Source organism: Streptomyces sp. NPDC031225 (genome assembly GCF_055570355.1).
On the sequence record NZ_JBVIHJ010000015.1, the window covers coordinates 1 to 57,671 of the forward strand.

Annotated in this window: 44 protein-coding genes and 1 pseudogene; 30 read left to right on the forward strand and 15 right to left on the reverse strand. The window is 70.2% G+C overall.

What is annotated here, in order from left to right; translation table 11 throughout:
- Positions 1-111 precede the first annotated feature (111 nt).
- Positions 112-960, reverse strand: a complete 849-nt coding sequence (locus ACZ48Z_RS24740) for a glutamate ABC transporter substrate-binding protein (protein WP_468738052.1) — start codon at positions 958-960, stop codon at positions 112-114.
- Positions 961-1,021: 61 nt separating this feature from the next.
- On the reverse strand, positions 1,022-1,798 hold the full coding sequence (locus tag ACZ48Z_RS24745; RefSeq protein WP_468738053.1) for an amino acid ABC transporter ATP-binding protein: 777 nt from the start codon (positions 1,796-1,798) through the stop codon (positions 1,022-1,024).
- 300 nt (positions 1,799-2,098) lie between these two features.
- Here ACZ48Z_RS24745 and ACZ48Z_RS24750 point away from each other — a divergent pair, with 300 nt between their 5' ends.
- Positions 2,099-2,785: a response regulator transcription factor gene (locus tag ACZ48Z_RS24750; protein WP_468738054.1), complete on the forward strand. Its 687-nt coding sequence runs from the start codon at positions 2,099-2,101 to the stop codon at positions 2,783-2,785.
- A gap of 156 nt (positions 2,786-2,941) precedes the next feature.
- Positions 2,942-4,324, forward strand: coding sequence for a sensor histidine kinase (locus ACZ48Z_RS24755; RefSeq protein ID WP_468738055.1), 1,383 nt, complete (start codon positions 2,942-2,944; stop codon positions 4,322-4,324).
- A 35-nt stretch (positions 4,325-4,359) separates the two neighbouring features.
- Here ACZ48Z_RS24755 and ACZ48Z_RS24760 read toward each other — a convergent pair whose 3' ends face one another.
- From ACZ48Z_RS24760 to ACZ48Z_RS24770, 3 genes are all read right to left on the reverse strand, one after another.
- On the reverse strand, positions 4,360-5,355 hold the full coding sequence (locus ACZ48Z_RS24760; protein WP_468738056.1) for a TAXI family TRAP transporter solute-binding subunit: 996 nt from the start codon (positions 5,353-5,355) through the stop codon (positions 4,360-4,362).
- A 721-nt stretch (positions 5,356-6,076) separates the two neighbouring features.
- A complete protein-coding gene (locus tag ACZ48Z_RS24765; protein WP_468738057.1) occupies positions 6,077-7,291 on the reverse strand; it encodes a cation:proton antiporter in 1,215 nt (404 codons plus the stop codon).
- 4 nt (positions 7,292-7,295) lie between these two features.
- On the reverse strand, positions 7,296-7,781 hold the full coding sequence (locus ACZ48Z_RS24770) for a cation:proton antiporter regulatory subunit (protein ID WP_468738058.1): 486 nt from the start codon (positions 7,779-7,781) through the stop codon (positions 7,296-7,298).
- A gap of 72 nt (positions 7,782-7,853) precedes the next feature.
- Between ACZ48Z_RS24770 and ACZ48Z_RS24775 the strand changes: the two genes are divergently transcribed.
- Positions 7,854-8,888 carry a HAMP domain-containing sensor histidine kinase gene (locus ACZ48Z_RS24775; RefSeq protein ID WP_468738059.1) on the forward strand — a complete coding sequence of 345 codons (1,035 nt, stop codon included), beginning with the start codon at positions 7,854-7,856 and terminating at the stop codon, positions 8,886-8,888.
- Complete coding sequence (locus ACZ48Z_RS24780) at positions 8,888-9,541, forward strand: response regulator (RefSeq protein WP_468738060.1); 654 nt, start codon at positions 8,888-8,890, stop codon at positions 9,539-9,541. The genes ACZ48Z_RS24775 and ACZ48Z_RS24780 overlap by 1 nt, the downstream gene beginning before the upstream one ends.
- Positions 9,542-9,685: 144 nt before the next feature.
- Here the strand turns inward: ACZ48Z_RS24780 and ACZ48Z_RS24785 are convergent, their stop codons facing one another.
- Positions 9,686-10,093: a hypothetical protein gene (locus ACZ48Z_RS24785; protein ID WP_468738061.1), complete on the reverse strand. Its 408-nt coding sequence runs from the start codon at positions 10,091-10,093 to the stop codon at positions 9,686-9,688.
- 98 nt (positions 10,094-10,191) lie between these two features.
- Positions 10,192-13,089, reverse strand: a complete 2,898-nt coding sequence (locus ACZ48Z_RS24790; protein WP_468738062.1) for a SpoIIE family protein phosphatase — start codon at positions 13,087-13,089, stop codon at positions 10,192-10,194.
- 169 nt (positions 13,090-13,258) lie between these two features.
- Between ACZ48Z_RS24790 and rutA the strand changes: the two genes are divergently transcribed.
- The gene (rutA, locus tag ACZ48Z_RS24795) at positions 13,259-14,332 is read left to right on the forward strand and encodes a pyrimidine utilization protein A (RefSeq protein WP_468738251.1); all 1,074 of its coding nucleotides are present in this window, start codon (positions 13,259-13,261) and stop codon (positions 14,330-14,332) included.
- Positions 14,333-14,387: 55 nt separating this feature from the next.
- Here rutA and argG read toward each other — a convergent pair whose 3' ends face one another.
- Positions 14,388-15,842, reverse strand: coding sequence for an argininosuccinate synthase (argG, locus tag ACZ48Z_RS24800; RefSeq protein WP_468738063.1), 1,455 nt, complete (start codon positions 15,840-15,842; stop codon positions 14,388-14,390).
- 248 nt (positions 15,843-16,090) lie between these two features.
- Here argG and miaB point away from each other — a divergent pair, with 248 nt between their 5' ends.
- Genes miaB through ACZ48Z_RS24815 form a run of 3 tightly spaced genes read left to right on the forward strand, consistent with a single transcriptional unit; the run spans position 16,091 to position 18,672 of the window.
- On the forward strand, positions 16,091-17,617 hold the full coding sequence (gene miaB / locus ACZ48Z_RS24805) for a tRNA (N6-isopentenyl adenosine(37)-C2)-methylthiotransferase MiaB (protein WP_468738064.1): 1,527 nt from the start codon (positions 16,091-16,093) through the stop codon (positions 17,615-17,617).
- 34 nt (positions 17,618-17,651) lie between these two features.
- Complete coding sequence (locus ACZ48Z_RS24810) at positions 17,652-17,948, forward strand: hypothetical protein (RefSeq protein WP_468738065.1); 297 nt, start codon at positions 17,652-17,654, stop codon at positions 17,946-17,948.
- Between the two features lie 10 nt (positions 17,949-17,958).
- Positions 17,959-18,672, forward strand: coding sequence for a class III extradiol dioxygenase subunit B-like domain-containing protein (locus ACZ48Z_RS24815; protein WP_468738066.1), 714 nt, complete (start codon positions 17,959-17,961; stop codon positions 18,670-18,672).
- A gap of 86 nt (positions 18,673-18,758) precedes the next feature.
- Here the strand turns inward: ACZ48Z_RS24815 and ACZ48Z_RS24820 are convergent, their stop codons facing one another.
- Together ACZ48Z_RS24820 and ACZ48Z_RS24825 are read right to left on the reverse strand one after the other, a co-directional pair.
- Complete coding sequence (locus ACZ48Z_RS24820; protein ID WP_468738067.1) at positions 18,759-19,028, reverse strand: antitoxin; 270 nt, start codon at positions 19,026-19,028, stop codon at positions 18,759-18,761.
- Between the two features lie 24 nt (positions 19,029-19,052).
- A complete protein-coding gene (locus ACZ48Z_RS24825) occupies positions 19,053-19,370 on the reverse strand; it encodes a hypothetical protein (RefSeq protein ID WP_468738068.1) in 318 nt (105 codons plus the stop codon).
- Between the two features lie 183 nt (positions 19,371-19,553).
- On the opposite strand from ACZ48Z_RS24825, the gene miaA reads away from it, so the two are divergent.
- The 6 genes from miaA to hflX all read left to right on the forward strand — a co-directional run bounded on the left by miaA (position 19,554) and on the right by hflX (position 28,083).
- The gene (miaA, locus tag ACZ48Z_RS24830; protein WP_468738069.1) at positions 19,554-20,492 is read left to right on the forward strand and encodes a tRNA (adenosine(37)-N6)-dimethylallyltransferase MiaA; all 939 of its coding nucleotides are present in this window, start codon (positions 19,554-19,556) and stop codon (positions 20,490-20,492) included.
- Positions 20,493-20,600: 108 nt separating this feature from the next.
- Complete coding sequence (locus ACZ48Z_RS24835; protein WP_468738252.1) at positions 20,601-21,104, forward strand: hypothetical protein; 504 nt, start codon at positions 20,601-20,603, stop codon at positions 21,102-21,104.
- Positions 21,105-21,183: 79 nt separating this feature from the next.
- Positions 21,184-22,053 (forward strand): diaminopimelate epimerase, encoded by an 870-nt coding sequence (gene dapF, locus ACZ48Z_RS24840; protein ID WP_468738070.1) that lies wholly within the window; start codon positions 21,184-21,186, stop codon positions 22,051-22,053.
- 285 nt (positions 22,054-22,338) lie between these two features.
- Positions 22,339-24,585 (forward strand): RelA/SpoT family protein, encoded by a 2,247-nt coding sequence (locus tag ACZ48Z_RS24845; RefSeq protein ID WP_468738071.1) that lies wholly within the window; start codon positions 22,339-22,341, stop codon positions 24,583-24,585.
- A gap of 308 nt (positions 24,586-24,893) precedes the next feature.
- On the forward strand, positions 24,894-26,444 hold the full coding sequence (locus tag ACZ48Z_RS24850; RefSeq protein ID WP_468738072.1) for a M1 family metallopeptidase: 1,551 nt from the start codon (positions 24,894-24,896) through the stop codon (positions 26,442-26,444).
- Positions 26,445-26,589: 145 nt separating this feature from the next.
- Positions 26,590-28,083: a GTPase HflX gene (gene hflX, locus ACZ48Z_RS24855; RefSeq protein WP_468738073.1), complete on the forward strand. Its 1,494-nt coding sequence runs from the start codon at positions 26,590-26,592 to the stop codon at positions 28,081-28,083.
- Positions 28,084-28,274: 191 nt separating this feature from the next.
- On the opposite strand, the gene ACZ48Z_RS24860 is transcribed toward hflX, so the two are convergent.
- Positions 28,275-29,510, reverse strand: a complete 1,236-nt coding sequence (locus ACZ48Z_RS24860; protein ID WP_468738074.1) for a trypsin-like serine peptidase — start codon at positions 29,508-29,510, stop codon at positions 28,275-28,277.
- Between the two features lie 425 nt (positions 29,511-29,935).
- Between ACZ48Z_RS24860 and ACZ48Z_RS24865 the strand changes: the two are divergent.
- The 4 genes and pseudogenes from ACZ48Z_RS24865 to ACZ48Z_RS24880 all read left to right on the forward strand — a co-directional run.
- Positions 29,936-30,145, forward strand: a pseudogene (locus ACZ48Z_RS24865) (aspartate aminotransferase family protein); the annotation flags it as partial.
- Positions 30,146-30,851: 706 nt separating this feature from the next.
- Positions 30,852-32,879, forward strand: a complete 2,028-nt coding sequence (locus tag ACZ48Z_RS24870; protein WP_468738075.1) for an IucA/IucC family protein — start codon at positions 30,852-30,854, stop codon at positions 32,877-32,879.
- Positions 32,880-32,917: 38 nt separating this feature from the next.
- Complete coding sequence (locus tag ACZ48Z_RS24875) at positions 32,918-33,793, forward strand: GNAT family N-acetyltransferase (RefSeq protein WP_468738076.1); 876 nt, start codon at positions 32,918-32,920, stop codon at positions 33,791-33,793.
- 311 nt (positions 33,794-34,104) lie between these two features.
- Positions 34,105-36,123: an ATP-dependent DNA helicase gene (locus ACZ48Z_RS24880; protein WP_468738077.1), complete on the forward strand. Its 2,019-nt coding sequence runs from the start codon at positions 34,105-34,107 to the stop codon at positions 36,121-36,123.
- A gap of 159 nt (positions 36,124-36,282) precedes the next feature.
- Here ACZ48Z_RS24880 and lexA read toward each other — a convergent pair whose 3' ends face one another.
- On the reverse strand, positions 36,283-37,062 hold the full coding sequence (gene lexA / locus ACZ48Z_RS24885; protein WP_389097642.1) for a transcriptional repressor LexA: 780 nt from the start codon (positions 37,060-37,062) through the stop codon (positions 36,283-36,285).
- Positions 37,063-37,623: 561 nt separating this feature from the next.
- On the opposite strand from lexA, the gene nrdR reads away from it, so the two are divergent.
- From nrdR to ACZ48Z_RS24900, 3 genes are all read left to right on the forward strand, one after another.
- On the forward strand, positions 37,624-38,202 hold the full coding sequence (nrdR, locus tag ACZ48Z_RS24890; RefSeq protein ID WP_468738078.1) for a transcriptional regulator NrdR: 579 nt from the start codon (positions 37,624-37,626) through the stop codon (positions 38,200-38,202).
- A gap of 163 nt (positions 38,203-38,365) precedes the next feature.
- Positions 38,366-41,269, forward strand: a complete 2,904-nt coding sequence (locus tag ACZ48Z_RS24895; protein ID WP_468738079.1) for a vitamin B12-dependent ribonucleotide reductase — start codon at positions 38,366-38,368, stop codon at positions 41,267-41,269.
- Between the two features lie 142 nt (positions 41,270-41,411).
- Positions 41,412-42,122 carry a DUF6215 domain-containing protein gene (locus ACZ48Z_RS24900; protein WP_468738080.1) on the forward strand — a complete coding sequence of 237 codons (711 nt, stop codon included), beginning with the start codon at positions 41,412-41,414 and terminating at the stop codon, positions 42,120-42,122.
- Positions 42,123-42,126: 4 nt separating this feature from the next.
- Here ACZ48Z_RS24900 and ACZ48Z_RS24905 read toward each other — a convergent pair whose 3' ends face one another.
- Positions 42,127-42,651 carry a TerD family protein gene (locus ACZ48Z_RS24905; RefSeq protein WP_468738081.1) on the reverse strand — a complete coding sequence of 175 codons (525 nt, stop codon included), beginning with the start codon at positions 42,649-42,651 and terminating at the stop codon, positions 42,127-42,129.
- Between the two features lie 147 nt (positions 42,652-42,798).
- On the opposite strand from ACZ48Z_RS24905, the gene ACZ48Z_RS24910 reads away from it, so the two are divergent.
- The 3 genes from ACZ48Z_RS24910 (at position 42,799) to ACZ48Z_RS24920 (ending at position 45,101) form a co-directional block, all read left to right on the forward strand.
- Positions 42,799-43,404: a YdbC family protein gene (locus tag ACZ48Z_RS24910; RefSeq protein WP_468738082.1), complete on the forward strand. Its 606-nt coding sequence runs from the start codon at positions 42,799-42,801 to the stop codon at positions 43,402-43,404.
- A 119-nt stretch (positions 43,405-43,523) separates the two neighbouring features.
- On the forward strand, positions 43,524-44,183 hold the full coding sequence (locus ACZ48Z_RS24915; protein ID WP_468738083.1) for a histidine phosphatase family protein: 660 nt from the start codon (positions 43,524-43,526) through the stop codon (positions 44,181-44,183).
- Positions 44,184-44,195: 12 nt separating this feature from the next.
- A complete protein-coding gene (locus tag ACZ48Z_RS24920; RefSeq protein ID WP_468738084.1) occupies positions 44,196-45,101 on the forward strand; it encodes an ADP-ribosylglycohydrolase family protein in 906 nt (301 codons plus the stop codon).
- 282 nt (positions 45,102-45,383) lie between these two features.
- Here the strand turns inward: ACZ48Z_RS24920 and ACZ48Z_RS24925 are convergent, their stop codons facing one another.
- Positions 45,384-46,931: an MFS transporter gene (locus tag ACZ48Z_RS24925; RefSeq protein WP_468738085.1), complete on the reverse strand. Its 1,548-nt coding sequence runs from the start codon at positions 46,929-46,931 to the stop codon at positions 45,384-45,386.
- Positions 46,932-47,118: 187 nt separating this feature from the next.
- On the opposite strand from ACZ48Z_RS24925, the gene ACZ48Z_RS24930 reads away from it, so the two are divergent.
- The 3 genes from ACZ48Z_RS24930 to ACZ48Z_RS24940 all read left to right on the forward strand — a co-directional run bounded on the left by ACZ48Z_RS24930 (position 47,119) and on the right by ACZ48Z_RS24940 (position 49,263).
- Positions 47,119-47,742: a TetR/AcrR family transcriptional regulator gene (locus ACZ48Z_RS24930; protein ID WP_468738086.1), complete on the forward strand. Its 624-nt coding sequence runs from the start codon at positions 47,119-47,121 to the stop codon at positions 47,740-47,742.
- Between the two features lie 82 nt (positions 47,743-47,824).
- Entirely contained in the window at positions 47,825-48,526 is a 702-nt protein-coding gene (locus ACZ48Z_RS24935) for a ribonuclease HII (protein WP_468738087.1), read from the forward strand.
- A gap of 68 nt (positions 48,527-48,594) precedes the next feature.
- On the forward strand, positions 48,595-49,263 hold the full coding sequence (locus ACZ48Z_RS24940) for a hypothetical protein (RefSeq protein WP_468738088.1): 669 nt from the start codon (positions 48,595-48,597) through the stop codon (positions 49,261-49,263).
- Between the two features lie 228 nt (positions 49,264-49,491).
- Here ACZ48Z_RS24940 and ACZ48Z_RS24945 read toward each other — a convergent pair whose 3' ends face one another.
- Positions 49,492-50,124, reverse strand: a complete 633-nt coding sequence (locus ACZ48Z_RS24945) for a hypothetical protein (protein ID WP_468738089.1) — start codon at positions 50,122-50,124, stop codon at positions 49,492-49,494.
- Between the two features lie 485 nt (positions 50,125-50,609).
- Between ACZ48Z_RS24945 and ACZ48Z_RS24950 the strand changes: the two genes are divergently transcribed.
- The 3 genes from ACZ48Z_RS24950 to ACZ48Z_RS24960 all read left to right on the forward strand — a co-directional run bounded on the left by ACZ48Z_RS24950 (position 50,610) and on the right by ACZ48Z_RS24960 (position 57,661).
- Positions 50,610-52,769: a DEAD/DEAH box helicase gene (locus ACZ48Z_RS24950; RefSeq protein WP_468738090.1), complete on the forward strand. Its 2,160-nt coding sequence runs from the start codon at positions 50,610-50,612 to the stop codon at positions 52,767-52,769.
- 423 nt (positions 52,770-53,192) lie between these two features.
- Positions 53,193-54,914, forward strand: a complete 1,722-nt coding sequence (locus ACZ48Z_RS24955; RefSeq protein ID WP_468738091.1) for a DUF4192 domain-containing protein — start codon at positions 53,193-53,195, stop codon at positions 54,912-54,914.
- A gap of 815 nt (positions 54,915-55,729) precedes the next feature.
- Positions 55,730-57,661, forward strand: coding sequence for a glycogen debranching N-terminal domain-containing protein (locus tag ACZ48Z_RS24960; RefSeq protein WP_468738092.1), 1,932 nt, complete (start codon positions 55,730-55,732; stop codon positions 57,659-57,661).
- The last annotated feature ends 10 nt before the right edge of the window (positions 57,662-57,671 follow it).

Consider the following 57,671-nt stretch of genomic DNA (forward strand, 5'->3'; position numbering starts at 1 on the left):
ACCCCCCCCCCCCCCCCCCCCCCCCCCCCCTCTTCCCCCCCCCCCCCCCCCCCCCCCCCCCCCCCCCCCCCCCCCTCCCCCCCCCCCCCCCCCCGCCGGGGGATCCCTGCGTTACTTGACGATGACGCCGACCTTCGGGGCGGGCTCGTTCTTGTAGCCGGCCGGGCCGAAGTTGGCGTCGACCGCCTTCTGCCAGGAGCCGTCGCTGACCATCTTCGTCAGGGCAGCGTTGACCTTGTTCAGGGTCGCGGTGTCGCCCTTCTTCACACCGATGCCGTAGTTCTCGTTGCTCAGCTTGAGGCCGGCGAGCTTGAACTGGCCGTCGTACTTGTCCTGGGACGCGAAGCCCGCGAGGATCGAGTCGTCCGTGGTCACCGCGTCGACGGCGCCGCTCTGCAGGCCGGCGATGCACTCCGAGTAGCCGCCGTACTGCTTCAGCTGGGCCTTCGGGGCGAAGTCGTCCTTGACGTTCTGGGCCGAGGTGGAGCCGGTCACGGAACACAGCTTCTCGCCGTTGAGGTCCGTGGCTTCGCTGATCTTGGAGTCCTTCTTGACCAGCAGGTCCTGGTGGGCCAGCAGGTACGGGCCGGCGAAGTCGACCTTCTTCTTGCGCTCGTCGTTGATCGAGTAGGTGGCCGCGATGAGCTTCACGTCGCCGCGGGAGAGCGCGTTCTCACGGTCGGCGCTCTTGGTCTCGACCCACTCGATCTGGTTCGCGTTGTAGCCGAGCTGCTTGGCCACGTACGTCGCCACGTCCACGTCGAAGCCGGAGAAGGAGCCGTCGGGCTTCTTCAGGCCGAGGCCCGGCTGGTCGTACTTGATACCGATCTTGATCTTGCCGCCACCGCCGCCGCTGGAGCTCGAGCCCGCGTCGTCCTTGCTGTCGCCGCCGCAGGCGGTCGCGGACAGGGCGAGGGCGAGGACGGCGGCCGAGGCGGCGGTGACCTTGCGGAGCTTCATGGGGAACATCCTTTTGGAGGTGAAGAGATGGGAGCCGTCGGTGGTCGGTCCGGGTGGCACGTCAGTGGTGCAGGATCTTCGACAGGAAGTCCTTGGCACGGTCGCTGCGCGGGTTGCTGAAGAACTGGTCGGGCGCAGCCTCCTCGACGATCCGGCCGTCCGCCATGAACACCACGCGGTTTGCGGCCGATCGTGCGAAACCCATCTCGTGGGTCACGACGATCATGGTCATCCCGTCGCGGGCGAGCTGCTGCATGACCTCCAGCACCTCGTTGATCATCTCAGGGTCGAGCGCCGACGTGGGCTCGTCGAAGAGCATGACCTTGGGGTCCATCGCCAACGCCCGCGCGATCGCGACCCGTTGCTGCTGACCGCCGGACAGCTGGGCGGGGTACTTGTCGGCCTGGGTGGCGACGCCGACCCGGTCGAGCAGGGCGCGCGCCTTCTCCTCGGCCTTCTTCTTGTCGGCCTTGCGGACCTTGATCTGGCCCAGCATCACGTTCTCGAGCACGGTCTTGTGCGCGAACAGGTTGAAGGACTGGAAGACCATTCCGACGTCGGCACGCAGCCGGGCCAGTTCCTTGCCTTCCTGGGGCAGCGGCTTGCCGTCGATGGTGATCGAACCCGTGTCGGTCGTCTCCAGACGGTTGATGGTGCGGCACAGGGTGGACTTCCCGGACCCGGAGGGCCCGATGACGACGACGACCTCGCCGCGGGCGATCGTCAGGTCGATGTCCTGGAGTACGTGCAACGCGCCGAAGTGCTTGTTGACGCTCTTCAGGACGACCAGCTCGCCGGTGGGGACCGCATCTTCCTTGGCCACCGATACTTCGGTCATCGCTCTCTGGCTCCGTCCTCCTCGGTTTCGGAGGACAGTAGTAACCTCACGCGACCAGCGTCATCACTCTTGAGGGGAATCTGAGCATCACGATCCGATAGCAATCGGACACGTGTCGTAGCACTTGTCACCAGTGCGCATATCGGCCGGATAACGGAACCGCGGCGCAACCGGAACCCACTTGACGCCGTCCTTGTCCATCAGCATGACTGCACGGTGCGCACGCGCGTGGGCGCACCGATATTTGCACCTGTTCACCGCATATTCAGATAGTACGTCCGATGGGTCAAGGGGGCCGGGGTGAGACTTCTCCTCGTCGAGGACGACAACCATGTGGCCGCCGCGCTGTCCGCGGTGCTCGCCCGGCACGGTTTCGACGTCACGCACGCCCGCAGCGGCGAGGAGGCACTGAGGGCGCTCGTCCCCGAGAGCGACGGCTTCGGGGTCGTGCTCCTCGACCTCGGACTGCCCGACCAGGACGGCTACGAGGTGTGCGGCAAGATCCGCAAGCGCACCAGCACCCCGGTGATCATGGTCACCGCGCGCTCCGACGTGCGCTCCCGCATCCACGGCCTCAACCTCGGCGCCGACGACTACGTGGTCAAGCCGTACGACACCGGGGAACTGCTCGCCCGTATCCACGCCGTCAGCCGGCGCACCGTCCACGAGGACGTCCAGGACGGCGGAGGCACCGCGCTGCTCCTCGGCGCCGTACGCATCGAACTGCCGACCCGTCAGGTCACCGTTGACGGTACGGTCGTCCAGCTCACCCGCAAGGAGTTCGACCTCCTCGCGCTGCTCGCCCAGCGGCCCGGAGTGGTCTTCCGCCGTGAGCAGATCATCAGCGAGGTCTGGCGCACCAGCTGGGAGGGGACCGGACGCACCCTGGAGGTGCATGTGGCGTCCCTGCGCGCGAAGCTGCGGATGCCGGCGCTGATCGAGACGGTGCGGGGAGTGGGGTACCGGCTTGTCGCTCCGGCGGTGTGAGGGCGGAACGGACAGCCCTGCGAGGGCGGGCGTCGGAGCTAGGAGAAGGTCGGTGGCTGTGAAGACGGGTGAGTGCGAGGCCGGTGCCGCCCTCGCGCGCTGTGGCGCGTGCGCTGCCGTCGGCAGCCGGTCGCGGTACGGGGCGTAGGGGACTTCGTGCGCACACGTCTTCTTCCGCTGCTCATCGTCCTGATGGCGGCCGTCCTGATGGCCCTCGGGGTGCCGCTCGCCATCGGCGTGGCCTCCGCGCAGCAGCAGAAGGTCGTCGTCGACCGGATCGACGACACCGCGCACTTCGCCGCGCTCGCACAGTTCGTCACCGACGCCTCGGACGAGCGCCTGGAGACCCTGGAGAGCGAACTCGCCAGTTACTACAAGGTCTACGGCATTCGCGTCGGGGTCTTCTACGACGGTGATGTGCCCATGGCCACCGCGCCGCGCGTGTGGTTCCTCCCCCGGGAGGGCGAGGTGCGCGACGCGTTCGGCGAGGCACTGCTCAGCCGCCGCAGCCAGGACCCCAAGCAGGTGTGGCCCTGGCAGCGAGGCCGGCTCGTCGTCGCCTCGCCGGTGATCCGGGACGGTGACGTCGTCGCCGTCGTCGTCACCGACTCGCCCACCGGGCAGATGCGTTCGCGGATCCTGCACGGCTGGCTCGTCATCTTCGCCGGCGAACTCGCCGCCATGCTGCTGGCCGTCGGCGCCGCGCTGCGGCTCACCGGCTGGGTGCTCAGGCCCGTGCGGGTGCTCGACGCCACCACCCACTCCATTGCGAGCGGGGCCCTGAAGTCCCGTGTCGCGGTTGCCGGCGGCCCACCCGAACTCCGGCGTCTGGCACGGTCGTTCAACGAGATGGCGGACAACGTCGAGGATGTGCTGGAGCAACAGCGGGCCTTCGTCGCCGACGCGTCGCACCAGTTGAGGAACCCGCTCGCCGCCCTGCTGCTGCGCATCGAACTGCTCGCCTTCGAACTCCCCGAGGGCAACACCGAGATCGCCTCGGTCCAGGCCGAGGGCAAGCGGCTGGCCCAGGTCCTCGACGACCTCCTCGACCTCGCTCTCGCCGAGCACGCCGAGGCGGATCTGAGGGTCACCGACATCGGGCAGCTCACCGCCGAGCGCGTCGCCGCCTGGGCTCCCACGGCCGAGGCCAAGGGTGTGCGGCTGGTGGGGAGTTGCCCGCCCACCACCGCCTGGGCCGACCCCGTCACCCTGTCCAGCGCCCTCGACGCGGTCATCGACAACGCGGTCAAGTTCACGCCGAAGGACGAGACCGTTCAGGTCACGGTCGCCGCGGACGGGGACACGTCGACCATCGTGGTCACCGACCTCGGCCCCGGGCTCACCGATGAGGAACTCGCCCGGGTCGGCGACCGGTTCTGGCGCAGCGGGCGGCACCAGAACATCAAGGGGTCCGGTCTCGGGCTGTCCATCTCGCGGACGCTGCTGGCGGCGGGGGGCGGGACGATCTCGTACGGGCGCCATGAGCCGCACGGGCTGGTGGTGACGGTGTCCGTGCCGCGCAGTCGGCCTACGGGTTGAGGCCGTCTTCTGCGGCTTGAGGCTCTCTACTACGGCTACGGCTTGACCGAGCGGTAGTAGCGGCGGGCGCCCTCGTGGAGGGGTACCGGGTCGGTGTAGATCGCCGTGCGTACGTCGACCAGTTGCGCGGAGTGGACGTCGCGGCCGATGCCGTCCCTGCTCTTGATGACAGTCCGGGTGAGCCACTCGGTGAGCTCGGGGTCCATGTCCTTGCGGGTGATCAGCAGGTTGGAGACGGCCATCGTCGGGACGGTCCTGTTGTTCTGGACGGACGGGTACGCCGACGCCGGCATGTTGGTGGCCCGGTAGTAACGGGTGGGCTCGCCCTCGGCGTGCAGCTTCGCCACGAGGGACGGCTCGATCGGGACGAAACGGAAGGCGGAGCGTTCGGCCAGCTGCTTCAGGCCGTCGGTGGGCAGGCCGCCGGACCAGAAGAACGCGTCCAGGCCGTGGCCCAGGAGGTCGGGGCCGGTGTCGATGCCCTCCGCCCTCGGCTGGATGTCCTTGTCCGGATCGATGCCGGCGGCGGCGAGCACGCGGTCCGCGATCAGCCGTACACCGGAGTTGGGGACGCCGATGGAGACCCGCTTGCCCTTGAGGTCGGCCAGCGTGTGGATGTCCGAGTCGGACGGGACGACGAGCTGGACGTAGTCGTCGTAGAGGCGGGCGACTCCGCGGAGCCGGTCGGCGCCGGGGTCGCCGTTCTGCTGGTAGGTCTCGACGGCGTCGGCTGCGGCGATGGCGAAGTCGGACTTACCGGTCGCCACGAGTTTGACGTTCTCCTGGGAGCCGGCGGTGGTCTCCAGCTTCACTTTCAGGTCCGGCATGTCGTTGCGGAGCTCGTCGCGCAGGAGCTCGCCGTACTTCTGGTAGACGCCTGCGCGGGTGCCGGTGCTGAAGGTGATGGTTCCGCTCGGGGGGGCCTCGCCCAAGGGGAGCAGCCACCACAGGAGCAGGCCGAGGGCCACGAGGGCGGCGGCCGCGGTCTGGAGCGCCTGGCGGCGGCTTGGGCGGGGGAGCGGCTTGGGCATGCCGGTGATCCTGTCAGGGGGTGTGGGGGGCTGGCCAGGGGGTGCCTGCGGCGGGCTGTGCGGGCCGGTGGGGGCGGGGGTTTTTGCGCAGTTCCCCGCGCCCCTTTGTGCCTGCGGCGGCCTGTTTCGGTTGGGTGGGGGTTTGTGTAGCGCGTGCGGGTGTGTTGTGGGTCGGGGGCGGGGCGGGGGGTGTCCGTCCTCGGTCCGGCGGGTGCTGTTGTTTCGACAGTTCTGGATGACGGACGTCGGCCGCTGCGGGCGGACACCCCCCACCCCGCCCCCTTCACGCCGTACGCGGCGAACGGTCCATCATGGCGCGGGTCACAGCCACTCCCCAGGGGCGCGGCCAGCCGCCACTGGGCCGCACTCGCCCCGGGACATGATGGCCTGAGGCGTCCGGTCGGTGGTGGCCTGTCGTGGCTACGCCGGGTGCGCCCGGTTCTTTGAGGGGCGCGGGGAACTGCGCGGCCAGCTCCCACCGGCCCGCACCCGTCCGCGGCCTGGCGAAGGCGTTCCGGCGGCACGTCGTGGCTTGCGCCGACTGGACCCACTTGTTTGGGGGCGCGGGGAACTGCGCGGCCAGCCCCCACCGGGCCGCACCCGTCCGCGGCCTGGCGAAGGCGTTTCGGCGGCACGTCGTGGCTTGCGCCGACTGGACCCACTTGTTTGGGGGCGCGGGGAACTGCGCGGCCAGCCCCCACCGGGCCGCGGTCGGGGATTCTCAGGTGTTGTCATGGCCTATCGAAGCCTCTGTCATGCGTGCGGTGTTCTCCGGGGTGTTGCGGTGGGCGGTCAGTTTTGTGGCCAGGGGTTCTGTGTAGCGGGCCGTCAGGGGGCCGAGGATGACCAGGATGAGGACGTAGGCCGTGGCCAGGGGGCCCAGGGAGGGTTCTATGCTGGCCGAGACCGCCAGGCCCGCTATGACGATCGAGAACTCGCCGCGGGCCACCAGTGCGCCGCCCGTGCGCCAGCGGCCCTTGGGGGAGATTCCGGCTCGGCGGGCCGCCCAGTAGCCGGTGGCGATCTTCGTGGCTGCCGTGATCACGGCGAGGGCCAGGGCGGGGAGCAGGACCGGGGGGATGCTCGCCGGGTCCGTGTGGAGGCCGAAGAAGACGAAGAAGACCGCCGCGAAGAGGTCCCTCAGGGGGCTCAGGAGGGTGTGCGCGCCCTCCGCCACCTCGCCCGAGAGGGCTATGCCGACGAGGAACGCGCCCACCGCTGCCGATACCTGGAGCTGTTGGGCCACGCCTGCCACCAGGATGGTCAGGCCCAGGACGACCAGGAGGAGCTTCTCCGGGTCGTCGCTGGAGACGAAGCGGGAGATCAGGCGGCCGTAGCGGACCGCTACGAAGAGGACCAGGCCTGCTGCGGCGAGTGCGATCGCCAGGGTCAGGCTTCCGGCCAGGAGGCCCGCTCCTGCCACCAGCGCCGTGACGATGGGCAGGTACACCGCCATCGCCAGGTCCTCCAGGACCAGGACGCTCAGGATCACCGGGGTTTCCCGGTTTCCCACTCTGCCCAGGTCACCCAGGACCTTCGCTATGACGCCCGAGGAGGAGATCCAGGTGACGCCTGCCAGGACCACCGCCGCCACCGGGCCCCAGCCGAGGAGGACCGCGGCCGCCGCGCCGGGGAGGGCGTTGAGGGCGCCGTCGACCAGGCCGGAGGGGTAGTGGGCCTTGAGGTTGGTGACCAGGTCGCCGGCCGAGTACTCCAGGCCGAGCATCAACAGGAGGAGAATGACGCCTATTTCGGCGCCTATCGAGACGAACTCCTCGCTCGCGCCCAGCGGCAGCAGGCCGCCCTCGCCGAAGGCCAGGCCGGCCAGAAGGTAGAGAGGGATGGGGGAGAGGCGGAATCTGGCGGCGAAACGGCCCAGGAGCCCCAGGCCTAGGATGATCGAACCGAACTCGATCAGCAGGACCGCGGAGTGCACGCTCTCACTCCCGACCGAGTACGGCCGCGGCAGCGTCCACGCCCTCGCGGGTGCCCACGACGATGAGGATGTCGCCGCCGGCCAGGCGGAAGCTCGGGGTGGGGGACGGGATCGCCTCGGCGCGGCGCAGTACCGCCACGATGGACGCGCCGGTGTCCGTACGCATCTTCGTGTCGCCCAGGACCCGGCCGTTCCAGCGGGAGCCTGCCGCCACCTCGACGCGCTCGGCCACCAGGCCCAGGTCGGAGGTGTACAGCAGGCTCGGGCTGTGGTGGGAGGGCTTCAGCGCGTCGATCAGGGCGCCCGCCTCGGAGCCGGTCAGGCGCAGCGACTGGGCGCAGGAGTCGGGGTCGTCGGCCCGGTACACGCTCACCGTGCGGGCACCGTCGCGGTGCGCGACCACGGACAGATGGCGGTCCTCCCGGGTCATGAGGTCGTACTGGACCCCGATTCCCGGCAGCGGCGTCGCCCTCAGGCGTGGAGCAGACACGTATCTCCCTTTGTGTTGCATGTGGTCATGGGGGCCGGTTCGCATGCTGCCAGCTCCCCGTACGGTGGCGATATGGGTGACGTGACGGATATACGCGAGCGGTGGGGCCCGGCGACCCTGGTGTCCCGGGCGCCGTACGAGGGGAGTGAGGGCAGGGCCGTGTCGCTGTTCTGGCGGATCTTCTCGCTCAACGCCGTGGGCCTCGTCGTCGCCGCCGCGCTGCTGCTCGGCCCGATCACCGTGTCGACGCCGGTCCGGCAGGGGGAGGCCGTGGTCGTCCTCGGGGGGCTTGCGCTGCTGCTGGCCGCCAACGCCGTCGTACTGCGCGTCGGGCTCGTCCCGCTCCAGCGGCTGGGGCGGGCCATGGCCGCCGTGGATCTGCTGCGTCCCGGGGTGCGTGCGCCCGTTTCCGGTCCCGCCGAGACGGCCGAGCTGATCACCACGTACAACACGATGCTCGACCGGCTGGAGGCCGAGCGGGCGACCGGCGCGGCCCACGCCCTGTCGGCGCAGGAGCGGGAGCGGCACCGCATCGCGCGCGAGCTGCACGACGAGGTCGGGCAGACCCTGACCGCCGTGCTGCTCCAGCTGAAGCGGGTCGCCGACCGGGCGCCGGCGGAGCTGCGGGAGGAGGTCGGGCAGGCGCAGGAGGCCACCCGGGCGGGGCTCGACGAGATCCGCCGGATCGCGCGCCGGCTGCGGCCCGGTGTGCTGGAGGAGCTCGGGCTTCCGAGTGCCCTGCGGTCTCTGGCGGGCGAGTTCACCACGCACGGGCTGACCGTGCGCCATCACGTCGGCGGAGATCTGCCCCGGCTGACCGAGGAGTCGGAACTGGTCGTCTACCGGGTGGCCCAGGAGGGCCTGACCAACACCGCGCGGCACTCCGCCGCCGACCGCGCAGAGGTCCGGCTCCAGCCGGTCACGGGCGGCGTCGAACTCCTCGTGCGCGACAACGGCACAGGGCTGGGCGGGGCGCCCGAGGGGGCCGGGATGCAGGGCATGCGGGAGCGGGCGTTGCTGGTCGGGGCCGCGTTCTCGGTGGAGCCCGGGCCCGGGCGGGGCACCGACATCCGGTTGCGGATACCGGTCGCCGAGGGGGTGCGCTGATGTCCGGGCCGACGCGCGTCCTGCTCGCCGACGACCACACCCTTGTACGCCGGGGAGTCCGGCTGATCCTTGAGGGGGAGCCGGATCTCACGGTCGTGGCCGAGGCAGGGGACGGCGCCGAGGCGGTCGAGCTGGCACGCGCGCGTGAGGTCGATCTGGCCGTGCTGGACATCGCGATGCCGCGGATGACGGGGCTCCAGGCGGCCCGTGAGCTGTCCCGGCGACTACCCGATCTGCGGATCCTGATCCTGACGATGTACGACAACGAGCAGTACTTCTTCGAGGCCCTCAAGGCCGGGGCCAGCGGATACGTCCTCAAGTCCGTCGCCGACCGCGATCTCGTCGAGGCCTGCCGGGCAGCCGTGCGCGACCAGTCGTTCGTCTATCCCGGCGCCGAGCGGGCCCTGGTCCGCTCCTACCTCGACCGGCTGCACCGAGGCGAGGACCTGCCCGCGCGGGCCGTCACCGAGCGCGAGGAGGAGATCCTCAAACTCGTCGCCGAGGGGCACACCACCAAGGAGATCGGCGAACTCCTGTTCATCAGCGCGAAGACGGTCGAGCGGCACCGGGCGAACCTGCTGCAGAAGCTGGGCATGCGGGACCGGCTGGAACTGACCCGGTACGCGATACGGGCCGGGCTCATCGATCCCTGAGCGAGTCTTGGTGAGGGTGCTGATGGGTGCTCACGTGCGGTGTTCAGCGCCGCACATGCATGCCTCCGAGCGTGCGGCTCCCGCGAGCGTCTCTGCCACCCCCGTTGCCTGCTCGACAGGAGCCGGGTTCGCGGCGACGTGTGCTCACTGGCGGCGTCCGCCGGTGCCGCGCCGTCGCCGTACCACGCATGCCCCGGCGAGTCCGGCCCCTGCGAGCGTCAGCGCCACGCCCACCGCGCGCTCGAAACCGGCAGGGCCCACGCTGCCCCCGCTGCCGCCCTGGACCCCGAGCGTCGGGACGGCCGTCGCCACGCTCACGACGGCGCTGCTTCTGCGGGGCAGTACCTCGCAGGCGATGCCGTCGTCGGGGCCCTGGTCCTCGTCGAGCCGGTTGGGGTCGGTGCGGTCGAGGTCGAACACCGCCTGCGCGTCCTCCTGGTAGACGAAGTCGGCGCAGTCCAGGTCGGCTCGGGCGTGTGCGATGCCGGTGAGTGGTCCGGCGGTGGCCAGGACGACCACTGCCGTGCCGGTGAGGGTGGCGCGTATCCGCATGGGGTGTGCCTTTCGGGCAGGGCCTGAACAGCCGTCACCGCGACCCTAGGTACGCACCCGGCACCCGGCCCGTGGTGCTGGGCCGAACGGGCGTGGGGTCAGAGCAGCGCCTCCCAGTCGCCTTCGAAGCCCGCGGTGTTCAGCAACAGGGCCTCCACGGGGTCCGGCTGGTGCTCCAGGGGCCGGAGCGGCTGTTCCGTCCAGATGCACTTGCCCGTGCGGGTGTAGCGGGCGCCCCAGCGGGTGGTGAGCGCCGAGATGAGCTGCAGGCCCCGGCCGCCTTCGTCGGTTTCCGTGGCGCGGCGGATGCGGGGCATGGTCTGGCTGCCGTCGTAGACCTCGCAGATCAGCTCGGCGCTGTGGAGGAGACGCAGGCGTATCGGGCCGCGGGCGTGCCGGACCACGTTGCCGACCAGTTCGCTGACCAGCAGCTCCGTGGTGGCGGCCAGGTCGTCCAGGTCCCAGGCCGCCAGCTGTTCCCGGACGTGGCGGCGGGCCTGACCCGCCGCCCTCGGGTCGTCCGGCAGCGGCCAGGAGGCCATCTGCTCGGCGGGCAGTGCGTGCAGCCGGGCCACCAGGAACGCCGCGTCGTCGGCCGCCTGCTGGTCCGTCGGCAGCAGACCGGCCGTCAGTGTGTCGCACAGGCGTTCAAGATCTACGGTCGTCCCGTCGGCATGGGCCGCGCTGAGCAGTCGGGCCAGGTCCGCCATGCCCTCGTCGATCTCCCGCTTCGCCGATTCCACCAGCCCGTCGGTGTACAGCACGAGCAGGCTGCCCTCGGGCACCTCCAGCTCGACCGTCTCGAAGGGAGGCTTCGCCGCGCCCAGAGGCGGGTCGGCGTCCGGCTCCGGGAAGTGCACGGTGCCGTCGGGACGGACCAGCGCGGGCGGCGGGTGGCCGGCCCGGGCGATGGAGCAGACCTGGGTCGTGGGGTCGTACAGCGCGTACAGGCAGGTGGCGTACGACCCCTCGCCCATGCCGCCGACGATGTCGTTGAGGTGACCCAGGATCTCGTCGGGCGGCAGCTCCAGGTCGGCCAGGGTGTGCACCGCGGTGCGCAGCCGGCCCATGGTGGCCGCCTCGGGCAGACCGTGGCCCATCACGTCGCCGACGACGAGGGCGACCTGTCCGCCGGACAGCGGGATGATGTCGTACCAGTCGCCGCCCACGTCCGCGCCCGGCCCGGCCGGCAGATAGCGCGCGGCCGCCGTGCACGCGGGCAGGTCGGGCAGCGCCTGGGGGAGCAGGCTGCGCTGGAGTTCCCGGGACCGGGTGTGCTCGGCGTCGTAGAGCCGGGCCCGCTCGAGGGACTGGGCGACGAGCGCGCTGATCGTGGTCAGCAGGGCGCGTTCCTCGTCGTTGAGCAGCCGCGGCCGGTCGAAGGCGACGACGCACACCCCGAAGGTGTGCCCGGACGCCGTCATCGGCAGGAACGCCCAGGACTTCTTGTTGCCGCGCGCGGGGAAGCCGGCCAGTGCGGGATAGCGGGCGGCGTACTCGTGCGCGGAGGACATGAACAGGGGGACGCCGGACGCGATCGTGTCCCAGGCGGGGTCGGCTGAGGACCGGGGGCGGCTGTCGAGGAGGGCGACGAACTCCTCGGGGTAACCGACCGCGCCGACGTGGTGGAGCCGGTCGCCCTCGATGGCCTGGACCATGAGCCCCGCCGCGGCGAACGGGGGCAGTACCCGCCGGGCGACCGCCACCACCACGTCCCGCGAGGTCGTCGCCTTCGCGAGGTCCGTGGTCAGCTCGGCGATCCGGACCACCCGGTCGGCCGCGGCGCGCTCGGCCGCCTGCCGTTCCTCCGCCAGCCGGCGCTTCTCGGTGACGTCCTGGAAGTAGAGGGTGCGTCCGTCCGGTCCCGGCACGAGCCGGACGTGCAGCCGCCGTTCGCATGCCGCGAGGTGTACGTCGAAGCCTGCGGGCCTGTCCTCCGCCGCGGCCTGCAGACAGCTGTCCCGCACACCGGGGACCTCGCGCATGGCAGGCAGGTCCCACAGCAGCCGTCCGAACAGTTCCTCCTCGGAGAAGCCGAGGAAGCGTTCCGCCTCCAGATTGGCGAAGGTGATCCGCCACTCGTCGTCCACCGCGAGGAAGCCGTCGGTCATATGTCTCAGGGCCCGGCTGAGCGCGTCCAGGGCGCTGCGCGACTCGTCGCTCTCCCAGCCGACGCCGATCATCCGGAGCGGTTCGCCCTGCTCGTCGTAGGTCGCCCGGCCGCGGGCCTGCGTCCAGCCCCAGGTGCCGTCCAGGCGCCGTACGCGGTACTCGGCCTCGTAGACGGAGTGGTCGAGGATCGCCTGCTGCGCCGCCGCGAGGGTGGGGGCCAGGTCGTCGGGGTGGACGATCCGCATCCAGTTGTCGATCCTGCCGGTGAAGTCGGCCTGCAGGGTGCCGTACAGCTCCAGTGCCGCCTCGTCCCAGATCAGGTCGCCGTTGCGGATGTCCCAGTCCCACGAACCGACCTGGACCTCCTTCAGGGCCTGCCGCAGCCGCTCACCGCTCAGCTCGGTCTGGGTGGGACCGGAGGGCGGCGGTGCCTGCGCCATGCGGTCCTCGGTCCAGGTGACGACGTCCCGCAGGAAGTCCCAGTGCTGCGGGGTGGGTTCGCCCCGATCGCCGGTCAGGACGGTCAGCGCGCCGATGCTGCGCCGGCCGCTGAACACCGGGAGGGCGGCCAGGCCGGTGCCGGGCCAGGGAACGTCCTGCTCCGCCTGGTCCGGGCCTGACGGCACCCATACGCCCCGGCCCCGCTGGAGCGCGCGGGCGGGGGCCAACGGGCCCTCCTGGTCGACGATCTCCCAGGACCGGGTGAGGGCGGGCGGCAGACCGACGGACGACACCAGACGCAGTGCGGACATCGGACCGCGCAGGTGCATGGTGCCGCCGAGCGCGCCCAGTTCGCCGACCACGTGCCCGAGCGCGAGCCGGAAGACCTCGCTCTCCGTCGCGCCAGGGGCCACCGTGCCGAGAAGAGCGAGCCGCGCGTTCATGGTGGGAACCTATCGTTCCCGTTTCCGTTCGAAACCTCCTTCACCGTTTCCGGCCGGCGGAGCACCTGCACTGCGATGCCTCAACTGCCGCTGATGTGACGCAAGTTGTTGAAATCTCGACCGTGTACCGTGCGCATCGGACGGGCAGGTTCCGATCATGAGGAGCGGCGTGGACATCGGTGTCTTCATCCCCATAGGCAACAACGGCTGGCTCATCTCGAAGAGTTCCCCGCAGTACCTGCCGACCTTCGAACTGAACAAGGCCGTCGTGCAGAAGGCCGAGGAGCACGGATTCGACTTCGCCCTGTCCATGATCAAACTCAAGGGCTTCGGCGGCGAGACCGAGTTCTGGGACCACTGCCTGGAGTCGTTCACGCTGATGGCGGGCCTGGCCGCGGTGACCGAGCGGATCAGGCTGTACGCGTCCACGCCGATCCTCGCCCTGCCGCCGGCGATCGTCGCCCGGATGGCGGTCACCGTCGACTCCATCGCTCCCGGCCGCTTCGGCGTCAACATCGTCACCGGCTGGGCGCCCGGCGAGTACACGCAGATGGGCGTCTGGCCGGGCGACGAACACTTCGGCAACCGCTATGCCCGGGCCGAGGAGTACGTGACGGTGATGAAGGAGCTGTGGAGCGAGGGCGTCAGCAACTTCAAGGGCGAGTTCTACGAGATGGACGACTGCGTGCTCTCGCCGCGCCCGGCGGACGGCCACATCGACATCGTCGCAGCCGGGCAGAGCGGCACCGGCATGCGCTTCGCCGCCGAACACGCCGACTACAGCTTCATCCTGGGCAGCGGCGTCAACACCCCGCTCGCCTTCGCGGACAGCGCCGCCACGCTGGCGGACGCGGCGCGCGAGACCGGGCGTGACGTCGGGGCGCTGTCGCTGTTCATGGTCATCGCCGACGAGACCGACGAGGCCGCCCGCGCGAAGTGGCAGGACTACCACGACAACGCGGACCGCGCGGCGCTGGCCTACATGGCGGGGGAGTCGGCCACCGACACCACCGCCGACGACTCCTCCACGGCCCGCACCATCGTGCTGCCGGAAGGCGCCGTGAACTTCAACATGGGCACGCTCGTCGGGTCGTACGAGAGTGTCGCGGGGATGCTCGACGAGATCGCCGGGGTCGAGGGGACCAAGGGGATCATGCTGGTGTTCGACGACTTCCTCGACGGGATCGAGCAGTTCGGGACGCGGATCCAGCCGTTGATGACATCGCGGGAGGGGCGGGCGTGAGAAGAGGCCGGTGCTGACTCGCACCGGCCTCTTCTCATGAACTTCGTGGGGTGACTCAGTCCGTGCCGAACTCCATCGCGGCCCGGTCCAGCAGGGCCTCGTCCTCCGAGACCTCGCCGCGGGACGCGATCGCCTCGGCGCCGCCCTCGGGGAGCTCCGGCATGGTGCCGATCAGACCGGTCGCGGCCGCCTGGGAGGCGCCGATGGTCGGGCTGCCGGTACCGATCAGACCGAGACCCGCATACTGCTCCAGCTTGGCGCGGGAGTCGGCGATGTCCAGGTTGCGCATGGTGAGCTGGCCGATCCGGTCCACGGGACCGAAGGCCGAGTCCTCGGTGCGCTCCATCGACAGCTTGTCCGGGTGGTACGAGAACGCGGGGCCCGTGGTGTCGAGGAGCGAGTAGTCCTCGCCGCGCCGCAGCCGCAGGGTCACCTCGCCGGTGACGGCCGCGCCGACCCAGCGCTGGAGCGACTCGCGGATCATCAGCGCCTGCGGGTCCAGCCAGCGGCCCTCGTACATCAGACGGCCCAGGCGCCGGCCCTCGTTGTGGTACTGGGCGACGGTGTCCTCGTTGTGGATCGCGTTGACGAGGCGCTCGTAGGCCGCGTGGAGCAGGGCCATGCCGGGCGCCTCGTAGATGCCGCGGCTCTTCGCCTCGATGATCCGGTTCTCGATCTGGTCGGACATGCCCAGGCCGTGCCGGCCGCCGATCGCGTTGGCCTCCATGACCAGGTCGACGGCGGAGCCGAACTCCTTGCCGTTGATGGTCACCGGGCGGCCCTGGTCGAAGCCGACCGTGACGTCCTCGGGCGCGATCTCGACCGACGGGTCCCAGAACTTGACGCCCATGATCGGCTCGACGGTCTCGATGCCGGTGTTGAGGTGCTCCAGGGTCTTGGCCTCGTGCGTGGCGCCCCAGATGTTGGCGTCGGTGGAGTACGCCTTCTCCGTCGAGTCCCGGTACGGCAGCTGGTGCGCGACCAGCCACTCCGACATCTCCTTGCGGCCGCCGAGCTCGGTCACGAAGTCCGCGTCCAGCCAGGGCTTGTAGATCCGCAGGTTCGGGTTGGCGAGCAGGCCGTAGCGGTAGAACCGCTCGATGTCGTTGCCCTTGAAGGTCGAACCGTCGCCCCAGATCTGGACGTTGTCCTCCAGCATCGCCCGCACCAGGAGCGTGCCGGTGACCGCGCGGCCCAGTGGCGTGGTGTTGAAGTACGCCCGCCCGCCCGAGCGGATGTGGAACGCCCCGCAGGTGAGCGCGGCCAGCCCCTCCTCGACGAGCGCGGCACGGCAGTCGACCAGGCGCGCGATCTCGGCACCGTAGGCCTGCGCGCGACCGGGCACCGAGTCGATGTCGGGCTCGTCGTACTGGCCGATGTTCGCGGTGTAGGTGCAGGGGATGGCGCCCTTGTCGCGCATCCACGCGACGGCGACGGAGGTGTCGAGACCGCCGGAGAAGGCGATGCCGACGCGTTCGCCGGCGGGGAGGGACGTGAGGACCTTGGACATAGGAAGATTATGCATCAGAACGCATGGTCATGCAAAGCCCCTGATTGTCGTCCCTGACGTGATTCAGGTCATCCGCCCCGGCGGCCCCGCGGACCGGTCGTGCCCGGCTCGGACGACGCCATCAGGGCGGCCGACCGTCTCCTGGTGCGCACACGGCCCGCCGTCGGGGCCCCGCCCCGGAGGTGGCCCGGCGAACGGCCCGCCGGGTGCCGGGGGAGGGGCCTTCGCGGAACGCCTACCCTTGAGCCATGACCAGCAGCGGCGACCGGAGCACGGCAGTGGACGTTTCATCTCCGAAAACGTACGAAGTGCGCACCTATGGGTGCCAGATGAACGTCCATGACTCCGAGCGATTGTCCGGACTGCTGGAGGAGGCGGGGTACGTAGCCGCGCCCGAGGGTTCCGACGGGGACGCGGACGTCGTCGTCTTCAACACCTGCGCGGTCCGGGAGAACGCCGACAACCGGCTGTACGGCAACCTCGGCCGGCTCGCGCCGCGAAAGACCTCCCGGCCCGGTATGCAGATCGCGGTCGGCGGCTGTCTCGCCCAGAAGGACCGGGACACCATCGTGAAGAGGGCGCCCTGGGTGGACGTCGTCTTCGGTACGCACAACATCGGCAAGCTGCCGGTCCTGCTGGAACGCGCACGTGTGCAGGAAGAGGCGCAGGTCGAGATCGCCGAGTCGCTGGAGGCGTTCCCCTCCACCCTGCCGACCCGGCGCGAGAGCGCCTACGCGGCCTGGGTGTCCGTCTCCGTCGGCTGCAACAACACCTGTACCTTCTGCATCGTCCCGGCCCTGCGCGGCAAGGAGAAGGACCGCCGCACCGGCGACATCCTCGCCGAGATCGAGGCCCTGGTCGACGAGGGCGTTTCCGAGATCACGCTGCTCGGGCAGAACGTCAACGCGTACGGCTCCGACATCGGCGACCGCGAGGCCTTCAGCAAGCTGCTCCGGGCCTGCGGGAAGATCGAGGGCCTCGAAAGGGTCCGTTTCACCTCCCCGCACCCCCGTGACTTCACCGACGACGTCATCGCGGCGATGGCCGAGACGCCGAACGTGATGCCGCAGCTGCACATGCCCATGCAGTCCGGCTCGGACACGATCCTGAAGGCGATGCGCCGCTCCTACCGGCAGGAGCGTTACCTCGGGATCATCGAGAAGGTCCGCGCGGCCATCCCGCACGCGGCGATCACCACCGACATCATCGTCGGCTTCCCGGGTGAGACCGAGGAGGACTTCGAGCAGACGATGCACGCGGTCCGCGAGGCCCGTTTCGCGCAGGCGTTCACCTTCCAGTACTCCAAGCGCCCCGGCACCCCGGCGGCGACCATGGAGAACCAGATCCCCAAGGAGGTCGTCCAGGCGCGCTACGAGCGTCTCGTCGCCCTCCAGGAGGAGATCTCCTGGGACGAGAACAAGAAGCAGGTCGGCCGCACCCTGGAGCTGATGGTCGCGGAGGGCGAGGGCCGCAAGGACGGCGCCACCCACCGCCTCTCCGGCCGCGCCCCCGACAACCGCCTGGTCCACTTCACCAAGCCCGACCAGGAGGTCCGCCCCGGCGACGTGGTGACGGTCGACATCACCTACGCCGCCCCCCACCACCTCCTCGCCGAGGGCGCCGTCCTCACGGTGCGCCGCACACGCGCGGGGGACGCGTGGGAGAAGCGGAACGCGGCCGAGGCCACCCAGCCCGCGGGTGTCATGCTGGGCCTCCCTAAGATCGGGATTCCCGAGCCGCTGCCGGCGGCCACGGGTGGCTGCGCGGCGCACTGAGCGCTCGCCATCGGTCATGCAGGAGGGGCGGGGCATGGGGCGCTGGGTGATTCTGGTCGACCGCAGTATGGGGAACCACCGCGACATCGATGAAGTGGCGCACTTCGAAGGCACCAGGGACGAGGCTCGGGCCCGCCTGTACGAGCTCGCCTGCACCCACCGTCCGGGCGGCGGCCGGCGCCAGAAGCGCCGGCAGGTCTACCGGTTCGCGGACGGGGACGCCTACTACGTGAGCATCGAGGGTCTGATGGCCACGATTCGCGTGGAGTACCGGCTGGGCGAACTGGCATGGAGCACCCATCCCGAGTCCTGGCCCTGGGCCTGGAAGTAGGCTGCCGATCATGCTTGTAGCAGCCGCTGTCTGCCCGTGTCCGCCGCTTCTCGTGCCGCAGGTCGCCGCCGGGGCCGCGGCCGAGCTCGACGGGGCCCGCGCCGCCTGCACGGACGCGCTGGGCGTCCTCGCGGCGGCCCGGCCCGACCACCTCGTCGTCGTGGGGCCCGCCGAACAGAGCGGGCGCGGCCCGCACCCCCAGGGCGCCAGGGGCTCGTTCAGCGGCTTCGGCGTGGACGTGGACGTACGGCTCGGACCGGAGCGGGGGCCGGCCCCGCAGCGCCCGCTGCCGACCTCCCTCGCCGTGGCCGCCTGGTTGCTGGAGCGCACCGGCTGGTCGGATGCCCCGATCGAGGGACTCGGCGTGGGGGAACCGCTGGAGGCCGAGCGGTGTATGGAGACCGGGAGGGGAGTCGCCGCCCGGGCCGAGCGGGTGGCGCTGCTGGTGATGGGAGACGCCAGTGCCTGCCGCACGCTCAAGGCACCCGGCTATCTCGACGAGCGAGCGGCCCCCTTCGACGCGGAGGTCGCCCGTGCGCTGGGCGCGGCCGACGTGGCGGCCCTGGCTGCGTTGGACGCCGAGTTGGCGTACGAACTGAAGGCCTCTGGCCGGGCGCCCTGGCAAGTCCTCGCCGGCGCGGCAGAAGGTGCGGGCCTGGGTGGCTCGCTGCTGTACGAGGACGCCCCGTACGGCGTGGGGTACGTGGTCGCGACCTGGTCCTGAGGGCCGTAGGAGAGTTGCCCGGGGCCGGTCCGGAAACGGCGGACGGCCGGGAGCGTGTGCCCCGCGGCCGTCCGTCGGTGTGCCGGTCAGGAAGCCGGCGGGGGTGAGGACGGCGGCGTGCCGCCGCCACCCGGTCCCTCCGCGCCGTCCTGGTGCGCGAGTCGGTCCATGGCGTCCTTGGCCTTGCCCGTTCCCGTCTGGATCCGGTCGCTGTACTTGCCCTTGGTCTTCTCGTCCACGACCTTCGCGGCCCTGTCGAGGCCGTGCTGGATCTTGTCCCCGTGCTGCTGCGCGAGCCCGGAGACCTTGTCCTTCGCCGGGGTGAGCTTGGCCTTGAAACTGTCCAGGAGACCCATCGTGCACCTTTCCGAGCGGGGCAGTTACGTGCGGGCGCCCTCGCCGACCTCACTGTCGGCCGCTTCCTCGGCGGACTGCTGCTTGGGGATCTCGACGCCCTCGGCGGTGTCCTCGACGGCCTCCGTCGCCGTCGAGCCGTCCGGGTCCCCGGCTCCGGCAGCCTCGGCGTCCTCGGCCTCGCTGTCGGACCTGGCCTCGCTGTCGGACCTGGCCTCGGCCGGCTCCTTCGCCTCCGCCTCGTCCGCCGTGGGCTCGGCCGTCTGGGTGTCGGCCTGGGTCTCGGCGGTTGACGCCTCCTCCGTAGCCTTCGACCTCCGGAGAAGTCGTGCGAAAACGCCCATATTCACTCCATATGTTACTCGTGCGGGGGGAATCCCGCGTCATCCAGTGCGCCCGTGTGCGCCACCCGGATCGCCGCCCCCTTGGACAGGGCGGCGGAAACCACGCAACTGGCAACGACCCCGGGCCCGGGCCGTCACGTAACTCGTTCGAGGTGGCGCCCGGAGGTTTGCAAGACTGTGGCGGTGAGCAGCGCACCCCCCGCCCCCCGCGTCATCGCCGTCGTCGGACCCACCGCGGCCGGAAAGTCCGATCTGGGCGTCTTCCTCGCCCAGCACCTGGGCGGCGAGGTCGTCAACGCCGACTCCATGCAGCTCTACCGAGGGATGGACATCGGCACCGCCAAGCTGACGCCCGAGGAACGCGACGGCGTCCCGCACCACCTCCTCGACATCTGGGACGTGACGGTCGCGGCGTCCGTCGCCGAGTACCAGAGGCTCGCCCGCGCCAGGATCGACGCGCTGCTCGCCGAGGGTCGCTGGCCGATCCTTGTCGGCGGCTCCGGGCTGTACGTCCGCGGAGCCGTCGACAACCTGGAGTTCCCCGGCACCGACCCGGAGGTCAGGGCCCGTCTGGAGGAGGAGCTCGTGCTGCGCGGCTCCGGCGCGCTGCACGCCCGCCTTGCCGCCGCCGACCCCGGGGCCGCGCAGGCGATCCTCCCCAGCAACGGCCGCCGGATCGTCCGGGCCCTCGAAGTGATCGAGATCACCGGCAAGCCCTTCACCGCCAACCTCCCGGGCCATGACTCCGTCTACGACACCCTCCAGATCGGCGTCGACGTCGCCCGGCCCGAGCTCGACGAGCGCATCGCCCGCCGGGTCGACCGGATGTGGGATGCGGGCCTCGTGGACGAGGTGCGGGAACTGGAGGAGCGAGGGCTCAGCGAGGGGCGCACGGCCTCGCGCGCGCTCGGGTACCAACAGGTGCTCGCGGCGCTCGCGGGGGAGTGCACGATGGAGGCGGCGCGGGCCGAGACCGTCCGGGCCACCAAACGCTTCGCGCGCCGTCAGGATTCATGGTTCAGGCGCGATCCGCGGGTGCATTGGTTGAGTGGGGCTGCGGCACATCTCACAGAACTTCCGCAGCTCGCACTGGCGTTGGTCGAACGACCGGTCACAGCCTGATCACGTCATGGCATCGGGACGCTCAGGCCGTCATCCCGGCCTCCGGCGCCGTGCCATCATCGAGCTTCGATCGACCAAGTGGAGTCCGAGTTGGGAGGGCGCGTGGCGATGGAGGCCGGCCCTCGTGACACCGCACAAGGCACCGAGCCCCGCACCGTCGAGATCGGTGAAGCGGAGCAGGACGGCGACCGTCTGAGCCCCGACGGACCCGACGAGGTGCTGGGCGGTGTGACCGACGACGGTCCCGCGCCCGAGGAGATGTTCGTGGCCGGGGAAGAGGTCGAGGTCGAGCTGCGCCCGCAGCGCCGCCTGCGGATCTGGCAACTCGCCCCCATCGTGTCGCTGGCGGCCCTCGGCTCCCTGATGTTCGCCTTCCCGCTGGCCTTCGACTTCGGCGACAGCGGAGCGGTCATCGCGATGCTGGGCCTGCTGATCTGCTCCTGCGCGGCGGGCTGGGGAACGACGGCCGCGCGCCGCGTTGGTTACACGTGGCCCGGGCTCCCCTCGCGGGGCTCGGGAAGGCGCTCCGACTGGCGGGTCGTCCTCGCGTACGTGCTCCTGGTGGCTGTGGTGGTCGTGCTCGCGGTCTGGCGGGTAGCGCGGCTGCGTTAGGCGGTTCACGGGCCCCAGGTGTGCGGTTCCGCCGTCTGCGCGCGACCGGCCCCACCGGCCCGCGCCGTACGATCGAGACATGAGCACCCGGATCGCCTTCCTCAAGGGTCATGGCACCGAGAACGACTTCGTGATCGTCCCCGACCCCGAGAACACCCTCGACCTCTCCCCGGCCGCCGTCGCCGCCCTCTGCGACCGCCGCGCCGGCATCGGCGGTGACGGCCTGCTCCACGTCGTGCGATCCGCGTCCCACCCCGAGGCCGCCCCCATGGCCTCCGAGGCCGAGTGGTTCATGGACTACCGCAACGGCGACGGCTCCGTCGCCGAGATGTGCGGCAACGGCGTACGCGTCTTCGCGCGCTACCTCCAGCACGCCGGACACATCACCGAAGGCGACCTCGCGGTGGCCACGCGCGGGGGCGTGAAGGCCGTGCACATCGACAAGGCGGGCGACGTCACCGTCGGCATGGGCAAGGCCCTGCTCCCCGCCGGGGACGTCACGGTGAGCGTCGGCGACCGTGACTGGCCCGCCCGGAACGTGAACATGGGCAACCCGCACGCCGTCGCCTTCGTGGACGACCTCGCGCACGCCGGCGACCTATACTCCCCGCCGCCCTTCAGCCCGGCCGCCGCCTATCCGGACGGGGTCAACGTCGAGTTCGTGGTCGACCGCGGCCCCGGCCATGTCGCCATGCGCGTGCACGAGCGTGGCTCGGGTGAGACCCGTTCGTGCGGCACGGGCGCGTGCGCCGTCGCCGTCGCCGCGGCCCGCAGGGACGGCGCCGACCCGACGGCCACCGGCACACCGGCGACGTACACCGTGGATGTGCCCGGCGGCACCCTGGTGATCACCGAGCGGGCGGACGGCGAGATCGAGATGACCGGCCCCGCGGTGATCGTCGCCGAGGGCGAGATCGACGCCGACTGGCTTGAAAACGCGGTTGGTTGACCATATGAATCACGGCACTGGGACTATCGGAGGCGTGGAAGCGCAGCCTCCGGCGTGCTGTGCGGTGCGAAACCACGGTCGGCTGCAGTTCAGGCGGCGCGAAATCGTAAACCTGGAAACCTTCGCTCGAATGGGTGATCCGTTTCACGCTCGCCGAGAGGCGGTCAGCCGGGCGTGATGGGCTCGGTAGCATCAAGCACCGGCCCGGACGGGGGACAGATGCCATCCCCTGAGCCGTGTCCGCCATGGGGCACCCCGTCCGCCGGTCCACAGCCGGAGGTGCCCATGAGTGCGGAGGCCACGAACCCCGCGACCCCAGGTCCGGTGACCGGTGCGGCCGCCCGCTGGCGGGCGCGGATCGACCTGCGCCGCCTGGGCCGCGCCGCGCTGCTCGGCCCCGCCGCCCGCGACCGGATGCCCGACGCCATCGGCCATGTCGCCGAGGCCCACCGCGCTCACCACCCCGACGCCGATCTCGAGCCCCTGCGCCGCGCCTACGTCCTGGCCGAGTCCTCGCATCGCGGCCAGATGCGCAAGAGCGGTGAGCCATACATCACACACCCGCTCGCCGTGACGTTGATTCTGGCCGAACTCGGCGCCGAAACCACCACGTTGACGGCCTCTCTGCTCCACGACACCGTCGAGGACACCGAGGTGACGCTCGACCAGGTCGGCGAGGAGTTCGGCGCGGAGGTCCGCTTCCTCGTCGACGGCGTCACCAAGCTGGAGAAGGTCGACTACGGCGCCGCCGCCGAGCCCGAGACCTTCCGCAAGATGCTCGTCGCCACCGGCAACGACGTCCGCGTGATGTCGATCAAACTCGCCGACCGGCTGCACAACATGCGCACCCTCGGCGTGATGCGCCCCGAGAAGCAGGCCCGCATCGCCAAGGTCACCCGCGACGTCCTCATCCCGCTCGCCGAACGACTCGGCGTACAGGCGCTCAAGACCGAGCTGGAGGACATGGTCTTCGCGATCCTCCACCCCGAGGAGTACGAGCACACGCGGGAGCTGATCGTCGACAACGCCTCCCGCGCGGACGACCCGCTCGCCGAGGTCGCCGACGAGGTGCGGGGTGTGCTGCGCGAGGCCGGGATCCCGGCCGAGGTCGTCATCCGGCCACGCCACTTCGTCTCCGTCCACCGGACGGCCCGCAAGCGCGGCCGGCTGCGCGGCGCGGACTTCGGCCGCCTGCTGGTCCTGGTCGGCGAGGACGCGGACTGTTACGGCGTCCTGGGCGAGCTGCACACCTGTCTGACGCCCGTCGTCTCGGAGTTCAAGGACTTCATCGCCGTACCGAAGTTCAACCTGTACCAGTCGCTGCACACCGCTGTGGCCCGCGGCGACGGCCAGGTCGTCGAGGTCCTCATCCGCACCCACCAGATGCACAAGGTCGCCGAGGCCGGAGTGGTCGCTCTCGGCAATCCGTACGCCTCCCCCTCGGACCCCTCGGAGGAGCAGAGCGCGAGCGCCGACGAGGAGCGGGTGGACCCCACCCGGCCCGGCTGGCTCTCCCGTCTCCTCGACTGGCAGGCAGCCGCCCCCGACGCCGACACCTTCTGGTCCACCCTCCGCGAGGACCTCGCCCAGGACCGTGAGATCACCGTGTTCCGGCCCGACGGCGGCACCTTGGGTCTGCCCGAGGGGGCGACCTGTGTGGACGCCGCGTACGCGCAGTACGGCGAGGACGCGCACGCGTGCCTCGGCGCCCGCGTCAACGGCCGTCTGGCGACCCTGAGCACCGTTCTGAAGGACGGCGACACCGTTCAGCTCCTCATGGGACAGGACCCCGCCGCCGAGCCCTCCACGGAGTGGCTGGAGCACGCGCACACGGCTGCGGCCCGGATCGCGATCCAGCGGTGGATCGCGACGCACCCCTCGCCCCGGGCCCCGCTGGACGTGGAGGAGCGGAACGGGACGCAAGCGCTGACGGTCGAGGACGTGCAGGCCGCGCGGGGGGAGGCGGAGCGCGCGAAGCTCTCGCAGCCGGCCGCCGCCGAGGCGCCCACGGACGACACGCCCGACAGCGCGGGCCGCAGCATCGCCGAATCTCCGGTCCCCGACGACCCCTCCGCCCGCCCCGGCACGGCCAACGCCCTTGTCGACCAGCCCGGAGCGATCGTCCGCCTGGCCGGCTGCTGCACACCCGTGCCGCCCGACGAGATCACCGGCTTCGCCGTGCGCGGGGGAGTGGTCACCGTGCACCGCGTGGAGTGCGCCGCGGTGGCGCGCATGAAAGACGTGGGGCGCAAGGAGGTCGACGTGCGCTGGGGCGACAGCGCCGAGTGCCGGGTCACGCTGTTCGCGGAATCGTTCGGCCGCCCGCATCTCCTCGCCGACCTCACCGAGGCCATGGCGGGCGAGGGCGCCGAAATCGTCTCCGCGACCGTCGAACCCCCCAGCCAGCAGCGGGTGCGTCACACGTACACCGTCCAGCTGCCGGACGCGGCCCTGCTGCCGTCCCTGATGCGGGCGATGCGGAACGTGGCCGGCGTGTATGACGTGAGCAGGGCCCAGACACCGGGGGCCTGACGCGGGCGCAGACGCGGGTCGCCGTCGATCTCGCGATGGGACGGCGCTGACAGACCGCGCCACGCGCGTGTAGCGGGCCGCGAGCACGCGGAGGAGTGTCTCCCGGCTCACGCGTGTGTGGTGGCCCACAGACCGCACATGTCGCTGCGTGCGGGCTGCGAGCAGGCCGAGGAGTGTCCCGGCCTTCACGCGTGTGTGGCGGCGCGCAGGACCGCACATGTCGCAGCGGCAGGGCCGGAGGACCCCGTTCGAGTGGGCTGGTCGCGCGTCGCCACCGCGGCACCCTCGCACGCTGCTAACGGTGGTGCATGCCGCTCACCGCCCGCACTCACGCCGGCCCCGCCCACGCCCAGCTCACCCCCGTCGGCCGTCCCGGCCCCGACGCCGCCCGCCCTCGTACCGGAACCGCTCGGCGGCGCAAGGCGGCCGCGCTGCTCGCCTCCGCCGTATCCGTCTGCCTGCTCGCCGCGAGCGCCCCGGCCGAGCCGCTCGGCATCGGGGACCGCCTCTTCCCGCACCTGGGCAACCCGGGCTACGACGTGGCGTCCTACGACCTCTCCTTCACCTATTCCGGCAGCAACAGCAAGCCGCTCACGGCCGTCACCACCATCGACGCCTGGACGACGACCGAACTCGACCGCATCAACCTCGACTTCGCTCACGGCGACGTCCAGTCGGTCGAGGTCGACGGCCGGCCCGCGGCGTTCACCAGCGCCGACGAGGACCTCGTGGTCACCCCCGACGAACCGCTGCCCGACGGCAGCTGGATGCGGATCACCGTCCGGCACACCAGCGACCCCGTCTCCGCCGACGACCGCGACGGCGGCTGGGTGCGCACGACGGACGGGCTCGCCATGGCCAACCAGGCCGACGTCGCCCACCTGGTGTTCCCCTGCAACGACCACCCCTCCGACAAGGCGATGTTCACCATCCGGGTCACCGCGCCCGACGGCTACACAGCCGTCGCGGGTGGCCTGCCCACCGACGTGGACCGGGCCGGCCGGGCGACCACGTGGACGTACCGCACCCAGCACCCCATGGCCACCGAGCTCGCGCAGGTCTCCATCGGCCGCTCCACGGTGCTGCGGCGCGGCGGCCCGCACGGACTGCCCGTCCGGGACGTCGTGCCCACCAAGGACCGCGCCGAGCTGGAGCCCTGGCTGAAGAAGACCCCGGACCAGATCGCCTGGATGGAGGGCAAGGTCGGCCCGTACCCCTTCGAGACGTACGGCATCCTCATGGCGGCCGCCGACACCGGCTTCGAGTTGGAGACCCAGACCCTCTCCCTCTTCGAGAAGGACCTCTTCACCGAGCCCGCCTACCCCAAGTGGTACGTCGAGTCGATCATGGTCCATGAGCTCGCCCACCAGTGGTTCGGCGACAGCGTCAGCCCCCGCACCTGGTCCGACCTGTGGCTCAACGAAGGCCACGCCACCTGGTACGAGGCCCTGTACGCGGAGGAGAAGGCGGGCCGCACCCTTGAGGCCCGCATGAAGGCCGCGTACGGCTTCTCCGACCGCTGGCGGGCCGCCGGCGGACCGCCGGCCGCACCCAACCCGCCCAAGGCCGGACAGAAGATCGGCATCTTCCGCCCGAACGTCTACGACGGCGCCGCACTCGTCCTGTACGCCCTGCGCCAGGAGATCGGCCGCAGGTCCTTCGAGAGCCTGGAGCGGGCCTGGGTGCAGGAACACCGGGACGGCACGGCGACGACCGCCGACTTCGTGCGGCTCGCCTCCGAGATCTCCGGGCGCGACCTCGACGGCTTCCTCCAGGACTGGCTCTACGGAGAGCGGACCCCGTCGATGCCCGGCCACCCGGACTGGAAGGCCGTGGCGCCCGCCGCACCGGTGAAATAAGGCCGTGACGAGACGCCCCGTACCGTGCGACCATCATCAGGTCGGAGCGGCACGGGGCGCGGGAATCTCCAGGGGTATCCGTGCGTTGAAGCACATGACCGCCGAATCGGAATCACCGACGACGTATCGACGACGTAAGGACCCAATGACCTCCTCTTCATCCCCTTCCCAGGACACGCAGCGACTCGCGCACACATACGCCGAAGGTCTTCGGGCCGATGCCCTGATGGAAGAGGACGTCGCCTGGAGCCACGAGATCGACGGAGAGCGGGACGGCGACCAGTTCGACCGCTCCGACCGCGCGGCCCTGCGCCGTGTCGCCGGCCTCTCCACCGAACTCGAGGACGTCACCGAGGTCGAGTACCGCCAGCTCCGCCTGGAGCAGGTCGTCCTCGTCGGTGTCTGGACCACGGGGACCGTGCAGGACGCGGACAACTCCCTCGCGGAGCTCGCCGCCCTCGCGGAGACCGCGGGCGCGGTCGTTCTCGACGGCGTGACGCAGCGTCGCGACAAGCCCGACGCGGCCACCTACATCGGTTCCGGCAAGGCCAACGAACTGCGGGACATCGTCCTGGAGACCGGCGCGGACACCGTCATCTGCGACGGTGAGCTCAGCCCGGGCCAGCTCATCCACCTCGAAGACGTCGTCAAGGTCAAGGTCATCGACCGTACGGCCCTGATCCTCGACATCTTCGCCCAGCACGCCAAGTCCCGGGAGGGCAAGGCGCAGGTCGCGCTCGCGCAGATGCAGTACATGCTGCCGAGGCTGCGCGGCTGGGGTCAGTCGCTGTCCCGTCAGATGGGCGGTGGCAAGGGCGGCGGCCTCGCCACCCGTGGTCCCGGTGAGACCAAGATTGAGACGGACCGGCGTCGGATCCGCGAGAAGATGGCGAAGATGCGCCGGGAGATCGCGGACATGAAGACCGGCCGCGAGATCAAGCGCCAGGAACGCAAGCGCCACAAGGTGCCGTCCGTCGCCATCGCGGGCTACACCAACGCCGGCAAGTCGTCCCTGCTCAACCGCCTCACGGGCGCGGGAGTCCTGGTCGAGAACGCCCTGTTCGCGACCCTGGACCCGACCGTCCGCCGCGCGGAGACCCCGAGCGGCCGCCTGTACACGCTGGCCGACACCGTCGGTTTTGTACGGCACCTGCCGCACCACCTGGTCGAGGCGTTCCGCTCCACCATGGAGGAGGTCGGCGAGTCCGACCTGATCCTGCACGTGGTGGACGGCTCGCACCCGAACCCCGAGGAGCAGCTGGCCGCCGTACGCGAGGTGATCAGGGACGTCGGCGCCACCGGCGTGCCCGAGATCGTCGTGATCAACAAGGCCGACGCGGCGGACCCGTTGACGCTCCAGCGGCTGATGCGGATCGAGACGCGCTCCATCGCGGTCTCGGCCCGTACCGGCCAGGGCATCGACCAGCTGCTCGCCCTGATCGACAACGAACTGCCCAGGCCGTCCGTCGAGATCGAGGCACTCGTGCCGTACACCCACGGCAAGCTGGTCGCCCGCGCCCACGACGAGGGCGAGGTGATCTCCGAGGAGCACACGGCGGAGGGCACCCTGCTCAAGGTGCGGGTGCACGAGGAACTGGCCGCGGACCTGTCGCCGTACGTGCCGGCACCGGTGGCCTGAGCGCCGTAGCACTCCTGAGAGGCCCGCCCCTTCTGGAAGGGGCGGGCCTCTCGCATGTCCCGGGTGGTAGACATCGGTCACTGGTCACTGGTCGCTGGTCGCCGGCCGTCGTCACCGGGCGCCGCGGTCGGAAGCGGTTTTCGGAGGCGGTTTTCGGGGGCGGTCGAGGTCGGGGAACGGGCCGGGAGCGGTCACCGACCCGCGAACTTCTCGCTGACCGAGTCGTACACGCCCTCGGCCACCTCACCCAGCCGGGGTCCGGACAGCCAGCCCGCGCTCACCGGGCCGATCGAGGTGTTGGACACCAGCGCCGGCTCACCGTCCGCCCCCGCCGCGACCCAGCCGCCGCCCGACGAACCACCGGTCATCGTGCAGCCGATGCGGTACATCGTCGGTTCCGAGGCATTGATCGACAGCCGTCCCGGCCTGTCCTGGCACTGGTACAGCGTCTCCCCGTCGAACGGAGCCGCCGCCGGATACCCGGAGGCCGTGATGCTCTCCACCTGCGGCACCGCCGGAGCGTTGAAGTTCACCGGCAGGGCCGAACCGACCGTCTCCTCCAACGACTTGCCCGTGCCGCCCTCCTCCGGTGTCACATGGATGACGGCGAAGTCGTACGGGGCGCCGTCCCCGCCGGTCGGACCCCCCTGCCCGATCCACTGGTCCGAGGTCTGGGCCCAGTCGGCCCACCAGACGCCGTAAGGGGCGAGCTCTTTCGCGGTCGCTCCCGCCAACTGCCCGGCGGACAGGGCATGGTCGTTGTACGACGGAACGAACGCGATGTTGCGGTACCAGCCACCGCTCCGGCCCGCATGCACACAATGCCCCGCCGTCCACACCAGGTTGGACTTCCCCGGGTGGGCCGGGTCCTGCACGACCGTCGCCGAGCAGACCATCGTGCCCTCAGGGGAGTCGAAGAACACCTTGCCCGCATCGGGGGCATTGTCGTGGTACGTAGGCGACACGGCCTTCGCGGCCACCGGTGCCGGCTCCGGGTCGGTCACACCCTGGTCGCCCGAGAGGTCGCTCTCCCGGACACCCCGGTCGGGATCCTCAGCCCCGCGCATCCGGTCCGGGTCCCACAGCCCCTCGATGATCGGGTTGATGTAGTCCTGGGCCTCCCGCAGCCAGTCGTCCCTGTCCCAGTTCTTCCAGGCGCCGTCCTTCCACTTGTCGACGTCGATCCCGTGCTCTTTGAGCCGGTCCCTGATGTCGTCGGGAATCGTGATCTTGCCGTCGCCCTCGGACGCGGCGGGAGCGGACGGGGAGGTCTGCGCGTTGGTGTCCGCCGCGTCCGAGCCGCAGGCCGTCGCGGTCAGGGCCAGCAACGAGGTGAGGGCCAAGGCCGTCAGCATGGGTGAGATTCTGCGGCGCGCGCCCCTTACACCCTCGCCGCGAGCGATCAACCACAGCGGTTCGGATCGCATGCTCTGCCTCCCCTGGTGTGGGCGAACAGGGTGCCAGGGCCTGCGACTTACGCAGACGTCCCGCGAGTTCGCCTTCCGGCACCGCGCCTTGGAACGGCACCACACACTATGCGCCCGCTGTGGGTGAGTTCCGACGGAATCGCAACAGTTTCGTCACGCCAAAATCCTTCGACAACCCGTAACCCGGTGAGCGGTCCCGGGTTGGTAGCGATGGGGGGCCTGCCGCCGGGCGGACGGGCCGGTCCTCCGCGCCCCAATTCCCGGAGATTCGCAGACATCAGGGCATCGAAGCGCCGAGATGTCGAGCAAAGCCCCGTGGGGTTCCGTATGTCGGGGCGGGTGAGTCCGCGAAGGAACCGCTTGCCCCTGCACAGCGCGACGACGGGAGAACCATGGCCGTGACCGACACCGCACCCGGGGAGGCCATGACGGGACACACAGCCGTCGAGGATCCTTCGGCCACCCGCGCCGCCCACGAGGGGATCCTGCGGCGCCAGTCGGCCCGTGAGTCGGCGGCACGCACCTACGCCCGTGCCCTCCCGATCGTGCCCGTACGCGCACGGGGACTGACCATCGAGGGCGCCGACGGACGCCGCTACCTGGACTGCCTCTCGGGTGCGGGCACCCTGGCCCTCCGGAGCTTGCCGCCGCCGTCCAGCGGGAGTGCCTGCGGCGGGGCCTGATCGTCGAACTCGGCGGCCGCCACGCGAGCGTTGTCCGCCTGCTCCCGCCCTTGACGATCACCGACGAACAGGCGACCGCTGTCCTCGACCGTCTCGCCGACGCTGTGGCAGCGGTGGCCCGCGGGGGCGATCCCCTTGGTGGCTCCGGTGGCGGGAGGCGATAGCAGCGACGGGGCCGGAGCTGGCGTGACGGGGGCGAGCGGGCGCAGGTGCGGGCGCGGTGGCTGGCAGGTGGTACTTGCGGCGGGTGGGGGTGCGGGAGTGGGTGCCCGTGCGGGTGCGTGTGCCGGTACTTGTTGCCGGCCCAGCTCAGAGGGCCGAGGCTCTGATACTTCCCGGAGACGGGGTGCCGGGAGACGAAGGGGTGGCAGCGGCCGGTGCGTTGGCGGGAGCGGCGTCAGGGACCAGGGCCGTAGCCACACCTCCAGCCGGAGTGGCGGTTCCTCCCGAAGCGGACCGGACAGCCGCATGCGCCTGCGGCGTACCGGTGCCTCCGAACATGCGTTGTCTTCACGCTGCTTGTCGGCCCAGCACATTCCAACCATCACTCACCTCCACTCACCTGCTCATCCACCGTCGGATCCCGTCAGCCCCTCCGAGGCAGCAGCACCCGAGACAGAACCACCCCGAACCAGAACCACCCCGAGGAACACCGAACGTGAACACCACCCCCGCCCCTGATGGCCGCGCCACCACGCACCCGCACAACTCCTCCGCCACCGTCCCCTCTCCGCAGCGCCCCCTTCGACCTCACCACACCCCGTCCCAGGGCGGCCCGCCTGAACGAGAACGCTTGGGTGGCATCACCGCCGACCTCCTCGATCACCCCGACCCACACACCGTGGCCGAAGCCGCGACCGTGGAGAACCTGCTGCGCTGCTGGGTCCGTGAGGCGGGCTTCCCCGCGCCCGACGACGGCACCCTCCGCGTTCCCCTCCCCGCCAGCGGCGTCACCCTCCTCGTCCCCGTCCGCTATTGGTCCCCGACCGGGTGGCACCGCTTCGGCCTCCCTCGTTTCGCCGGCGCCCCGGAACAGGCCCCGCCGGCCGACGCGGTCACCGTCGCAGCGCTGCTGACCCGCGAGTCGGAGACAGCGCACACCGCCGCCTCGGGCACCGAGCTCACCGCCCGCGTCGCCGATTCGGTCCGCCGCACCGCCACCTTCGTCCGCGAGCGTCGCAAATACCCGGACGACGGCCCGGATCTCTTCCTCACCGCCGAACAGGCACTCGTCCTCGGCCACCCACTGCACCCGGCCCCGAAGAGCCGCGAAGGCCTCTCCGAAGCCGAAGGTGCCTCCTACTCACCCGAGTTGCGTGGCTCCTTCCCCCTGCATTGGCTCGCCGTCGATCCCTCCGTCCTCGCCGCGGACTCGGCCTGGACCGAACGCGGTCGTCCCGTCACCGCCCCTCAGCTCACCCGCCGCCTGGCCGGCCCCGACCTGCGGTTGCCCGATGGCCACGCGGCCCTGCCGCTGCACCCCTGGCAACTCCGTGAGGTCCGGCACCGCCCCGAAACCGCCGCGCTGTTCGATGCCGGACTGCTCCATGACCTGGGTGCCCATGGCCTCGCGTGGCATCCGACCTCCTCCGTCCGCACGGTCCATCGCTCCGGTGCCCCCGCCATGCTCAAGCTCTCGCTGGGCCTGCGCATCACCAACTCCCGCCGTGAGAACCTCCGCAAAGAACTCCACCGTGGGGTCGAGGTGCACCGGCTGCTCCGTGCGGGTCTGTCCACGGAGTGGCAGGCGGTCCACCCTGCGTTCGACATCATCCGCGACCCTGCTTGGCTCGCCGTCGATGTGCCGGACGGCCGCCCCGCACCGGGCCTCGACGTGGTGATCCGGCACAACCCGTTCCTTCCGTCGAGCGACGTCTCCTGCATCGCCGGTCTGGTCTCCCCCCGTCCCCGAGCCCGTCCTGGTGCCACGGATGGTCGCCCGGAGACCCACCGCCCGGAGATCCACTGCCCGGAGATCCACTGCCCGGACCAGGACCGTCCGGACGCGGACCGACTGGATGCGGACGGCTTGGCAACGGACCAGGCGGACACGGACCGCTCTGTCTGGCGGTCCCGGCTCTCCGAGATCGTCACCCGTCTCGCCGCCCGGACCGGCCGCCCCCGGGGAGCCGTCGCCGCTGAGTGGTTCCTGCGCTACCTCGAACAGGTCGTCCGCCCAGTGCTGTGGCTCGACGGCGAGGCAGGGATCGCGCTGGAGGCGCACCAGCAGAACACCTTGGTCCTGCTGGACACCGACGGCTGGCCCGTAGGCGGTCGCTATCGCGACAACCAGGGCTACTACTTCCGCAAGTCCCGACGCGCGGAGCTCGAGGCCCGGCTGCCCGGTATCGGCGAGCACAGCGACACCTTCGTCTCCGACGAGGTCACTGACGAGCGCTTCGCCTACTACCTGGCGATCAACAACGTCCTCGGCCTCATCGGCGCCTTCGGCTCCCAGCGTCTGGCCGACGAACGGCTGCTGCTCGCGGCCTTCCGCCGCTTCCTCACCGACGCGGCCTCCGGACCCACCCGACTGCGCACCACCCTCCCCGGCCGCTTGCTCGACTCACCCGTCCTGCGCTGCAAGGCCAATCTGCTGACCCGTGTGCACGGCCTGGACGAACTCGTCGGCCCGGTCGACACCCAGTCCGTCTACGTCGCCATCGCCAACCCCCTTCACACCTGAGGAACATGACCCACCCCGCCTCCTGAGAGGAGCGCCCCGTGTCTCCCACCGACGCGCGTGCCAACGCGCATTCCGCCCGCTTCGCCGACATCGGCATCCGTACCGGCACCTGTCCGGACCCCACCGCGGACAGCGACGCCCGGGGCACCGGTTGTGGCGCCGGCAACGAGGACACGCTGGATCTGCGTCTGCCCGAGGAACTCCTGGCCCTCCTCAAGACCGACAGCCCAGGCTCAGTCGGAGTCGGAGTCGGAGTCGGAGTCGGAGTCGGAGCCGGGTGCCAGAGCTGGAACGTCGGCACCGCCTCGCCCGCCTCACCAGCCTCGCTCGACCAGACAGACGGTGACCTGCTCGGCGGCATCGCCGACTGGGGACCGATCACCACCCCAGCAGGCGTGTTTCAACTCGTCCCCGTAAGCGTCGAGCGGGACGCCCCGCTCGTCTGCCGTTGGATGAACGACCCCGCCGTCACCGCGTTCTGGGAGCTGGCCGGGCCCCAGAACGTGACGGAGGACCATCTGCGATCCCAGCTCACCGGGGACGGGCGCAGCATGCCCTGCCTCGGGATGCTGGAGGGCAACCCGATGAGCTACTGGGAGATCTACCGGGCAGACCTCGATCCGCTGGCCCGCCACTATCCAGCCAGACCGCACGACACCGGTATCCACCTCCTCATCGGCGCCGTCACCGATCGCGGGCGCGGTCTCGGCAGCACCCTGGTGAAAGCTGTCGCCGATCTCGCCCTCGACAAGCGACCGACCTGTGCCCGCGTCGTCGCGGAACCCGACCTTCGCAACATCCCGTCCGTCACCGCCTTTCTGAGTGCAGGCTTCCGTTTCTCCGCAGAGGTGGACCTGCCCGCCAAGCGGGCAGCCCTCATGATCCGAGACCGGTCCCTGCGTGATCTGCTGTAGCTGTTCGTAATTGCGTAATCACTTTTGGTACACCGCTCGTGCCGGACCGGTTCCCACTCGGCGAGAAGTTTTCTGCGACACCACCGGATCCCATGACTCCCACCTCGCCCCCCGGAGTGGTCCCGGTCACTTGTCGCCAGTGGTGGATCCGACTCGGTACCGGCTGGATCAGACCCGGTCCGAAGCGAACCGATTCGAGCGGGCCCTGTGCCCATCCGCTACTTCGCCAGGGAGCTCCCGGTCTTGATCCCGTTCGTCGTCACCGCCTTGATCACCCCGATGTCAGTGCCGGGCCGTAGGGTGGTCGCGCTATGACGAAGCCCTCACTCCCCGAACTCCTGCATGCTGCCGTCACTGCCGTCGGCGGTGCGGAGCGCCCTGGCCAGGTGACGATGGCCGAATCCGTCGCGGACGCCATCGACGACAGTTCCCATCTGCTCGTGCAGGCCGGCACCGGTACCGGAAAGTCGCTGGGCTATCTCGTGCCCGCGCTCGCACACGGAGAACGGGTCGTCGTCGCGACGGCGACCCTGGCCCTCCAGAGACAGCTGGTGGAGCGCGACCTGCCGCGCACGGTCGATGCACTGCATCCGCTGCTGCGGCGCCGCCCGGAGTTCGCGATGCTCAAGGGCCGGTCGAACTACCTGTGTCTGCACCGGCTGCACGAGGGAGTTCCGCAGGACGAGGAGGAGGGACTCTTCGACCAGTTCGAGGCAGCCGCCCCCACCAGCAAGCTGGGCCAGGATCTGCTCCGGCTGCGGGACTGGTCGCAGGACACCGAGACCGGTGACCGCGACGACCTGACTCCGGGCGTCTCCGATCGCGCCTGGGCACAGATCTCCGTGTCCTCCCGCGAGTGTCTGGGCGCCACCAAGTGCGCCTACGGAGCCGAGTGCTTCGCCGAGATGGCCCGTGAGCGTGCCAAGCTCGCCGAGGTCGTCGTCACCAACCACGCGCTGCTCGCGATCGACGCCATCGAAGGCGCCCCCGTCCTCCCGCCGCACGAGGTATTGATCGTCGACGAGGCGCACGAGCTGGTCTCCCGGGTCACCGGCGTCGCCACCGGTGAGCTCACCTCCGGACAGGTCAACCGAGCGGTCCGCCGTGCCGCGAAACTCGTCAACGAAAAGGCCGCCGACCAGCTCCAGACCGCCGCCGAGGGCTTCGAACGGCTGATGGAGCTCGCCCTGCCCGGTCGGCTCGAGGAGATCCCGGAGGATCTCGGGTATGCGCTCATGGCGCTGCGCGACGCCGCCCGCACGGTCATCTCCGCGATCGGCGCGACCCGCGACAAGTCGGTCCAGGACGAGGACGCGGTCCGCAAACAGGCCCTGGCCTCCGTTGAGTCGGTGCACGACGTGGCGGAGCGGATCGCGAACGGCTCGGAGTGGGACGTCGTCTGGTACGAACGGCATGACCGTTTCGGAGCCTCCTTGCGGGTGGCACCCATGTCGGTCTCGGGCCTGCTGCGGGAGAAGTTGTTCGCGGACCGCTCAGTGGTTCTGACCTCGGCGACGCTGAAGCTGGGCGGTGACTTCAACGGCGTGGGCGCGTCCCTGGGGCTCGCCCCGGAGGGGACCGAGGGCGAGGACCTGCCGAAGTGGAAGGGGCTCGACGTGGGTTCGCCCTTCGACTACCCCAGGCAGGGCATCCTCTACGTCGCCAAGCACCTGTCGCGCCCCGCGCGCGACGGCGACCGCGCGGACATGCTCGACGAACTGACCGAGCTCATCCAGGCGGCAGGCGGCCGAACCCTGGGCCTGTTCTCCTCCATGAGGGCCGCCCAGTTGGCCGCGGAGGAACTGCGGTCCCGCATTCCGGAGTTCCCGATCCTCCTCCAGGGCGAGGAGACCCTCGGCGAGCTGATCAAGAACTTTGCCGCCGACCCGAAGACCTGCCTCTTCGGCACGCTGTCGCTCTGGCAGGGCGTCGATGTCCCCGGCCCCAGCTGTCAGCTGGTCGTCATGGACAAGATTCCGTTCCCACGCCCCGACGACCCTCTGATGAGCGCGCGTCAGAAGGCGGTGGAAGAGGCCGGCGGCAACGGTTTCATGGCGGTGGCGGCCACCCACGCTGCCCTGCTCATGGCCCAGGGCGCCGGCCGCCTGGTCCGCGCCACGGGAGACCGTGGCGTCGTCGCCGTACTGGACCAGCGGCTGGCCACCGCGCGGTACGGCAGCTATCTGAAGGCGTCCCTGCCGGACTTCTGGTACACCACGGACCGCAACCAGGTCCGCAGATCGCTCACGGCGATCGACGCCGCGGCGAAGGCGATCGAGGCGGCGGAGCTCGTGGCCGAAGCCGAGAAGGCGCAGGTCGAAACCGAATGATCGTGGGTTGGTCTGTCCCGGTGCCTGGGACGGACCAACCCACGAGGAGTGCCTGACCGGTAGCGCAGCCATCCGTTACCGGAGCCGGACAGCGCAGGGCCCCGGAACCGGCGCAGGGGTTCCGGGGCCCGGTCGAATCGGCGAGGCCTGCTGCGGTGCTCAGACGCGCCGCAGAACTGCCACCACCTTGCCGAGGATGGTCGCGTCGTCGCCGGGGATGGGCTCGTACGCGGAGTTGTGGGGGAGGAGCCAGACGTGGCCGTCCTCGCGCTTGAAGCGCTTGACGGTGGCTTCGCCGTCGAGCATCGCGGCCACGATGTCGCCGTTCTCGGCGACGGGCTGGCGACGGACGGTGACCCAGTCACCGTCGCAGATCGCGGCCTCGATCATCGAGTCACCGACGACCTTGAGGACGAACAGCTCACCGTCGCCGACGAGCTGACGGGGAAGGGGGAACACGTCCTCGACGGATTCCTCGGCGAGGATCGGCCCACCGGCGGCGATGCGGCCGACCAGCGGGACGTACGACGCGGCGGGCTTGCCCGCGGTGTCCGTGGGCTGTGCCGACGTGCCCTGGTCGGAGCCGCGTACCTCGTACGCGCGCGGGCGATGCGGGTCGCGGCGCAGGAAGCCCTTGCGTTCCAATGCCATCAGCTGGTGTGCGACCGAGGAGGTGCTGGACAGGCCCACTGCCTGGCCGATCTCCCGCATGGACGGCGGGTAGCCGCGCCGCTGCACGGAGTCCCTGATGACCTCGATCACCCGTCGCTGCCGGTCTGTAAGTCCCGAGCTGTCTGCACGGATGCCTGGAGGCCGCCCCGGCAGGGAGCGCTTTTGTCCCTCGGGATTCGCGGCTTCGTTCATCGCATGCACCGGCTCGAGTCGGCCCTGGGAACGGTCCTGGGCAGTGATGGTGGCACTGTCTGCGGTCGTGGTCACGTCGGCCCCTCTCGATGGTCTCCCTGCTGGACAACGGTAGTTGCTTTCGAAAGGTTGCGCCAAACACACGTTCGAGTGAAAAATCGCGGAGGACCTGACGCGATCATGTGTCTGGGTGTATGGCTGACGCGCCGCCTACCGAACAAACGGGCCTACTGCTGTACTCTTCACCGCCGGTGGCGCCCTCACGGGTTGTCGCCCCAGTCTGCCACCCGGTGGCCCGTCAACCGGGTACCGGCTCCCATCTCTGCGGGAACCCCACGTCCCCTCCTTGTGGCGCCCACGGTATCTCCGCATGCGGCGCAGCGATACGGGTGCGCGTGGTGTTCGCCGGGAGCCGGGGCGGTCGTACGGCACAGGGTCATACATGCGCGACACGCGTGTACGGCGTGTATGCCGTGCCAATCCCTACATGTAGTGCTTGGATTGCTACAGCAGCCTAGAAGTTGTGGTCCCCCGGGTCTCCGTGCCCGCTGCGATCGCCTATGCTGGGGGCTGCTTCGAGGGGCCCATGGGGCTCAGCGAGGCTATTGAGTCTGCTGTGAGGAGGGTTGGGAGTTCATGCACTGCCCCTTCTGCAGGCACCCCGACAGCCGTGTCGTCGACAGTCGTACGACCGACGACGGCACGTCGATCCGCAGGCGCCGCCAGTGTCCGGACTGCTCCCGTCGTTTCACGACCGTGGAGACGTGCTCGCTGATGGTGGTCAAGCGGTCCGGAGTCACCGAGCCGTTCAGCCGTACCAAGGTCATCAACGGTGTGCGCAAGGCATGCCAGGGACGGCCTGTCACCGAGGACGCGCTCGCTCAGCTCGGCCAGCGGGTCGAGGAAGCGGTGCGGGCCACCGGGAGTGCCGAGTTGACCACCCATGACGTGGGGCTGGCCATACTCGGCCCGTTGCAGGAGCTCGATCTTGTCGCGTATCTGCGATTCGCCTCTGTCTACCGGGCGTTCGACTCGCTCGAGGACTTCGAGGCCGCGATCACGCAGCTGAGGGACGAGACGGGACCCTCCACCGCGGACGACGAGGACCGCGGAGAGGTTGTGGACGGCGAAGAGGCCGTCATGGGGAGCCAAGAAGACGATCGCGGGCCCGGAGGGACTGCTCAGGTCCCCGAGCCCGCCCGCGCCGCCGACTGATCGGCGGGCCGGACCGGGCCAAGCCCCCGGAACGGCCGGACGGCGGCGAACCAAGACCTGTTGCGGGCGGTAGCGAGTGGGTGCCCGCGACACCAGACAAAACACCGTGCCCACGGGAACATCGGGGCACTTCAGGGCGTTTTAGCCCGTACAGGGAGGCGGCATGACAGAGACGGCGAGCGGTCCGGCACGGAGTTCCCGCGCCAAGGGCACCAGGGCGACCAAGGGACTGCGTATCGAGCGCATCCACACCACCCCCGGCGTGCACCCGTACGACGAGGTGGCCTGGGAGCGCCGTGACGTCGTCATGACCAACTGGCGCGACGGCTCGGTCAACTTCGAGCAGCGCGGCGTCGAGTTCCCCGACTTCTGGTCGGTGAACGCGGTCAACATCGTCACCAGCAAGTACTTCCGGGGTGCCGTCGGCACTCCGCAGCGCGAGACCGGTCTCAGGCAGCTGATCGACCGCATCGTGAAGACGTACCGGAAGGCAGGCGAGGACCACAAGTACTTCACCTCGCCCGCCGACGCGGAGATCTTCGAGCACGAGCTGGCGTACGCCCTCCTGCACCAGATCTTCAGCTTCAACAGCCCCGTGTGGTTCAACGTGGGTACGCCCCAGCCGCAGCAGGTCTCGGCCTGCTTCATCCTGGCCGTCGACGACTCCATGGAGTCGATCCTCGACTGGTACAAGGAAGAGGGCATGATCTTCAAGGGCGGCTCCGGCGCCGGCCTGAACCTCTCCCGCATCCGCTCCTCCAAGGAACTGCTGTCCTCGGGCGGCAACGCCTCCGGTCCGGTCTCCTTCATGCGTGGTGCCGACGCCTCCGCAGGAACGATCAAGTCGGGTGGCGCCACGCGTCGCGCCGCCAAGATGGTCATCCTCGACGTCGACCACCCCGACATCGAGAACTTCATCGAGACCAAGGTGAAGGAGGAGGAGAAGATCCGCGCCCTGCGTGACGCGGGCTTCGACATGGATCTGGGCGGCGACGACATCACGTCCGTCCAGTACCAGAACGCCAACAACTCGGTCCGTGTGAACGACACGTTCATGAAGGCCGTGGAGACGGGCGGCAAGTTCGGCCTGACGTCCCGCATGACCGGCGAGGTCATCGAGGAGGTCGAGGCCAAGACCCTGTTCCGCAAGATGGCAGAGGCCGCCTGGGCCTGCGCCGACCCGGGCATCCAGTACGACGACACCATCAACCACTGGCACACCTGCCCGGAGTCCGGCCGCATCAACGGCTCGAACCCGTGCAGCGAGTACATGCACCTGGACAACACGTCCTGCAACCTCGCCTCGTTGAACCTGATGAAGTTCCTCAAGGACGACGGCAAGGGCCACCAGTCCTTCGAGGTCGAGCGCTTCGCGAAGGTCGTCGAGCTCGTCATCACCGCGATGGACATCTCCATCTGCTTCGCGGACTTCCCGACCCAGAAGATCGGCGAGAACACGCGCGCGTTCCGCCAGCTCGGCATCGGCTACGCCAACCTCGGCGCCCTGCTGATGGCGACCGGCCACGCGTACGACTCGGACGGCGGCCGCGCCCTCGCCGGCTCCATCACCTCCCTGATGACCGGCACGTCGTACAAGCGTTCCGCCGAACTCGCCGCGGTCGTCGGCCCGTACGACGGCTACGCGCGCAACGCGCAGCCGCATCTGCGCGTCATGAAGCAGCACTCTGACGAGAACACCAAGGCCGTCCGTATCGACGACCTGGACTCGCCGATCTGGGCCGCCGCCACGGAGGCCTGGCAGGACGTGGTCCGCCTCGGTGAGAAGAACGGATTCCGCAACGCGCAGGCGTCGGTCATCGCCCCGACCGGCACCATCGGTCTCGCGATGTCCTGCGACACCACCGGTCTTGAGCCCGACCTCGCCCTGGTCAAGTTCAAGAAGCTGGTCGGTGGCGGCTCCATGCAGATCGTCAACGGCACGGTCCCGCAGGCCCTGCGCCGCCTGGGCTACCAGGAGGAGCAGATCGAGGCGGTCGTCGCCCACATCGCCGAGAACGGCAACGTGATCGACGCCCCCGGCCTCAAGCACGAGCACTACGAGGTGTTCGACTGCGCCATGGGCGAGCGCTCCATCTCCGCGATGGGCCACGTCCGCATGATGGCCGCCATCCAGCCGTGGATCTCCGGCGCCCTGTCCAAGACGGTAAACCTGCCGGAGACGGCGACGGTCGAGGACGTCGAAGAGGTCTACTTCGAGGCCTGGAAGATGGGCGTCAAGGCGCTCGCCATCTACCGTGACAACTGCAAGGTCGGCCAGCCCCTCTCCGCCAAGACCAAGGAGAAGGAGAAGACGGAGGTCACGGCGAAGGCCGAGGAGACCATCCGCACCGCGGTCGAGAAGGTCGTCGAGTACCGTCCGGTCCGCAAGCGCCTCCCCAAGGGCCGTCCCGGCATCACGACGTCCTTCACGGTCGGCGGCGCCGAGGGCTACATGACGGCCAACTCCTACCCGGACGACGGTCTCGGCGAGGTCTTCCTGAAGATGTCCAAGCAGGGCTCCACCCTCGCGGGCATGATGGACGCCTTCTCCATCGCTGTCTCGGTGGGCCTCCAGTACGGCGTGCCGCTGGAGACGTACGTCTCGAAGTTCACCAACATGCGCTTCGAGCCGGCCGGTATGACGGACGACCCGGACGTGCGGATGGCGCAGTCGATCGTCGACTACATCTTCCGCCGCCTGGCGCTGGACTTCCTGCCCTTCGAGACGCGCTCCGCGCTCGGCATCCACTCCGCCGAAGAGCGTCAGCGCCACCTCGAGACCGGCTCCTACGAGCCGACCGAGGAGGAGGTCGACGTCGAGGTCGAGGGTCTGGCCCAGTCGGCGCCGCGCGCCCCTCAGGAGCTGAAGGCCGTCGTCACCCCGAAGGCCGAGGTCGTGGCGGCCGAGCCTGCCCCGAAGCAGGTCCACACCAGCGCTGAGCTGGTGGAGATGCAGCTGGGCATCCAGGCCGACGCCCCGCTGTGCTTCTCGTGCGGTACGAAGATGCAGCGGGCCGGTTCCTGCTACATCTGCGAGGGCTGCGGCTCGACCAGTGGTTGCAGCTGACATGAGCTAGCGGTCCAGGGCGGTGCAGTCGGACAACGACTGTGCCGCCCTCGGCTTTTGCGGTTTCTCCACGAGACGGTCACAGGCTAGGCTCCCCCAGCGCACGACCGGCGCGTACAGCAGGGTGGGGGACACGGGGAACATGGCCGAGCAGCAGATCGCCGACGCCGCAGAGAGTGTGGCGCAGCCCGAGAAGGGCCCCAGTGAGTGGGGTCAGGCCCTCGCCGCACTGGTGGTGGTCGGGGGGCTCGCGGCTCTCTTGTTGTCAGGGACCTTTCAGCAGAAGTCCAGCGACCCCGGGCCGGCCATGTGTGATGCCACGGATGACGCCAGGCCCTCGAAGCCCGTCTCCGGGGGGCAGTTGTGCACGGCGCTGAACCGGACCGACCTCCCCGCCCTCCTCGGCACCCCTACCGAGTCCGCGTTGAACGCCAGTGGCAACGAGAGCGCGAGCACCTGGGCCGACGGCACCAAGTCCGTCACACCCGAGGCGGAGGTCCAGCTGGCCACCTACTCCGTGAAGCTCTCTACGTCGGACGACGACGTTCCGGTGGCCGACATGGCCGCCTTCCTGGGGAGCACCGCGCAGGCCAGGACGATAGGCGGGCACCCGGCGGTCCTCTACTCGGACCGGACCATCGCACTGAAATTCAGCTTCGGCGGTGACAGCAAGATCGACACCGGTCCCGGCGGGATCGCCCGCAGCCTGCTGGTCGCCAAGGACATCAAGGACGGCGGCGGCTACTACGCAGTCTCCATATGGCGCCAGGACGACGTCGTGCCCGATGACGTCGCGTTGTTCCGGGTCGCCGAGACGGTGCTGCCGACGGTCCCCGGATGGACCGTCGGCTGACGCGTCACGCCCGGCCCATGGTCCTGGTGAAGGTCGCAGGGTCGTCGTCGAAACCGTTGATCCCGGGGTGGAAGTCCCAGCTGCCGGATTCCTGGCGTACGAACTCCCCGATGGTCGCGGCCGTCGCGCCGAGAACGCTGCCGAAGTCGTCCTCGGCCAGGACCGTGTAGCCCTCACGGATGCGCAGGGCCGGGTTGGCCACGCCGACGAAGGTGCGGTGCGCGGTGCGCTGCTGGATGACGGCGCCGACCACCACACGCGTGTACCGGGCGTCCAGCCGGTCGAGTTCGAGGGTCATCACCTCGTCCCAGCCGAAGCCCTTGCCGTCCTTGCTGTCCCGGTTGAGATAGATGGTGCCGTCGGGGGACCGGCTGTCGAAGTGCACCACATAGGCGGGATCGCCGTACGGATCGCCCGCCACGTAGGTCGCGGCGACGATGTCCAGGTCCGTGTCCGGCTGCCCCGTCGGACTCGGATCCCACTTGAGTGCGACTTCGACCTTGCGGATCCCCTTGTTGATCGCGCTCACAAGATGTCCCTTCCCCCTGTGTCCACGGCCCGAACTGCCGGTCAGGCAAGACCGGTTGTCCATCCTGCCACGCGGGTCTGTCACTTGCGGGTCACCTATGCCGTCGAGCGTGACCGCCGCCACGCTCCGTGGCCTTACGATGGCGCGGTGCTGGTCAAGTGGATTCGCTGCACCGTGGTGGACCGCCGCGGCTTCGAGCGGGGGCAGCGAAAGTGGGCGGGGCTTCTGGGGGAGCCGGGGTTTCGGGGACAGGGCGGAGGCTGGAGCCGGGGGCGGCAGGGTGTGGCGCACATCTTCTCCTTCTGGGAGAGCCGTTCCTTCTACGACTCCTTCATGGCGCGTTCCCACGACCGGCTGGCGGTGGCGCAGTCAGGCACGTTCAAGGACATCCAGGTCAAGCTGTTCGACTACCGCTTCGATGTGAAGACAGGCTTCGAGCCCCGCTTCACCGACACCGACCTGGTCCGGTTCGCCCACTGCCGTGTCCACGAGGAGCGTGCGGAGCACTTCGCGCTGATGCAGGAGAAGGTCTGGAACCCTGCCATGGCCGGTTCGCCCGGCATGATCCGCGGACTGTTCGGCGAGGCTCCCGGGCATGAGTTCCTGGTGCTCTCCATGTGGCGGTCGGCCGCTGAGCACGGCAAATACCGCACCGAACGGGTGGAACGGCTCGCCCTGCGCGCCCAGACGGAGGCCGACGTCGCCGCCCTCACAGGCGACATCGTGGACCTCGAACCGGCCTGGACGGTTTGAAATCCGAACTCGGTACAGGTGCTCCCCTATGTGCCTCGTGGTGCAGAAACTGTGTGACCTACGCCGTATGGAGCCCCTACGAGTGCTCGATCCGGGCTCACTCGATCTAGGGTTTTGGCATGGCACGACCACGGCGCATCGTCCTTGTCCGGCACGGGGAGTCAACGGGCAATGTTGATGACACCGTGTATGAACGCGAACCCGACCACGCCCTGGCCCTGACGGAGCAGGGCTGGAAGCAGGCCGAGGAGACCGGTAAGCGGCTCCGCGAGGTCTTCGGCCGCGAACGCGTCAGCGTGTACGTCTCCCCGTACCGCCGCACGCACGAGACACTTCGGGCCTTCCACCTGGACCCCGATCTCATACGGGCGCGCGAGGAGCCACGCCTGCGGGAGCAGGACTGGGGAAACTGGCAGGACCGCGACGACGTACGCCTCCAGAAGACCTACCGGGATGCCTACGGGCACTTCTTCTACAGGTTTGCGCAGGGCGAGTCCGGGGCCGACGTGTACGACCGGGTCGGCGGCTTCCTGGAGAGCCTGTTCCGGAGCTTCGAGGCGCCCGACCATCCGCCGAACGTCCTGATCGTGACGCACGGCCTGGCCATGCGGCTGTTCTGCATGCGCTGGTTCCACTGGACGGTCGCGGAATTCGAGTCGCTGGCGAACCCGGGGAACGCGGAGATGCGGATGCTCGTTCTCGGGGACGACGACAAGTACGCACTGGACCGGCCGTTCCAACGCTGGCGAGATCCGGAACCGTACGGGATCACCGACTAGGGTGGCAGACCGATGACCGCTGACTCCTCTCCCGACGGGCGCCTGGAGCGTGCCCTGGCCAGCCTGCGGGGTCTGGCCGTGGGAGACGCGCTGGGCTCGCAGTTCTTCGTGCCGGTGAACTACCCGCTGCTGAAGGACCGTGAGCTGCCGCCCGGCCGCTGGCAGTGGACGGACGACACCGAGATGGCGTGCTCCGTGGTGGCCGTCCTGGGCACCCACCACCGCATCGACCAGGACGCGCTGGCCCACTCGTTCGCCGATCACCACGACTTCGACCGGGGCTACGGCCCCGCCGTGAACCGTCTGCTGCGGCTGGTCCGGGAGGGCGGCGACTGGCGCGAGCTCGCCGCGGCCCTCTTCAACGGGCAGGGGTCCTGGGGTAACGGCGCCGCGATGCGGATCGCGCCTCTTGGGGCCTACTACGCCGACGACCCGGAGCAGGCGACCCACCAGGCGGAGATCTCGGCGTATCCCACGCACCAGCACCGTGAGGCCGTCGTCGGGGCCATGGCCGTCGCCGCGGCTGCCGCGCTGGCCGCCGGTCCCGATGGCCCGCCCAGCCCCGGAGCGCTTCTCGACCGCGTCATCGCGCTCGTCCCGAAGAGTGCCGTCGGGGCAGGCCTGCGGAGGGCCCGGGACATGCTGGACTACGGCGATGCCTCCACCGTGGCGGCCGTTCTGGGTTGCGGGCGCCGGACGACGGCCCACGACACCGTGCCTTTCGCACTCTGGTCGGCCGCCCGGTCCCTCGGCGACTATGAAGCGGCGTTCTGGACGACCGCCCAGGTCGGCGGAGACGTGGACACTACCTGCGCCATCGTGGGCGGTGTGATCGCCGCGGGCAAGGCCGGGACGCCGCCCGCCGAGTGGGTGGAGCGGACCGAGGCCTTTCCCGAATGGCTGCGAGTGCCGGCTTAAGGGCCTCCACGACCGTGCCGTAGGAACTCTCCGTGTATGCCGGGAACTGTGCGTGACCGTCTGCTCGTTGTCGTGGCAGTTGCCGTACGACGCATGAGCTGAGCTGGTGCACGCGCAGAAGCCACGTGGGAGGCGGGAGGTGTGGTCATGGGGTTGGGGTGGGTGGTCGTGTTCGTTGTGTCGCTGTCGCTGTTCTCTGTGCGGATGGCCGGGTCGTCGATCTCGTGGCCGGTTCCCCTGACCGGGCCCAGCCGTCCGCAACTCGTCTTGAGCCCTGCCGGATCAGCCGAGACCCGGACCGGCCGTGCCGGCGAGCGCATCCAGGTCGCTCTTGCGGACCTTGATCACCAACCCGGCGCTGACCAGGGCGAGCACGGCCATCGCGGCAGCCGCGACGAAGCCCGTCGAGATGCCCTGAGCGAGCACTTCGTGACCCCACGGAGCAGGGAGCTGGTGCGTCTTGGCGAACTCCGCCTTCTGCTCCGCCGAACCGTCGGCCATGAAATGCGGCAGCTGCTTCTCCGCCTCGTCCTTGCTGGCCGATCCGAACACCGTCGTCAGAATGGACAGGCCGAGCGAACCGCCCACCTGCTGCGTGGTGTTGAGCAGTCCGGAGGCGGCGCCCGCCTCGTGCGGGGCGACGCCGGAGACCGCCGTGATCGTCAGTGTCACGAAGTTCAGGCCCATGCCGAAACCGAAGATCAGCATGGGGCCCAGTACCCCGCCGACGTAGGAGCTGTCGGAGCTGATGAGCGCCTGCCAGGCGAGCCCGATCATCGCGAGCGCAGAACCCGTGAGCATGAACGGCTTGGGGCCGAACACCGGAAGGAACCGCTGCGACAGACCCGCGCCCAGCGCGATCACGACGGTGACGGGCAGGAAGGCGAGGCCGGCCTGGATCGGGCTGTAGTCCAGCACGTTCTGCACGAAGAGCACGATGTAGAAGAACATGCCGAACATCGCGGCAGCCAGGCTCAGCATGATCACGTAGGTGCCCGAGCGGTTACGGTCGGCGAACATCCGCAGGGGAGTGATCGGCTCCTTGGCGCGCGATTCGATGAACGCGAAGGCGAGCAGAAGTACCACGGCGATGCCGAAGGATCCGATCGTCAGGCTGTCCTGCCAGCCCTCGTCGGCGGCCCGGATGAAGCCGTAGACGAGCAGGGCCATGCCGCTGGTGGAGGTCAGGGCGCCCGCGATGTCGAAACGGCCGGTGTGTCGCTCGGACTCGCTGATGTACAGCGGGGCCAGTACCGCGATCAGTACACCGATCGGCACGTTGACGAAGAGCACCCACCGCCAGTCGAGCCATTCGGTGAGCATGCCTCCTGCCAGCAGGCCGATGGCGCCACCGCCCGCGGAGACGGCGGCGAAGACACCGAAGGCCCGGTTCCGCTCGGGCCCTTCGGGGAACGTGGTGGTGATCAGCGCCAGCGAGGTGGGCGAAGCGATCGCGCCGCCCATGCCCTGGAGGACGCGTGCGGCCAGCAACTGCCAGGGCTCCTGGGCGAGTCCGCCGAGCAGCGAGGCGAACGTGAACAGCAGGATTCCGGTCATGAAGACCCGGCGACGCCCGAGGATGTCACCTGCCCGGCCGCCCAGAAGCAGCAGCCCGCCGAAGGTGAGCGTGTAGGCACTGACGACCCAGGTGAGGTCGGTGGTGCTGAACTTGAGCGCGTCTTGAATGTGCGGCAGTGCGATGTTCACAATCGTCGCGTCGAGGACCACCATGAGTTGGCAGGCCGCGATGACAGCGAGCGCGATGCCGGGGTGCCCTTCCCGGCGGGCCGCACCCGGTTTCTGATCTTTGATCAACTGAGAGGTAGTCACTATGGGTCCCCCACAAGCCTGTTAGTGAACGGTTGCGTTCACTGTTGCGTCCACGGTAGTGAGTCCTCAGTAGTGAACGCAAGCGTTCACTTAAGATTGATAGTGCGTGGCGTATCCCCCTATGTCGCCGCGCGACGTCCCTTCCGTCCCCGGAATTCCCGCTTCCCTGTTCGCTGGAGACACTCAGATGGTTACCTCGCGGTGGTCGGCCGCCCCCGCCCGGACGACAGCCCTCCGTCGGCGCGGCGCAGTGCTGGAGCGCGCCATCCTCGATGCCGCGCTGGAACAGCTCAGTACGGTCGGCTGGAACGGCCTCACGATGGAAGGTGTCGCCGCTGGAGCCCAGACGGGCAAGGCTGCGGTCTATCGCCGATGGCCGTCGAAGGAGGACCTCGTCGCGGATGCCCTTCGGGCCGGACTGCCGCGTTTCGAGGAGATGCCCGACCTCGGCGGTGTGCGCGAGGATCTGCTCGAACTGTGCCGACTGGCGCGCGATGCGATGTTCTCGCGCCCCGGTTTCGCGCTGCGCTCGGTCATTCACGAATGCGATCAGAATCAGGCGGAGCGCTTCCATGCGGTGATCTTCAACGGGGTCGTGGAGCCAAGTGTCAAACTGCTGCGCGAGATCGTCACCCGAGGTATTGCGCGGGGGGAGGTGCGGCCTGACGCGGCGAACGACTATGTGTTCGATGCCATTCCCGCCATGATGATGTACCGCTCCAAGATGCGCGGCAGCGAATGGAGTGACGGGGATGTCGAGGAAATGATCGACCAGTTCATGCTGCCGCTGCTGCGGCCGGCCGGTCCGTGATCGCTGATCATGGGCGTCCCGGCGCCGCCCGGGGAAACCATGGTGTCGCCGGGTGATCCCGGCGGCGTAGGCTATGGGCGCCATGCCGTACGAACCGCCTACTCACGCTGTCGAGCGCTCCCTCCGCGCGACCACCGGAGCGAAGATCATTGCCGGTGTCGACGAGGTGGGGCGAGGTGCCTGGGCCGGCCCTGTCACCGTCTGTGCGGCGGTCACCGGACTGCGCCGACCGCCCCAAGGCCTCACCGACTCCAAACTGCTCAGCGTCAAACGCCGCACCGAACTCGCCGCGGAACTGCGGACGTGGGTGACGTCGTACGCCCTGGGGCACGCGAGTCCGGAGGAGATCGACGACCTGGGGATGACGGCCGCTCTGCGGATCGCCGCCGTGCGCGCCCTGGAGACCCTTCCGGTCCGCCCCGACGCGGTGATCCTCGACGGGAAGCACGACTACCTCGGGGCACCGTGGAAGGTCAGGACCGTCATCAAGGGCGACCAGTCCTGTGTGGCGGTCGCGGCAGCCTCGGTGATCGCCAAGGTTCAGCGCGACAAAATGATGGCCGAACTGGGTATCGACCATGCAGACTTCGCTTTTGCGGCCAACGCCGGGTATCCATCACCCGTGCACAAGGCCGCCCTGGAGGTTCGGGGTCCCACCCCGTACCACCGGTTGTCGTGGGCGTATCTTGATGGGCTGCCCCAGTGGCAGCACCTCAAGAAGGCCCGCAGTTGGGCGAACGGAAGCGCTCCGAAGATCGAGGGTCAGCTCGGCTTCGACTTCTGACGATTCCGCTCGCACTGATGTGCCACCCGCTGACGCGAGCCGCACGAACGTTTGATAGACATCAGCCCATGCCTCTCATTCCCGAGGAGCCTCAGATTCACGAGAGCGCCCAGGGTCCCCGCGCCACGACGGCCAGCGGCCGCACCGCGCCGACCCCCCGTCCCGTACCCGGTCCCCGTCCCGTGGCTCCGCCGCGTCCCGGTCGTCCCGGCCCCCTGCTGCCCGCGCCGCCGGTGCAGCGGACGCCGCACGACGTTGCCGGGGTCAAGCCCGGGCTGCCGGGTCCCGCTGCCTCGGCAGCCCCCACTGCCCCCGCCACCTCCGTTCCGGCTACGGCTCAGGCGTCGGTGACTCCGCAGATCCAGCTCATCCCGGCCTCGGCCGCCGGTGCGCTCGACGCTGCCGAGGAAGCCGTCGACCTGCTGCTGGAGTCGGGCCGCGCCCCCGGTGACGTGCTGGTGATCACCACCGGCGCACACCATCCGTGGGCCGCCCACGAACTGTCCTTCGGTGAAGCCGCCTACTGGGCGCAGCACGATGCCGGTGACGACGTGTTCTACACGGACGCCACTACGGCCTCGCGTGCCGCGACGCGCCCCGTGGTCGTGGTCGCCGTCAACGGCGATTCCGCCGCTGTCGCCGACGCGCTGCCTCTCGCCCGCGCGCGAGCCGGCGCCCTGTTGATCGTCTGTGGCGAACCGCAGCAGGTCAACTCGGTACTGGGCGCCGGAGTCTGAGCCAGATCCGGTCCGTTCGGGGGGACGCCGGGGGGTGATGAAAAGGTGCCGCATGCGCGGCACCTGCTCGGCGAGATTTCCGGCATGCCTGCGTCCACAGGGCCGAGTGCATGGCTCGCTTCACACCCTGCCCCTCCCGGGAACGCGCGCCCGGTGCGCCGTGCAGCCGTGGGCCGTACGTCGGGGACGTACGGCCGCAGAACGGCGACCTGGGACGCCCTCGGATCCTCAGCGGGCCGCCGCGCGGCGCAGGACCTCCGAGGCGACGCCACCTGTACGCGGCAGCAAGGGCGGCGACTCGGACGTGGCGAAGGGCTCCGGCGCGGAGTCGGCGTTCGGCCGGCGACCTCCGCGTCCCTCGCCGAGGACCTGCCAGCCGTCGCGCGTCAACGTGATGTACGCCCCGCAGCGCAGCCCGTGCAGGGTGCAGGCATCACGCAGACCCCACATCCACGCGCCGTCCTCCTCCGTCCAACGCGCGTCGCCCTCACGGCAGTAGAGCAGCACAGCGGTACGCACAGGGGTGCGGCGCCGCAGATCGTGCGGGATCACCCGGCGCAGCTGGGCGAGCAGGATGTTCCGGAACATCCAGCCGTCGGCCGGTGCCGGACGGCGCGTGAACGAGGCGCTCGCCCGCAATCGTTCGTCCGGGTCGAGGACCGCCACGATCGCGGTCGCCGGCTTGGGACGGTGCCGTGAGTGCAGCCCGCTGACGACCTCGCGCGGATTGCGCAGCAGCGGGATGCCGGCCTCGGCCCACTCCGAGGGTTCGAGCAGACGGGCCATAGGGTTGACGGATGCGGCGGACAGGTCGGCTGACGACATGGACGACGCGGAGGACGGAGCGAATCCGAAGGTCACGGTCCTCCCTTCGGCTACGCGCCCATACTGCGGGCGGGGTCGGATTCGGGGGAGCGCGCACCGCAGCAGAGCCCTACCGGTCCACGGACGAGCCGTGCGGGGAGCGGACCTCAATTCTTCCTGTCGAACTTGGTTGCGGCAACGAGCAATTGGGCCCGGCGACCCGAATCGGATGGTTGGTGGCATATATCCCTACCCAGTGTTTTACCGGGCGATGCCTGGGGCCTCCGAGCCCGGTCCCTCATCCTTTGAATCGGTACGCGCGCGTGGAGTAGTACCGCTGCTGTTGCTGTCAGGCGGTCACTGGGTGTTGCCTCTGGTGCGGCTGTACGAGGCGGAGAGGCGCCGGAGGCCGTCTACGTGAGGACCCAGGGAGCGGGATACGGCGATCTCTGCTGTCGCCGGCGTGGGATATCTGGGGCTCGGGAGTCGACACCAGGTCTGCGGGTTCGCGCGGTGTCAGTGCTGTGGGGTTGCATGGAGGCATGAGCGACTTGGATTTGCGTGCCGAGGCTGATGCTGTGCTGGCCCGTCTGGTGGGGGACGGGGAAGGCGGGGCGCGTCTGCGTGAGGATCAGTGGCAGGCGATCGAGGCGCTGGTGGTGGGGCATCGGCGTGCGTTGGTGGTGCAGCGGACGGGGTGGGGGAAGTCTGCCGTGTACTTCGTCGCCACGTCGCTGCTGCGGCGGCGGGGCGCGGGTCCGACGGTGATCATCTCGCCGTTGCTGGCGTTGATGCGCAACCAGGTGGAATCGGCGGCGCGGGCGGGCATCGCCGCGCGGACGATCAATTCGGCCAACCCCGAGGAGTGGGACGCGATCCAGGCCGAGGTCGCGGCGGGGACCGTTGACGTCCTGCTGGTGAGTCCGGAGCGCTTGAACTCGCCTGATTTCCGTGAGGCGGTGCTGCCGCGGCTGGCGGCGACGACCGGCCTGCTGGTGGTCGACGAGGCGCACTGCATCTCGGACTGGGGGCATGACTTCCGGCCCGACTACCGACGATTGCGCACGATGCTGGTGGAGTTGCCCGCGGGTGTGCCGGTGCTGGCCACGACGGCGACCGCTAACGCGCGAGTGACTGCGGATGTGGCCGAGCAGCTGGGTACCGGGGGCGGTGAGGCCCTGGTCCTGCGAGGTCCGCTGGACCGGGAGAGCCTGCGCCTGGGGGTGCTGCAACTGCCGGACGCGGCGCACCGGCTGGCGTGGCTGGGGGAGCGGCTGGGGGATCTGCCGGGTTCAGGGATCATCTACACGTTGACGGTGGCGGCGGCTGAGGAGGTCGCGGCGTTCCTGCGGCAGTGCGGGTACCCGGTGGCCTCCTACACGGGAAAGACGGAGAACGCCGACCGGTTGCAGGCGGAGGAGGACCTGCTCGCCAACCGGGTCAAGGCATTGGTCGCCACTTCCGCGCTGGGGATGGGCTTCGACAAGCCGGACCTGGGATTCGTCGTACATCTGGGGTCGCCCTCGTCCCCGATCGCCTATTACCAGCAGGTGGGGCGTGCGGGACGTGGTGTGGACCACGCGGACGTACTGCTGCTGCCCGGTCGGGAGGACGAGGCGATCTGGGCGTACTTCGCCTCGGTGGGCTTCCCGCCGGAGGAGCAGGTGCGGCGCACGCTGGCGGTCCTGGAGGAGGCGGGTCGTCCGCTGTCGCTGCCGGCGCTGGAACCGTTGGTCGATCTTCGGCGCTCGCGCCTGGAGACGATGTTGAAGGTCCTGGACGTGGACGGGGCGGTCAAGCGGGTGAAGGGTGGCTGGACCGCCACCGGGCAGCCGTGGGCGTACGACGCGGAGCGGTATGCCTGGGTCGCGAAGCAGCGGGAGGCGGAGCAGCAGGCCATGCGGGACTACGTGGCGACCACGGGGTGCCGCATGGAGTTCCTGCAGCGGCAGCTCGACGACGAGAAGGCGGCCCCCTGTGGTCGTTGCGACCGCTGCGCCGGACCCTGGCTCGATCCCGCCGTCACCCCCGGCGCCCTCGCGGGCGCGGCCGGCGAGCTGGGCCGGCCGGGGGTCGAGGTCGACCCGCGTCGCATGTGGCCCACGGGCATGCCGGCCGTCGGCGTCGACCTCAAGGGCCGTATCCCCGCCGGTCAGCAGGCAGCTGTGGGGCGGGCGCTGGGCAGGTTGTCGGACATCGGCTGGGGCAACCGTCTGCGTCCACTGCTGTCGGGGCAGGCGTCGGACGGGCCGGTCCCGGACGACGTGCTGGCGGCCGTGGTGACGGTGGTGGCCGACTGGGCGCGTTCACCGGGCGGCTGGGCCAGCGGTGCCCCCGACGCGGTGGCCCGGCCGGTGGGGATCGTCGCCATGCCGTCCCGCACCCGCCCGCACCTGGTCGCCTCGCTGGCCGAGGGAGTGGCCCGGGTCGGCAGGCTTCCGCTGCTGGGCAGCCTGGACTACACCCCGCAGGCTGACGAGCATGCGGCGCACCGCAGCAACTCCGCCCAGCGGCTGCGTGCCCTGGCCGCCTCCTTCACCGTGCCCGACGAACTCGCCGCTGCCCTGGCCAACACCTCCGGCCCGGTCCTGCTGATCGACGACTACACCGACTCCGGCTGGACCCTGGCCGTTGGCGCACGCCTGCTGAGTCAGGCCGGTGCCGACCGGGTGCTCCCGCTGGTGCTTGCCCTGGCCGGATAGACGTTGGGGTTTCTGTCTGAGCCGGATGGACGTTGGGGTTTCTGCCTGAGCCGGATGGACGTTCGCGGGCCTCAACTCCTCGACATCCTGGGGAGCTTCAGGGTGGCGGCTGTCGAGCCGGAGCCGCACTCCGTGAACGGCTCGATGCGGGAGGGGCCGTCTGGCTGGAAGGGGCGGCCCGGCCCGGCCCGGCCTGCGGGAGGCTCGGTGAGCGGATCGGCGATGGCCACAGCTCATCCCGTCGGCGGCCTCGCCCAACTCCGCCTTGCTCGTGTCTGTCATGCCTCCATGCAAACAGGCGCCCCCGACAACGGGGCGCCGCGTTGGCCGACCTGTGGATGAAGGAATGTCGGTTGTCGTGGACCTGGTCGAACTTATCCACAGGGTCAACCGGAACATCGTGATCCGCGAGATCGTCTGCACATGACGAATCACAGCGAAACGACCGGATCCGCAGCAAACGGCAACGACGGAGGACGGGACAGCGATGGACAGCGCGGCGGCGGACGGGACGGTGAAGGCTCAGGGATCGGTGACCGCGTCGGAATCGACGCACACGGCGCTGAACACCAGGTCACCCTGCGGACCCCGGGCGAACTGGCAGACGCCCTGCCGTACTTGCTGGGGTACCGGCCCGAAGACAGCATCGTCCTGGTCGCCCTGCACGACCGGGGCGGTCGTGGCCGGTTCGGTGGGCGGGCCCGGCTCGGCATTCCCGCGAACAAGGACGACTGGCCTGCCGTGGCCCGGCAGTTGGCCCACGGACTGATCACCGGCAGCGAGCGCAGGGGCGCCCACCCCGAGCAGATGGTCGCGTACCTCTGCCAGGAACCGGCGGCTGGTGAGACCGGACGGCAGATCACGGACAGGCTCGCCCCGCTCGCCGCGCTGCTGCGCACCGAGTGCGGTCGACTCGACGTTCCCGTGATCGAGGCACTGTGCATCTCCGACGGCCGCTATTGGTCGTACTGTTGCCCGAGCGAGGCATGCTGCCCTGCGGAGGGACTCCCGATGGGTCTACCCGGTACCTCGGTACTCGCCGCCGCGGCCACGTATGCCGGGCTACAGGTGCGCGGCACACTGCGCGAGTTGCGGGCCAGGCTGCAACCCTGGGAGACAGCTGCCGCACTGGAACAGGAAGTCGCCCTGGACACCGCCGGCATGGCGCTGGTCCCCAGGATGCTCGACCTGACGAGCCGGGTCGAGGTGGCTGAGGAGACACTGCGCCTGGCCCGGCGCACCATGACACGTTTCGCCGAAGCGCCCCTCGTGCCGGGCACCCTTCAGGCGGACCTGCGCGATGACGAACTGCTGGGGCACGAAGAAGCGGCGGACCTCATCCTCGGGCTCCAGGACCGCACTACCCGGGACCGCGCCGCCGAGTGGATGGAGGCTGAGGAAGCGGGACCGGCGCTGCGGTTGTGGCGCGCGCTGGCCCGCCGGTGCGTCGGGCCCTACGGCGAACATGCGGCGGCCCCGCTCACTCTCGCCGGCTGGGTCGCGTGGTCCTTGGGCGACGAGATCGAGGCCAGGGAAGCGCTGGCGATGGCTCTGGGCGCGGATCCCAGTTATCTATTCGCCCGGCTTCTGCACCAGGCCTGCAACGAGGGGCTGGACCCGGAGTCGATCCGCAACTGCCTGCGCGCGGAACGAAAGGGGCGCAATCGCGAAGAACACGCGCGACCGGCGTCCACGCAGTCTTCCGACGCGGAGTGGGCCGACGACCTGGCCCTGCCGATCAGTGCGAGCTGTGACGAGGCCCAGACGGCATCCTCACCTGGTGCCGCGGAGGTGCTACCAGCGTTCCCGTCCCCAGCCGACGGGGCTCCGGCGCCGTGCTCGGCTGAAACCGCCGGGGCTCTTCAGGCGCCTGCGCCCGGTGCCGACGAGCCTCTTCCGGCGCCCATGTCCGCCACAGCTTCCCGCCGCCGCAGGCGGGTGCGTCCCGGTGCTCGCACCGACGTCCGTCCGAACCCGGCGGAAGGGGGCGGGCGAGCGTCCGGCACGGAGGAAGTCCGCCCGCGCGCTCGGCCGGTCGGCAGCACGCGCCCAGGCGTTGTCCGCCGGCGCGCCATGGGCCAGGACGACACGCGCCGCCCCGAGGGCGCACGGCCCGGGGGCAGTGCCGCAGAGGAGGCGGAATGAACGACCGAATGGACGACCGCTGGAAACGTGTCGCACGAGGGAGGTCCCACCTGCGCAGTCGGGTGGCCAATCCGGCCCGCCGCCATTCGGTCGGCTTCCATGCCGGTGGGCGTGACTCTGAACAGGCCCGTCCCGTTCACCTGAGTGGCGGAACGCCTGACCGGACCGTGCCGTCGTCCTGCCCTTCTCCTTCAGGAGCCCGGCCTCGGGTGCGGAACACGCCCGAGCCGCGCAGAGCGCAGAGGAAGCGTCCCTTGCATCAGCCGACTCCTGCCTCCGCAGACAACGGCCGCCCCGCCCTCGGCGCCCCGACGACGGCTCGGAGCGGAAGCGCAGGTCCGCCGTCGTGGGCCGCGAACCTCGGGATGCCCGAGCCGGGCTTCCCGAACGGAGTCCAGCGCGCCTCCGTGACGACGGAGTACAGCCGGGGCACGGCTCGGGGAACGGAGGGGAGGGTCCACGTTCCCTCGGCGTCATGGGACCGTGAGCCGCCACCGCCACCGCCACCGCCACCGCCACCGCCACCGCCACCGCCACCGCCACCGCCACCGCCACCGTCGGCGTCGTGGGGCCATGAGCCGTCACCGTCGGCGTCTTGGCACCGTGAGCCGTCACCGTCGGCGGAACCCGTACCGCTCCCGTCGACACCAGCGGGGCAGGGCCGGACCTCGCCTCCGCCCCCGCCTGCGCGCCGTCCCGCTCGCTCTCCTTCGCCTTCGCCCGGCATGTCCGGCCCGCTGTTGCAGAGCGGCTCCTCAGGCTCCCGCGGACGCTCAGGCCCTCCAGGACCCCGCGGGCCCGCCGACCTGCCGCCGGTGCACTCGGCCATCATCTGCGTGGCGCTTCCCGGTCTGGCCATCTCCACGGATCAAGGGCAGCTGACCGGACAGGGGCTGGAAGGCTTCTACCGCGCGGGCCGACGCGTACTTTCCCGGTGTCAGGTCCGTGTCGCCGGCCGCGAGCCGCTCGCGGTCCAGGCGCGGGCGACGGCTGCGGATCGCGCACGTTTCGTGGCCACCCTGCGCGTCTCGCCGGGCGGCGGACCGGACCCCGATGTGGTCGTCGAACGCATACGGCACGCGGACGGAACGGAACGCATCACACTGCACAGCGCGGTCTCCCGGCCACTTCGGCTGCCGGTGGAGGTGACACTCGGCACGGACCTGGCGGAGCTGGGCGCCATCGCGTCGGGCCGAGCGGGACCCGACCTGCCGGCGAGTGTCAACGACTCCGGCCTTCGCTGGTCCTGTGCCGCCGGCGGGGTGTCGGTCACGGCCGACCCGCCACCGGCCGACGCGCTGGCGTCGGCGGGCCTGCTGCGCTGGGAGTTCGACCTGCCCCCCGGTGGCACGGTCGGACTGGAACTCCGCGTCCGCCTGGACGGCGCGGGCCCCCTTCGCGCAGCGGGGCACGCGGCGACCAGCCCCCTGGCTCCCGCACGCGCGACGGGCGACCATCCCGGTATCGAGCCTCTCCTGCGCACGAGCCTCGACGACCTCCAGTCCTTGCTGCTGCGCGACCCGGCGCACCCCACCGACACGTACCTCGCGGCCGGAGCCCCCTGGCGCTGCGGCCTGGCGCCGGCCGACGCCCTCGTCGCAGCCCGGATGACTCTGGCGCTCGGCACCAGGCTCGCGGCCGGGACACTCCGCACCCTCGCGCGCACCCAATTCCGGGGGCCGACAGCGCAGTCCGGGATGATTCCCGGCCCACGCCGCGACGCGGGGGCACACCTGCCGGCCGGGTGCACGGGCACCGAGGCGACCCTGCTCTTCCCTGTACTGCTCGCGGAGGCCTATCGGTGGGGGCTCTCGCGGCAGGAGACGGAGGAGCTTCTTCCGGCGGCCGAGCGCTGTCTGGGATGGCTGAGGGCGACCGTGGGGGAGGGGTCGTATCTGTGCGACCCGCAGCCCGGTGGCCCGGTCCGCTGCGAGACCCAGGCCCATGCCCACCGAGCGGCCGTCCTCGGTGCCGACCTGCTGGACGCGTTCGACAGGCCGGGCGGCGCGGCACTGCGACAGTGGGCCCGCGAACTGCGCACTGCCTTCCGTGAGGACTTCTGGGTCGAGGACCGCAGCGGTGGCCGCCCAGCAGCAGGGCGTACTTCGGACGGACGTCTCGTGCCGCACCTCGGGGCCACGGCGGCCCATCTCCTGGACACCGGCCTGCTCGGCGGGGGCGAACAAGCGCCCGGGCTGCTCGACAGGGTGCAGACCGAGCAACTCGCCCGGCTGCTCGGAAGTCCGGCCATGGACTCCGGCTGGGGGTTGCGCGGGCTGGGCGCGAAGGAGGCGGGCTACAACCCGTTCGGCCACCGCACCGGAGCGGTACGGGTCCACGAGACAGCGATCGCCGTCGCGGGGCTGGCCGTCGCCGGGTACGAGAGGGAGGCCGGTGCGCTCCTGCGGGGCCAGCTTGCGGCGGCCGAGGCCTTCGGCCACCGACTCCCCGAGATGTTCGCCGGAGAGCAGCGCACTGAGGGAAGTGCTCCGCTTCCCCATCCGGCGGCGTGCCGTCCCGCGGCCACGGCAGCGGCCGCGGGAGTCCTGCTGCTGAGCACCCTCGCGGGCATCCGGCCCGACGCCCCGGCAGGGACGGTCGCCCTGCGTCCTGTGCGCAGCGCACCCCTCGGCGAGATCGGTCTGACCGGGCTGAGGATTGCGGGTGCACCCTTCTCAGTACGCGTCAGCAGGCTGGGCCTCGCCATGGTCGAAGAGGCCGCCGAAGGGTTGCAACTGGGGTCGTGACCTCGGACGA

Coding starts and splice junctions, on each gene's coding strand:
- ACZ48Z_RS24740 (WP_468738052.1), bottom strand. CDS start 960: ATGAAGCTCCGCAAGGTCACCGCCGCCTCGGCCGCCGTCCTCGCCCTC.
- ACZ48Z_RS24745 (WP_468738053.1), bottom strand. CDS start 1,798: ATGACCGAAGTATCGGTGGCCAAGGAAGATGCGGTCCCCACCGGCGAG.
- ACZ48Z_RS24760 (WP_468738056.1), bottom strand. CDS start 5,355: ATGCCCAAGCCGCTCCCCCGCCCAAGCCGCCGCCAGGCGCTCCAGACC.
- ACZ48Z_RS24775 (WP_468738059.1), top strand. CDS start 7,854: ATGGGTGACGTGACGGATATACGCGAGCGGTGGGGCCCGGCGACCCTG.
- ACZ48Z_RS24780 (WP_468738060.1), top strand. CDS start 8,888: ATGTCCGGGCCGACGCGCGTCCTGCTCGCCGACGACCACACCCTTGTA.
- ACZ48Z_RS24785 (WP_468738061.1), bottom strand. CDS start 10,093: ATGCGGATACGCGCCACCCTCACCGGCACGGCAGTGGTCGTCCTGGCC.
- ACZ48Z_RS24790 (WP_468738062.1), bottom strand. CDS start 13,089: ATGAACGCGCGGCTCGCTCTTCTCGGCACGGTGGCCCCTGGCGCGACG.
- argG (WP_468738063.1), bottom strand. CDS start 15,842: ATGTCCAAGGTCCTCACGTCCCTCCCCGCCGGCGAACGCGTCGGCATC.
- miaB (WP_468738064.1), top strand. CDS start 16,091: ATGACCAGCAGCGGCGACCGGAGCACGGCAGTGGACGTTTCATCTCCG.
- ACZ48Z_RS24810 (WP_468738065.1), top strand. CDS start 17,652: ATGGGGCGCTGGGTGATTCTGGTCGACCGCAGTATGGGGAACCACCGC.
- ACZ48Z_RS24815 (WP_468738066.1), top strand. CDS start 17,959: ATGCTTGTAGCAGCCGCTGTCTGCCCGTGTCCGCCGCTTCTCGTGCCG.
- ACZ48Z_RS24820 (WP_468738067.1), bottom strand. CDS start 19,028: ATGGGTCTCCTGGACAGTTTCAAGGCCAAGCTCACCCCGGCGAAGGAC.
- ACZ48Z_RS24825 (WP_468738068.1), bottom strand. CDS start 19,370: ATGGGCGTTTTCGCACGACTTCTCCGGAGGTCGAAGGCTACGGAGGAG.
- ACZ48Z_RS24835 (WP_468738252.1), top strand. CDS start 20,601: ATGGAGGCCGGCCCTCGTGACACCGCACAAGGCACCGAGCCCCGCACC.
- dapF (WP_468738070.1), top strand. CDS start 21,184: ATGAGCACCCGGATCGCCTTCCTCAAGGGTCATGGCACCGAGAACGAC.
- ACZ48Z_RS24845 (WP_468738071.1), top strand. CDS start 22,339: ATGAGTGCGGAGGCCACGAACCCCGCGACCCCAGGTCCGGTGACCGGT.
- ACZ48Z_RS24850 (WP_468738072.1), top strand. CDS start 24,894: ATGCCGCTCACCGCCCGCACTCACGCCGGCCCCGCCCACGCCCAGCTC.
- hflX (WP_468738073.1), top strand. CDS start 26,590: ATGACCTCCTCTTCATCCCCTTCCCAGGACACGCAGCGACTCGCGCAC.
- ACZ48Z_RS24860 (WP_468738074.1), bottom strand. CDS start 29,510: ATGCGATCCGAACCGCTGTGGTTGATCGCTCGCGGCGAGGGTGTAAGG.
- ACZ48Z_RS24880 (WP_468738077.1), top strand. CDS start 34,105: ATGACGAAGCCCTCACTCCCCGAACTCCTGCATGCTGCCGTCACTGCC.
- nrdR (WP_468738078.1), top strand. CDS start 37,624: ATGCACTGCCCCTTCTGCAGGCACCCCGACAGCCGTGTCGTCGACAGT.
- ACZ48Z_RS24895 (WP_468738079.1), top strand. CDS start 38,366: ATGACAGAGACGGCGAGCGGTCCGGCACGGAGTTCCCGCGCCAAGGGC.
- ACZ48Z_RS24900 (WP_468738080.1), top strand. CDS start 41,412: ATGGCCGAGCAGCAGATCGCCGACGCCGCAGAGAGTGTGGCGCAGCCC.
- ACZ48Z_RS24915 (WP_468738083.1), top strand. CDS start 43,524: ATGGCACGACCACGGCGCATCGTCCTTGTCCGGCACGGGGAGTCAACG.
- ACZ48Z_RS24920 (WP_468738084.1), top strand. CDS start 44,196: ATGACCGCTGACTCCTCTCCCGACGGGCGCCTGGAGCGTGCCCTGGCC.
- ACZ48Z_RS24930 (WP_468738086.1), top strand. CDS start 47,119: ATGGTTACCTCGCGGTGGTCGGCCGCCCCCGCCCGGACGACAGCCCTC.
- ACZ48Z_RS24935 (WP_468738087.1), top strand. CDS start 47,825: ATGCCGTACGAACCGCCTACTCACGCTGTCGAGCGCTCCCTCCGCGCG.
- ACZ48Z_RS24940 (WP_468738088.1), top strand. CDS start 48,595: ATGCCTCTCATTCCCGAGGAGCCTCAGATTCACGAGAGCGCCCAGGGT.
- ACZ48Z_RS24950 (WP_468738090.1), top strand. CDS start 50,610: ATGAGCGACTTGGATTTGCGTGCCGAGGCTGATGCTGTGCTGGCCCGT.
- ACZ48Z_RS24955 (WP_468738091.1), top strand. CDS start 53,193: ATGACGAATCACAGCGAAACGACCGGATCCGCAGCAAACGGCAACGAC.